Genomic DNA, 57671 nt, shown 5'->3' with positions numbered 1-57671 from the left:
AGAACTAACGTGCCGGAACATTTTTTTATTCAGTGAGACTTCGGTTCGACTCCCATCGCCAGCTTCACATCAATCACACGTAAATGATTGATCATCAAAGAAAAAACCAAGCTGCGATGCTTGCCCTTTCCGTTTCTGATCCATGTCTGGTCGCAGCGAAATCCAGGCACATAAGCGTCAAGACAACAACGGCAACCCTAATTCCTTGAGGAAGGCGTTGTGCGTGGCCTTAGCCTTGGAAATCTTCTTCTCGATATCGACAAGCTTTTGATTCACTGCCGTCAGATCAACCTCTTCATCAGTCACTGCCGTGCTGATGTAGCGCGAGATATTCAGGTTGAAGTCATGTTTCTCGATCTCCTCCATTCCCACTCGCCGGGAGTAGCGGGACTCCTCCTTCCGGAACTGGTAGGTGTCGATGATCTTCGCGATGTCTTCCTTGCTCAGTTGGTTCTGGCGTTTGCCTTTCACGAAGTGCTCGGCAGCGTTGATGAAGAGCACGTCGTCGGGCTTCTTGCACTTCTTGAGCACAAGGATGCAGACCGGGATGCCAGTGGAGTAGAAGAGATTGGCGGGCAGACCGATGACAGTGTCGATGTGGCCGTCCTTGAGCAACTTGGTGCGGATGCGTTCCTCGGCACCGCCACGGAAGAGCACGCCGTGCGGCAGGATGATGGCCATCACGCCTTCGTCTTTGAGGAAGTGGAAGCCGTGGAGAAGGAAGGCAAGGTCGGCGGCGGATTTGGGGGCGACGCCGTGGCTTTTGAAGCGCACGTCGTCGGCCGGCGCGCTGGTCGGCTCCCAGCGATAGCTGAAGGGCGGGTTGGCGACGATGGCGTCGAAACTCGGCTTCTTCGCCGGGTTCTGCTCCCGCATCATGTCCCATTCGTTGAGCAGGGTATCGCCGTGGAAGATGTCGAACTCCGTGTCCTTCACCCCGTGCAGCAGCATGTTCATGCGGGCGAGGTTGTAGGTGGTGATGTTCTTTTCTTGGCCGAATATCTTGCCGATGGTGCCGCCGGCCTTGCTCACTTTTTTGCGCACGTTCAGCAGCAGCGAGCCGGAGCCGCATGCGAAGTCCAGCACACTGTCCAGTCGCTTCTTGGCCCCGGTCCTCGGCTCTTGGCTGTCCAGCGTGACGATCGCGGAGAGTACGTCCGAAATCTGCTGCGGGGTATAGAACTCACCCGCCTTCTTGCCGGACCCGGCAGCAAACTGGCCAATCAGGTATTCATAGGCATCGCCTAGGGCGTCGATGTCCGTGGAAAACTGCGTCAGTCCTTCGGCGATTTTCTGGATGATGGTGCAGAGCTTGGCGTTCCGGTCTGAGTAGGTTTTGCCGAGCTTTGGGGAACTCAGGTCAATCTCGGAGAAGAGGCCCTGGAAGGTGCTCTCAAAGGATTCCGTCTCGATGTACTTGAAGCCCGCTTGCAGCGTGTTCAGCAGCTCAGCGTTTTGGGTGCGGGCCAGGTTGGCGATACTGTTCCAGAGGTGCGCGGGCTGGACAACGTAGTGGACCTTGCGCCGCATTTGTTTCTCGAACGCCAAGATGTCGTCCTCGTTGTTCGCATACCAGAGTGCCAACGGCACCTTGCGACTGTCTACACCCACGTCCGGGTAATCGCGGCCCAACTCCTTCTTCGCCGCCGTCTCGTAGTTGTCGGAGAGGTAGCGCAGAAAGAGGAAGGACAGCATGTAGTCGCGGAAGTCGTCCGCATCCATCGCCCCACGCAGTTGGTCGGCGATGCTCCAAAGAGTCTGATTGAGCCTTTTTTGATTTGATTCGTTCATATGGTCGTAGCAGGTGCGGTGGCGGTTGCGTTGGGTGCTGCGGTCGTTGTCGCCTCAAGAATGTCCGGCAAAGCAAACTGAAACCTGGTGGTGAAGTCTCTCAGAATGCGACGGAACAGCTCTTGGTTGTCCTCGCCCATTTCAGTTGGTTCGTTAATGGCATATTTGCCGTGGCTGAGGAGGTTCAGGGAGCGGTTGTAGAGCGCTCGATCTTGCTCGTTATCCAGCACCTTGAGGCAGAAGGAAATGTCCGCGTGCCCAAAAAACGAAGCAGTCTTCTCCATGATGCTGCGAAGCGCATTGAAGTGAAAAGTATAGAGCTTGCCTGTGCCGGGTTCGGCGGCCAGTTGGACTTCGGCTAAAGACGCAACGTGATGGAAGAACGGCGTGTCCTCGGTGGCACGCAGGGTATAGGCACCGCCTCCACTGAGGCGGTGCAGAAAGTAGCGCTTGTGAGTCACTTTCGGCTCCCCCTCCTTCGTCCTGCCGATTTCGTTGCACATCACGTTGAAGAAAAGAGCGTGATGGGAGGAAAAGACAATCTTAATGGGCGCGGGGGCACCGTTCTGATCTTTCCTGCTTGCAGCCCGACGCAGGAGCTGGGCGAGATCGCAGGCGACAGAGATAGCGTTGTTATCGTCCAGTGAAGAAATCGGATCGTCGATGTAAAGATATTTCTTCGACTGATATGAGACGTGTCCGTCGAGCATCCGCTCGCAAATGGCCATGAAGAGGCACCAGATGAAGATGTTCTGCTCGCCACGGGAGATCTTGATGTTCTCCGCCTCACCTTTTCGAAAAGAGACCTTCCATGTTTCGTAATCAATGTCGAAGTCAAAGTCGGCGTAGCGGCTGAGATAGCCCGCAATCGTTTCGTCGAGCGCGAGGTCCTTCAGGCCATTGAAGAAAGTTGAGTCGGGATTTAGCCGCAGATGCCGGAGTGAATCACCGTCGAGATCGTTTTCCCAAGTAAACAAGTCTTCAGTAAAGGCGTTGAAGTAGAGGGTGTCGGCGTTGCCGTTGTTCTTGCGCTTGCCCGTGTCCTTAAACTCCATCGAGAGCCGCGTCTTGCCGGTTCGGTTGTAGGCATAGAGGAGGAGGAGTTCGACGCCGCAGAGATCGTCGCGCAGCTTTCTCGCGAGTGTCCGCAGATTGGCATATTTGCTGATCTTTGGCTTGTTACTCATGCCTCAACTTCTTCCGGAGATGGGAAAAGCTGCTGCATCAGACCTTTCTTGTGGGTCTTGAGGGCTACGAGCTTTTGAGTTTCGGCGGTGATCAGGGCGTCGAGGCTGCTCAGGCACGAGGCGATGCGTTGTTGTTCTTCGACTTTCGGATGCCTGAGGTTGAGAGTGATAAAGACAGAAGACTTAATGCCTTTCGCCGTCGATCCAGTGCTGTGAAAATCAATCGTCTGCTGCATCTGCGGGCCAAGCAGCGATTGGAATAGAAACTCCGGAACGCATTTCTTGGTTTTGCATCGGAGCGTGATGATCCGCTGCCCCAAAGCAAACTTTCCGTCATTTGGGAAGAGCGCCACATTCCCAAGTGGTGCCTCTGTGGTAAAAAGTATATCGCCCACCTTTGGTATCCCTTTGGTCATCCATTCATCGTATGCCTCGGCATCGATATATTCGTCATTGGTCATGTCGAGCCAGCCGAACCTCACATTCTTGGCTGTGATAAGTGGCACGCCTGATTCTGCTTTGGGTGGTGGCTTGCCTCGATAGTCGATGATCCGTTCGAGACAATGGTTCAGCTCTGTCACCTCCCACTCTCCGCCGTTTTGGTATTCGGGGAAGCGAAAGCGGGGTTGGGTTTCGCCTTCGCGGGGGAAAAGCTGCTGCATCAGCCCCTTTTTATGGGTCTTGAGCGAGTCCACTTTCCGGCCTTGAGCGTCCATTAGCTCGTCCACCGAACTCAGGCACTCGACGATTTTATGTTGTTCGCGAACAGAGGTTTTTCCGCTTGGAAGAGGCACAGGCAGAGCGAGCAAATCGCCGTTGTTAATGCTCAGCGATCCATGGGCACGTGCACCGACCTCGATAAATTTCCGCAACCACTTACCATGCAGATTGCCGAGAAACAGGTAGTTCAGGTATTGCGGGACAGGCGACTCACCGTTGATGCGGAAGCAGGTGAAAATGCTGTTCGGCACAGCGGCAAGATCATTACCGGAATATAACGCGATGAAGCCTTCGGGATACTCCTTGGTGGCGCTCTTGTTGTAGGCGAAGTCGTCCTTCTTAAGAAGGAGGTAGTTGGCATAGGAGCTTCCGGCGATAATGCGCCCGAACTTCTCCGTCTGGCTGACCAAACCAACGCCAGAGGTGATGCTCATGGGAATGCAGGCCTTATCTCCTACTTTCTCGGTGCTGACTTTCGCAACCGATCCAAGCGTCGCAGTTGTCCAGTCTTCAGCCCCCCGAAACGCCGGAAATCGGAGCTTCGGCACCAGCGCGGGCGCGACCTCTTCCTTCGTGGCGCTGGTTTTCATCTTACGGCTCATAGGCGCTGAGTCCTGAAATGTCGCGACCACCGCCGCGTTTGGTGAGGAGGGGATGCAGGTCTTCCATCAGGGCGAGTTCGGCCTGCGTGCGGGCTTTCCAGCCGAGGTCAAGCGGGCCCATGAGGTCGCTGAGCTGTTGGCCATCGAAGATCATACGGTCGAGGATGCCGTCTACGAAGGCTTGAAGGGCGGCAGTGGCGAGGCCGTGCTTCGCGGCAATGGCGGCGAGTTCCCTGGCGTTCCTCTCCGCCTTGAAACGGGAGTAGCCTTCGCGGATGGCGGCCTCAGAGAGACCCTCGCCTGCTTTCAGCGTGCCGATGTATTCGGCAATGTCGTCGCGCTCGTCCATGAACTTAGCATCGGCGCTGATGAGGCCGATGAGTTCCTCGCGGGTCATCTTCGACTTGCCCGGGCCTTTTTCCGAGAACTTGGCGATGAGGCCCATGATGTAGTCGTAATCGATGACGGAGGACGCGAAGAGAACGAACTCGAAGTCGAGCTGGTCCACGGGGTCGGTGGCGCCGGGTTTGTCGCCGTCCTTGCCCTGCTGGTCTCTGAGCGTTTTGGCGGTTTCCAGATACTGTCCTCTGAAGCCGCGCAGGTTTTCCTCGGGGAGCACCTGCTCGATGGTGGCTTTGTTCTCCTCGGTGAGGTCGGTGTATTGGTCAAGCTGGGTCTTGAGCCGCTGGACCTCCCTGAAGTGGGTGACGAAGGCGGCGCGGGCCTCGTCGCCCTTCAAATTAGCCACGGAGGAAGGCGTGCAGGTTAGGCCCTGGGACACCATAAAGTCGTCGAGTTTTTGCACTGCGGCCTCTAGCCTCTGGATCACAATAGGCGCCTTGTCCACGAGCCAGATTTCTCGCGCCTCCCTGCCAGTCTTCTCACCGGAGAAGAGAGCGATGGCGGCATCCACGGCGTCCTGCTGCTGGCGGAAATCGAGGATGTTGCCAAACGGCTTTATCCCTACGGGTTTCGTATCTTCAGTCTGAACCGAAGTCAGTACGCGGTTTGTGCGGGAGAAGGCCTGGATCAAGCCGTGATGCTTGAGGTTCTTGTCCACATAGAGCGTGTTCAGGAACTTGGAATCGAAGCCTGTGAGCAGCATGTCCACGACGATGGTGATGTCGATCTTCTGCGCCGGGGGGTAGTCCGTATTCGGCCACTGTTGGTCTTTGATGCGCTTCTGCACATCCTGATAGTAGCGGTCGAACTCGCTGAGGCGATGATCGGTGCCGTAGCGGGCGTTGTAGTCGGCGAGGATGGCCTTGAGGGCGGTTTTCTTTCCCTCGGGGTCTTCTTCGTTGTCCGCTTGCTCCTGAGGCAGGTCTTCTTGGATCTGCTTCACATCAGCATCGCCTTCTGCGGGCGGAGAGAAGACGCAGGCGATGTTCAGCGGCTTGAAGTCGGGATTGGCGGCCTGTTTCTTGGCCTGCATCGTCTTAAACAGCGCATGATATTCGATGGCGTCGTTGATTGACGCGGTGGCGAGTATGGCGTTGAAGCGGCGCTCAGCAGTGGCGGCGTCGTGCTTGGCGAGGATGGCTTCGATGACAGCCTTCTTTGCGATAGCTTCGCCGGGCTTCGGCGGGTTCTTGCCCTCGGGCTTGAAATAGTCGATGCGGAAACGCAGGACGTTCCCGTCCTCAATGGCGTGGGTGATGGTGTAGGCGTGAAGCTGCTTCTGGAAGAGGTCTTCAGTGGTGCGCATGGAGGCCGCGGTGCCCTCAATCATCTGCACAGAGGCGTTCTTTTCGAAGATTGGCGTGCCGGTAAAGCCGAAAAGCTGAGCCTTCGGGAAGAACTCTTTAATCGCTTTGTGGTTATCGCCGAATTGCGAGCGGTGGCACTCGTCGAAGATGAAGACCATGCGTTTGTTCTTTAGGGCCTCAAGCTGCTCCTTGTAGGTGGCCTGGCCGTTTCTTGTGCGCTGCTTGTTACGCTTGCTGTTTTCGTCCAGCGCGAGACCAAGCTTCTGGATGGTGGTGACGATGACCCTGTCCGCATAGTCCTCTGAAAGCAGGCGGCGAACGAGGACGGTGGTGTTGGTGTTTTCTTCGACGCAGCCTTCTTGGAACTTGTTGAATTCCTCCCGCGTCTGGCGGTCGAGGTCTTTGCGGTCCACGACGAAGACGCACTTGTTGATGTGGTCGTTTTCCTTAAGTAGGGTGGAAGCCTTGAAGGAGGTGAGCGTCTTGCCGCTGCCGGTTGTATGCCAGATGTAGCCGTTGCCGTTGTCTTCGTCGATGCACTTCACTATGTGCTGCACGGCATAGACCTGGTAGGGCCGCATGATCATGAGCTTTTGCTCCCCGGCGAGCAGCACCATGTAGCGGCTGATGGTGCGGCCGAGGTCGCACTTTTTCAGGAAGCGCTCGGCGAACTCGTCGAGTTGGGTGATCTTGCGGTTGTCCTCGTCCGCGAACTCATAGATGGGTAGGAAGCGCTCGTCGGCATTGAATGCGAAGTGGCGGCTGTTGTTGTTGGCAAAGTAGTAGGTGCGGTCGCGGTTGCTGACGATGAAAAGCTGCATGAAACAGAGCAGCGTCTTGGTATAGCCGTTGCCAAGGGCGTTCTTGTACTCGACGATCTGCTCCATGGCCCGGCGCGGATTCACGCCGAGAGTCTTCAACTCGATTTGCACACAGGGCACGCCGTTGATGAGCAGGATGACGTCGTAACGGTGGTGGCTGTTGTCCGTGTTGATGCGGAGCTGGTTGACGACCTCGAAGTGGTTTTTACACCAGTCCTTGAGGTTGACAAGGGTGTAGTTCAGCGGCGTGCCATCGTCGCGGGTGAAGGCATTGATGTTGCGCAGGGTCTTGGCAGCGGTAAAGACATCCGGAGTGACGATTTCATCCAACAGCCTGGCGAACTCGGTATCCGTGAGGCGGACCCTGTTCAGGGCTTCGAATTTCTCGCGGAAGTTTTTCTCAAACGCGGCGCGATCGCGGATGTCGGGACGCGGCGTGTACTTAAGCTCACCGAGCTTGGCGATGAAATCTTGTTCAATCTGACTTTCGGCCGTGTTCATAGTGTTTGCATTTTTGCGCAATAGCCTTGAATTCTACAGCTTCGGACCTATCCGTGATTTTGTGGGTGAGGCATATCATGAGAGGTAAAAGTCATGGATACGCCGATGAAGAAGAGCGCACGGTTGCTTCACAGACGGCGGCCCGAGGGCCGCTGTCTGCCCTGCCTGAAGGGTTGATGGACCAGCTGGTCAAAGGGCCTATGACGGCGGCCGAAGTGCAGGACCTGATGCTGGCGTTCAACAAGGCGCTCATCGAGCGCGCCACAGGCGCCGAAATGAATCTGCATCTGGGATACAGGCCGGGGCAGCCCAAACCCGCTGGACAGGCCCACGAGCGCAACTGTGCCAGCGGCAAGACGGTGATCACTGACCGGGGCGCCGTCAAGGTGCAACTGCCCAGAGACCGCGATGGCAGCTTCGCGCCGATCCTGATTCGCAAACACGAACGCCGCTTCACGGGATTCGACGAGCGCAGCATCGCAATGTACGCACGCAGCATGAGCGTGCGCGAAATCCAGGCGTTTCTCGCGGAGAGCTATGGCACCGAAGTCTCGCCCGATTTCATCAGCTCGGTCACCGATGAGGTGATGGCCGAAACGCTGGCCTGGCGAAGCCGTCTGCTCGACCTCATGTATCCGGTGGTGTTCTTCGATGCGCTGCGCGTGAAGATTCGCGGCGATGGCGTGGTCAGCAACAAGGCCGTGTCCGTGGCGCTGGGCATCCAGGCCAACAGCCAGCGCGATGTGCTCGGCCTGTGGATCGAACAGACCGAGGGCGCGAAGTTCTGGCTCAAGGTGTTCAATGAACGGAAGCCACTGAGCTGCCAGGACATCTTGATCGCCGTGGTCAATGGCCTGAAGGGCCTAGCTGAGGCGATCGGCACGGCATATCCGCGCACGACCGTGCAGACCTGCATCGTGCATCTGATGCGCGACAGCCTGGAATACGCCGGCTGGAAAGACCGCAAGGACGTTGCCGAGGCGCTACGGCCCATCTATGCCGCGCCCAGCGAACAGGCCGCGCGGGAGGCCCTGCAGGCGTTTCCCGGTGGCCCGCGGGGAGCGAAATATTCGACTATCGTGCAATCCTGGTAACGCGCATGGGAGCATGTCACGCCGTTCTTTGTGTTCCCGCCGGAGATCCGCCGGGTCGTCTACACCACAAATGCCATCGAGAGTCTGAAGATGCAACTGCGCAAGATCATCAAGACCCGCGGCCACTTCCCGAACGACGACGCGGCGATCGAACTCCTCTGGCTGGCCCTGCGCAACATACTGGCCAAGTCCGTGCGGGCCACCTTCGACTGGAAAACCGCCATGAACCAGTTTGCTATCCTGTTTGGCGAGCGATTTACTTTGGCACGTGGGTAACGCTATTTAAACCGCGTCGCACACAAAAATTCGGACAGGTTCCGGTCGGGAGTTAGATCTCACGTTCAAATGAACCCACACAAAGCCCTTCCCTGGGGGCATATCTGAAATCACTGGTAAGCGCGATGCCCGTCCCGCGGCCCTCAGCGCGATTATTCGATCCTCCTCCTCTCAACAAAAACCGGCCTCCCGCCGGTTTTTGTCTTTCTTCATCGACCAACGCACATCGTCATTGCCCTCGATGAACGAGTTGACCGCATGCCGTGCCTTCGGGAACAGCAGGCGCGACGCGCAGGCGAAAAAGCTCCGGTCAGAACTTATCCCACCTCTCCGCGATCAAGTCGGTCGCGCGTGCGACGGCGTGCATGACCTCGTTCATCGTCCTCCCCGCTTCGCCAGCGAGCGCCGAGCCGTCGCGGATCCGGTCGACCGACGTCGCGATCGGGTCCTCGATCTCCTGGCGGCGCTCGACGAGCGTTGCGCGAGGCTGCGCGCCTCGCTTGCCACGACCGCGAAGCTGTGAGTCCCTGCTCGCGGGCGCGCGCCGTTTCGACGGCCGCGTTCAGCGCGAGAATGTTGGTCTGAAACGCAACGCCTCGATGATCGCCGTGATGTCCGCGATCTTCGTCGAGCTGTCGATGATGTGCCACGTCGTATTGACGACCTCCGGCCGGCCACCGCGCTGCCCTTCTGCGCAACAGACAACGCAATGACCGAAAAATTAGAAGCTTGCACGGTTTTGCGCGTATTTAAAATGCGTGATGAATGCATCGCCTTTCGTTTGAATTTCGGTCTCTTTTCCATTTGGCAGCAATTCTCCATGCCAGCACAGCGGTGCTTTACCGGAGGACAATGTTTTATTCATCCACCCGGAGCGGTCACGGTTGAGGTAGGCTTAGCCAAACCCATCATGTCCCCCGTTCTGCGCCCAGATGGACTGTCTCCCCTCGGGGCACGCACCACAATAGCTCGTCTCCACGTATGTCAACACCGGACCCCAACAACCGCGATCTCCGCGCCGCCTTAAGCGACCTAGACGGCGCCCGCGACTGGATGGCGTCCATCTGCGGCCCCCACGGCCTCCAGGTCAGTCACCCGGAGCGCTTGCGCTTCCACCAGTCCGGCACCGTACTTCGTTCGATGGCGACGACGATAGGCTACGTCGAATACGGCACCGACGTGACGGTCGCGGTGAGCGAGAGCAGTCCGCTGAACTGCTACAGCGTGAGCCTGCCGATGGTCGGTCAACAGGAGCTCGCAGCACACGGCAAGAGGTGGTTGTCAGATCAGGATTGCGGTCTGATCGTCAGTCCGCAGGAATCGCAGGATCTCGCGATCACCGGCAATTGCCGCAAGCTGCACGTCGCGATTCCTCGCTCCGCGCTCCAACAGGTGCTGCAGACGATGCTGCAACGCCCCATCGAAGCGCCGCTCGTGTTCCAGCCTGACATGGACGCAGCCACCGGCGATCAGGCATCGTGGTGGCGCATGGTCAAGTTCCTGGCCGGCGAGATGGAGCGCTCGGGACCATCGCTGGGGCAGCTTTACATGTCCAGCGAGTTCGAACTGACGTTGCTGAAGGGGCTGCTGCTGTCACAGCCGCATAACTATTCGGAACAGCTGGCCAACGCGACCGCGCCGACGCCACCGCATTATCTGACCCGCGCGCGCCAGTTCATTCACGACAACGCGCGCGAGCCGATCACGCTCGAAGACATCGAGCGCGCTTCGGGTGTGTCGCGCTTCAAGCTGTTCGACGGCTTCCGTCAATATTTTGGCTGCGCGCCGATCGCGTATCTGAAACGCTACCGGCTCGAATCGGCGCGGCGCGACATTCTCGACGACCGCTCGGTGCGCAATATCTCGTCGGTGGCGCTGGGCTGGGGGATGTCCCATCTCGGCCGTTTCTCGACCGAGTACAAGGCGTTGTTCGGCGAGTCGCCATCCGAGACGCTGAAGCGCGCGGCACGGCGTTAGAACGTCCTATCGCGCGTTGCTTTCGCCGAACTTCTCGTAAAACAGCCGGTAATCCTGAATACCATGTTCGGTGAGCCAGGTCTTGATCGCTTCGACCATCGGCGGCGGTCCGCACACGTACATGTCGAAGCCATTCGATTCGAGAAACGAGCGGTCGAAATGCTCGGGAATCAGCCCGGTCTTGCCCGACCATCCCGGCGCCGGATTCATCACGACCGTCTCGACCGCGAATCCTTCGATGCTCGCCTTGTAGCCGTTGATGCGCCCGGTCTCGCACAGATCGGCTGCATTCGTGACGCCGTAGTACAGATGCACCGGATGCGCGACATTGCGTTTCGCCGAGATGTCGTCGAGCATGCCGAGGAACGCGGAGAGTCCCGTGCCGCCCGCCACCATCACGAGCGGACGCTCGACCTGGCGCAGATAGAACGCGCCGAGCGGCGCCTCGAACTCGACCGTATCACCGGCTTTGCAACGTTCGCGCAGATAGTTGCTCATCATGCCGTCGGGCAGCAGACGGATCAGGAATTGCAACTCGTTGCGCGCGTTCGGATGATTCGCGAACGAGTACGAACGCCATTCTTCGGTGCCGGGCACCTTCACGCGCGCATACTGGCCCGGCAGAAAATCGAGCTGACGCTCATGCGCGCTCGCATCGACTCGCAGAATCGCGGTCGTCGCCGAGACCAGCTCGACGCCGACCACGCTCGCGCACACGGTGCTCGTGCCGGCGCCTTCGCACAGCGTCGAGTCGAAGTCGAAATAGAACGACGCATCCGACTTCACGCGCGTCTGGCACGAGAGGATCTTGCGCTGCGCGAGGTCTTCTTCGCTGAGCGCTTCCTCGTCGACGTAATCGAGCGTGTAGTCGCCCGATTCGCAGCGCCCCTGGCAGGTGCCGCACACACCTTCGCGGCAGTCGAGCGGAATGTTCACGCCGTTCTTCAGCGCCGCGTCGAGCAGCAACTCGTTCGGACTCACATCGAAGAACGCGGTTTTGCCATCGGCAAAGCTCAACGCGACCTTATGTTTCATCGTCGTGCCCCCGGCTCACAGATGGTAGAAATCCAGCACCGCGTTGATGTGGTCGTTCAGCAGCAGCACGTGCTTGCGCTTGATCTTCCAGCTATCGCCCGACGCTTGCAGGTCGTACACCGCGCGGCCGTAGAAGTAGTCGGTCGAGCCGTGACGCGTGTACAGCGTCGACCAGTTCACGTTCGCTTCGACGCTTGAATCTTCGCGCTCGCTCAGGCGCACGTTACTGATCTGATGCATCGTGCGCGGCAGCGGTGTCGACGCGGCCGACTTGCCGGTGCGCAGCCGGAACACGCGGTCTTCGAGACCGGCGCGATCCGAGTAGTAAATCAGCGACATGCCCTGCTTCGGATCGGTCGTGTACACGTGCTCGGAATCCCACTGCGGCACATGAAACACGCTCTGCGGATCGAATAGATCGAGGTATTCGTCCCATTGCTGCTTGTCGCACAGATCGGCCTTCAGATACAGAAACTGCTCGACGGAGTGTTGGAGTTGGCTCATGCCTGCTCTCCCTGCGATTCGATGGATTTGTCGAGACCCTTGAGGATCGCGTCGCGCCAGGTGCCGTGCTGGTTCACGTAAAGCCCTTCGTGGGTCAGCTCGGTGCCGGTCAGATTCGGCTCGATGCCGAGCAGCGTGGTGTTCGCGGTCGCGCCGCTGGCCCACTTGTGATGCCCGCGCGAGATGTCGCTCCAGCGTTCGAGGCGCGCCTGGAAGCCGCGCTGCTGCTCGCGGAACTCGACGAGGTCGTCGGGCGTGCCCATGCCGGACACGTTGAAGAAGTCTTCGAACTGACGGATGCGGTTCTCGCGATCCTTCGCCGACTCGCCCTTCACGCCGATGCACTGGCTGATGACCTCGGTCTTGTTCCACGCGACCGGCCGCACGATGCGCAGCTGCGAGCTGATCTGGTCCATGAAGAACAGGCTCGGGTAGACATTCAGATTGCGCAGCCGGTGCATCATCCATTCGGCCTTGTCCTGGCCATAGGCTTCGACGAGCCGCGGCATCACGCTCTCGTAGCCGGGACGCACTTGCGGATTCGGCATGTCGCTGAACAGGACGCTGTGGCCATTCCTGAACGCGAACCAGCCGTCGTCGGTTTCGCTGTCGCCGGCGCCGAGCTTGCTGTAGTCGAGCGTGCCGCCGGGGTTATCCCCTTTCTTCGCATTCGCCTCGATGCGGTGCTGCACGGTCGCCACGTAGTTGTAGTGCACGGTGCTCACGTGATAGCCGTCGAGACCGTTCTCGTTCTGCAGCTTCCAGTTGCCGTCGAACGTGTAGGTCGACTTGCCGGGCAGCACTTCGAGCTCGCCGGTCGGCGACTGCGCGACCATCATGTCGAAGAAGATGCGCGCGTCGCCGAGATAATCTTCGAGCGTGTCGATGCCGTCGACGTCGAGGCTCACGAACACGAAGCCCTTGTAGCTCGCGATGCGCGCTTTCTTCAGGCCGCGCACCGACTTGTCGAAGTCGTCGCAGTATTCGCCCGGCGCCTTCACCTTCACGAGCCGGCCGTCGTTCTTGTAGCACCATGCATGGAACGGGCACGTGAAGGTCGACTGGTTGCCCTTGGTCATACGCGTGAGCGTCGCGCCGCGGTGCTGGCACGCGTTGATCATCGCATTCAGGCTGCCGGCGCCGTCGCGCGAGATAATCAGCGGCTGGCGGCCCGCGCGCATCGTCAGGAAATCGTTCTTGTTGGGGATCTCGCTTTCGTGGCACGCATAGATCCAGGCCTTCTCGAAGATGTGCTCCATCTCGAGCGAGAACAGCTCGGGCTCCGTGAACATTTCGCGGGCAATCCGGTACACGCCTTCCGCGGGGCGGAAGTCCAGACAGCCGCTGACGAATTCGCGCCATTCCGAGGCGCTGCGCTTCTCGCTCATGATGTGTCGCTCTCCTTGTGTTCAATCGTTTGAACGTGACAGGCTCGATTGAATACCCAAGTGGCGAGGCCAACTATCCAGCCAATTCGCATTTGCTATCCGAATAATTGGACGGCACCCGGATAATCTGGCGATCGGGCGCAACCCCCGCCGGACGGGACTTCTGGCGTGCCGTTCTGGCGCGTGCGGGCAAACACCCGGATACGCAAACGTTTGCCTGTACGCCATGTCTGCTACGCTAACGTTTTTCGTAGGTCGCGTTTTTGACGGTGATTGCCGAGACGCGGCCGCTTCTTCACGCGCGACGTTCAGCGCATGTCAGAACCAAAAACGCATGGTGACGCGCCGACCGAACAACGTGATTGCGATCAGTGTCTTGCTGGCTGGCGCGATCCTCGCGATCGCCGTGTCGCTGCTCGCACAGATGCGCGAAGATGCGTTGCGGCGCGCGCAGGACTCCGTCGGCAACATATCCCTGCTGGTCCAGCGCGACGTGTCGCGCAATCTCGAGATCTACGACCTGTCGCTGCGCGCGGCGATCGACGGACTGAAGCAGCCGGGCGTGCTCGATCTGCCGCCGGAGATCCGCCAGATGGTGCTGTTCGACGGCTCGATCAGCGCAAAGGACATGGGCTCGGTATTCGTGCTCGACGAGAACGGCAACGTGCGCTTCGATTCACGCGCGTGGCCGCCGCGCGCAAGTAACCATGCGGACCGCGACTACTTCAAGGCGCAGCGCGCTTCACCCGACGTCGGCCTGTACATCAGCCATCCGTTCAGCCCGAGCGGCACCGACGACGACCTGCGCATCGCGCTGAGCCGGCGCATCGCGAGGCCGGACGGCAGCTTCGGCGGCGTGGTGGTCGGCACGCTGCGCCTCACGTATTTCCATCGCCTGTTCGACGGCATGAAGCTCGGGCCGAGCGGCTCGATGGCATTGATGCTCAGCGACGGCACGATGTTGATGCGCCGTCCTTACGATTCGAAAACGATCGGCATCAACCTGACCGGCACGGCCAACTTCTCGCGCTTCATCAAGGGGCCGAGCGGCGACTTCTTCGGCACGGCGGCGATCGATCGCGTCGAGCGCTGGTATGCGTTCCGCCATATCGACGGCTTTCCGCTGATCCTCGACGTCGCGCTCTCGACGCGCGACATCTACGTCGAGTGGCGGCGGCGCGCATGGATCATCGGCATGCTGATCGGCGCGCTCGACGTGACGATCATCGCGCTCGCGATCCTGTTCTCACGCCAGTTGCGTCTGCGCCGCGCGGCCGAGGAAGAGTTGCGCGAACTGGCGCGCACGGACGGGCTGACCGGCCTGAACAACCGCCGGACCTTCGAGCAGCACGCGAACGACGAATGGCGACGCGCGCAGCGCACCGGCCGGCCGCTGTCGCTGCTACTGATCGATGTCGACAACTTCAAGGGCTTCAACGACCTTTACGGCCATTCGGCCGGCGACGAAGCGCTGATCGGCGTCGCGCGCTGTATCGCGCAGAACGCGCGACGTCCGGGCGATACGGCCGCGCGCTTCGGCGGCGAGGAGTTCGCGGTGCTGCTGCCGGACACCGACGCGACGGGCGCGCAGCGGATCGCCGAGCAGATCCGCGCGGCGGTGCAGGCGCTGCAATGCCGCCATGTGGCCAGCACGCATCACGTGCTGACGGTGAGCGCAGGCGTTGCGACCGCGCAGGGCGCGGCGCTCGCGACGAGCCGCGCGCTCGTCGACGCCGCCGACGAAGCGCTGTATCGCGCGAAGGATGCCGGCCGCAATCGGGTGATGCTGTACGGCGCGCCGACGGACCACTCCTCGCGGGACGGCGCCGCGGTGACGCCGGACCCCGACCCGCGCCGCGCGAATTGACCCGCTTCCAGGGCTCGTTTCCCGAGCCACTTGTCGGCCCGCTTGCCAGCCCTTATTGCTCTCCGTAAACTCGCGCGTAACTTTTGCCGGACCCACGCCGCAGCGCGTGATCGGCACACACCACGCCGACCCAGAGGAGAATCCCCGCGATGGCCGCATCCTACTTCCCCCGCTGGCGCCGCCAGCCTGCCGCCGCCGAAGGCGGCATCGTCGGCATCGACGAACGGCTCGGGTGGCCGCAGATGTTCGCGATGGGCGTCCAGCACGTCGTCGCGATGTTCGGCTCGACCGTGCTTGCGCCGCTGCTGATGGGCTTCGATCCGAACCTGGCCATCTTCATGTCGGGGATCGGCACGCTGCTGTTCTTCGTGCTCGTCGGCGGGCGCGTGCCGAGCTATCTCGGTTCGAGCTTTGCGTTCATCGGCCTCGTGATCGCGGTGACCGGCTACGGCGGACACGGCGCGAACCCGAATATTGCAGTCGCGTTGGGCGGCATCATCGCGTGTGGCGTCGCGTACGGGGTGATCGGCCTGATCGTGGCGGCGGTCGGCACGGGCTGGATCGAAACGCTGATGCCGCCGGTCGTGACCGGCGCGATCGTCTGCGTGATCGGTCTGAACCTCGCGCCGATCGCCGTGCATGGCGTGAGCGGCAGCAATTTCGAGTCGTGGATGGCGCTCGTCACGGTGCTGTGCGTCGGCGCGGTCGCGGTGTTCACGCGCGGCATGCTCCAGCGTCTGCTGATCCTGGTCGGCCTGCTGCTCGCCTACGTCATTTACGCGATCGTCACGAACGGCCTCGGCATGGGCAAGCCGATCGATTTCTCGATCGTCGCGAACGCCGCGTGGTTCGGCATGCCGCACTTCATGTCGCCGGTGTTCGACCCGCACGCGATGACGCTGCTCGCGCCGATCGCGGTGATCCTCGTCGCCGAAAACCTCGGCCACATCAAGGCCGTCAGCGCGATGACGGGCCGGAACCTCGACCGCTATATCGGCCGCGCGTTTCTCGGCGATGCGCTCGCGACGATCGTGTCCGGCTTCGCGGGCGGTACCGGCGTGACCACGTACGCGGAGAACATCGGCGTGATGGCGGTCACGAAGATCTATTCGACGCTGGTGTTCGTGATCGCCGCGTTGATCGCCCTCGTGCTCGGCTTCTCGCCGAAGTTCGGCGCGGTGATCCAGACGATTCCGGGACCGGTGCTGGGCGGTGTGTCGATCGTCGTATTCGGGCTGATCGCGGTGACGGGCGCGCGCATCTGGGTCGTCAACAAGGTCGACTTCTCCGACAACCGCAATCTGATCGTCGCGGCCGTCACGCTCGTGCTCGGCGCCGGCGACTTCTCGCTGAAGCTCGGCAGCTTCGGGCTCGGCGGCATCGGCACCGCGACGTTCGGCGCGATCATCCTGTACGCGCTGCTGAGAAGAAAGCCGACGCAAGGGCCGGTGGCCTGAGCGTCTTTTATCGGCACTGGCATTTCAAGCGCCGGTGCCGATGCCGATGCGGCAGCCAACTCCTACCTTTTGCGCGCGGTCAGCGCCGTCTCCGACAGATCCACCTCGCGCATCAGCTTGTACAGCGTCTCGTCGTTGATGCGCTGGGTGTCGCGCAGGTCGAGCAGCGTCTTGCGCTCGGCGCGCATCGCCGCGAGCTTCATGCGGAATTCGAGCGCGTCGGCGCGGCGCGCGAGTTCGCGTGGCGCCTGTTCGTCGTCGAGCGTCGCGAGGCGGCGGCGGTACAGGTCCATCACCCGCGCGGTTACATCGGTCGCGTACGCCTGAGCCGATTCCTCGAGGTCCGCGCATTCCGTGTCGTGTAGATGATCGACCGCGCGAATCGCCGACTGCGCGGCGAGCGTACGCGCGAGTGCTTCCTCGGCGGCATGCGGGTCCTTGCCGCGCCGCCAGCCTCGCAGCAGCAGCGGCAACGCGGCCACCGCCACCAGCAGCGACAGCAGGATCACCCCCGACGCGATGAAGATCGCGAGATCGCGTCCCGGCAGCGGCGTGCCGTTCGGCAGCACCTCCGGCAGCGACAGCACGCCCGCGAGCGTCACCGCGCCGCGCACGCCGGCCACCGTCGTCACCGCTACCATGCGCAACCCGGGCACTGCGTTCGCGACGCCGTGCTTCGTCGCGCCGCGGCTCGCGAACCAGCGCAGCAGCCACACCCACGCGAAGCGCATCGCGTACAGCGCGAGCGCCACCGCAACGATATAGCCGATCAGCAGCGCGACCTGCGCGTCGTTGGTTTCGTGCGCGACGAGCAGCGCGCGGCCGAGGATGTGCGGAAACTGCAGGCCGAGCATGATGAACACCATGCCGTTGAACACGAACTCGATCATCGTCCACGTGCTCGAGGCCCGCACGCGCGAGGCGACCTGCCATTTTTCCGTGATGCTCGCGTAGTTCATCATCATGCCGGCGGAGACCGCGGCGAGAACGCCCGACAACTCGAAGCGCTCGGCGGTCAGATAGGCGGCGAACGGGATCAGCAGGGTCATCACGACGCCCGGCGCGGGATCGCCTTCTTCGGTGAGATTCAGGAAGCGCGCGGACACGAAGCTGAACACCGCGCTCACCGCCGCGCCGACCGCGAGGCCGCCCACCGCGATGATCACGAAGCTCACCGACGCTTCACGCAGCGAGAACGCGCCGGTCAGCGCGGCGGCGATCGCGAACTTCAGCGCGACGAGGCCTGACGCGTCGTTCATCAGCGCCTCGCCTTCGAGGATATGCATCAGTTGCACCGGAATCTTGCCCTTGCCGGCGATGCCGGACAGCGCGACCGCGTCGGTCGGCGACAACACGGCGGCGAGCGCGAATGCGACCGGCAGCGAGATCTGCGGCACCAGCACGTGCACGAAGTGACCGACCACCAGCACCGTCATGAACACGAGGCCTAGCGCGAGCATCAGGATCGCGCGGCGCGCCATGAAGAACTCGCGCTTCGGGATGCGCCAGCCGTCCGCGAACAGCAGCGGCGGAATGAACAGCAGCATGAAGATTTCCGGATCGAACGCGACGTGCAATTCGAGGCGCGGCCACGCGAGCATCGCGCCGATCGCGATCTGCACGAGCGGCAGCGGCAGCTTGAACGGCAGCGCGCGGGTCAGCATGCCGGACGCGGCGACGGCGAGTAGCAGGATCAGGACGGTAAAGACAATTTCCATCGTGTGTTTCGGGGGATGAAGGGGGTGTCCCGAGAGAGGGCGCGATGCGCAGGGTCGAGTGTAGCCCGGCGGCGCGCGCAGTTGCCGCGAGCTTCGCCGCGACGCGGCCTGCGAATCGGTGCACCGAAACGGTGCGTGCGACGCCCGCGGGCGGCGCACGAGCGCTGTCGCCGGTGCAATGTTTCGGCCGAGTTACAGCGCAGTGTGCGCCAGCGTGCGCATGGACCTTGCTTAACCGGTAACGATGACGCACATTTTGAGAGCTCGTTGCCGGTCGCGTTCGGACCGGCCGGCTCTCGCGTGAGAGGATTGCATGACGATTGCGCAACAGGAAAGGGCGGCGAGCATGCCGCACGGCTTCGAGGTCGAGGTGAGCTCGGGCCTTCAACGCTATTCGGTCCAGCACGGCGAACTGACGCTTACCAGCGTGTTCCAGCCGATTTTCAGTCTGTCGCACCTGCGCGCGGTCGGCTATGAGGGCTTGCTGCGCGCGCACGACGCGCTCGATCGCCCGGTGTCGCCGCTCGATGTGTTCGGCGAGGCCGCGCGCCTCGGCGACGCGCTGCAGATCGACCGGCTGGCGCAGACGCTGCATCTGGAGAACTTCAAGGTGCTCGGCGCCGAGCGCGAATGGTTGTTTCTGAACGTGCACCCGGGCGTGCTGACCGACCCGTATCTCGCGGCCGCATTGCTCGCCAATCTGCGGCGGCTCGATCTGTCGCCGCGGCGCGTCGTGCTCGAAGTGCTCGAGCAGAGCGCCGAAGATCTCGATCGACTCGCCGACGCGGTGCGCGAGTTTCGCGAGCGCGGCTTCCTGATCGCGCTCGATGATTTCGGCGCCGGCCATTCGAACATCGAGCGGATCTGGCAACTGAATCCCGACATCGTGAAGCTCGACCGCGTCATGCTGTCGCATGCCGCGCATCGCGCCGACATGGCGACGATCCTGCCGGGGCTCGTGGCGATGCTGCATGAAGCGGGCAAGCTCGTGCTGATCGAGGGCATCGAAACCGAGCACGAAGCGCAGATGGCGCTCGCCTGCAATGCCGACTTCGTGCAGGGCTTTTTCTTTGGCCGGCCGAATCCGGGTGTAGCCGATCCGATCCACGCGGCGGTTTGCATCGGCGAAGTCACCGAGCGTTATCGTGAGCAGGCCGAGGCACGCGAGCGGCGCAGCGCGAGTCGGCTCGCGCCGTATCTGCGCGCGTTCGAGCGCGCCGCGGAGCGTCTCGCCGCCGGTGAGCCGCTCGACGAGGTGTGCTGGAATTTCCTCGCGCTCGATCACGTGGCGCGCTGTTTTCTGCTCGACGCGAAGGGGCGCCAGGCCGGCCGCAACGTCGTGCTGCGCGCCGATCGCGCGGCGCACGAAACGCGCTTTCTGCCGCTCGCCGACGCGCAGGGCGCGAACTGGTTGCGTCGGCCGTACTTCAGCGTCGCGATCAATGTGCAGGAGCGGGTGCACGTGACGCGGCCGTATCTGTCGATCAACGAGGCGTTGCCGTGCGTGACGCTGTCGGTGGCAACGCGCGTCGGCAGCGAGACCTGCGTGCTGTGCGGCGATATCGACTGGGTCGAAGACGAACGCGACGCGCGCATCTGACATGATGTCGTTTTCAACGACACCAGGTTGCGCTCATGTCCGTGCTGCTCGAAGTGATTGCCACGACCGTCGCCGATGCGCGCGCTGCCGCGCAGGCCGGTGCCGACCGTCTCGAACTCGTGACCGCGATGGGCGAGGGCGGATTGACGCCGAGTGTGGGGTTGATCGAAGCGGTGGTTTCAGCGGTCGGCGTCCGGGCAGCTGGCGTACCCGTGAACGTGATCGTGCGGCCGCATAGCCGCGCATTCGTCTACGACGCCGACGACTACGCGGTGATGCTGCGCGACATCCGGGCCGTCAAGGCGGCCGGCGCGAACGGCATCGTGATCGGCATGCTCGATGCGCAGCGGGCGATCGACCGCGAAGGTCTCGCGCGCGCGTGCGAAGCTGCCGATGGACTCGCGATCACGTTCCATCGCGCGTTCGACGAGGCGCGCGATCTGCGCGAAGCGCTCGACGTATTGCTCGGTTTCGAGGCGGTGACGAATGTGCTGACGTCGGGCGGACAGCCGTCGGTGCTGCGGGCGCAAGCGACGATCGGCGAATTGCTGCGGCAGGCTGCCGGCTCGCATTGCACGGTGCTCGCCGGTGCCGGCTTGACGGTCGATGCGGTCGCGGAGTTCGTAAGCAAAACGCACGTCGAGGCCGTGCATTTCGGCTCCGGCGTGCGCGTGAACGGCAACGGACTCGCGCCAGTCGATCCGGCGAAGGTGATGCAGGTGAGGGCGCTGCTCGACGCAATGCAACGGTGAGCAGCGCAACGAACCACTTACTTCGCGACCACCACCGGAATGCCGCGCAATTGCCCGGCGCCCTTCATCTCCTCGAGCGACTTCTTCACCGCGACACCCGTCGCCGCATCGATGCCGAGGCGCGCGGCGAGGTCACGCTCACCACGCTTGACCCCAGCCAGATTCGCCAGCTTCACGTGCCCATACCCGCGCACGCGCGCATGCAGTTCAGCGAGTTTCGCGACGTCGTCGAGATGGCTCGCGTCGAGTTTCGCTAGCGCACGGTGCAGCGTGGCTTCGTAATCGCCCGCGAGCTCGCGCTCCATCTTGCGCTCGAGCGTGCGGCCGAACGGATCGAGCGCAGAGCCACGCAGACCGCGCCATTTCGCGAGCAGGCCGAGCACGGGCCACATCCACTGACCATAGGTTTTCTTCGTCGGCACGGCGCCGGGTTGCGCGCGCGTGAGCGTCGGCGGCGCGAGGTTGAAGCGGATCGTGAAGTCCTTGCCGGCGACGCCCTCGAACTGCGCTTCGAGCGCATCGCGGAACGCGGCATCGGTATGCAGACGCGCAACTTCGTATTCATCCTTCACCGCGAGCAGCCGGTAGAACGTGGTCGCGACCGCGCGCGTCACGCGCTCGCTCGCCGCATCGACGGCGGTTTCCGCGCGCCGTGCCGCATCGACGAGCGAGCGATACCGCTTCACATAAGCCGCGCCGCCATACGCGAGCAGCCGTGCTTCGCGATGGGCGATCAGCTCGTCGAGCGTATCGACCCGCACGCTCGGCTTCGGTGCATGACGCGACTGCCACAGCGATTCGAGCGCGGCGGGATCAGCCGCGGCCATGCGCCCGATCGAGAACGCGAGCTGGTTCATCTGCACGGCGACGTTGTTCAGTTCGATCGCGCGCATCATCGCGGCGAACGACACCGGCACGAGACCGAGCTGCCACGCGAAACCGAGCATCAGAATGTTCGCGCCGATCGTATCGCCGAGAAAACGCGTTGCGAGCGCTTGCGCGTCGCACGTCGACATACGCTCTTCCCCGGCCGCGTGACGCATCTTGTCGATCAGGGCGTCGGCATGCAGCGTCGCATCCGGGTTCTGCACGAAGCTCGCGTTCGGAATCGCATGCGTGTTGACGACGATGCGCGTGCGGCCATGTCGCACCGTCTGCAGTGCCTCGGCACTCGCGCCGACCACCATGTCACAGGCGAGCAGCACGTCGGCCTGCTGCGTGTCGATGCGGACCTGGTTCAGCCATTCGTCGCGGGCGGCAAAGCGCACGAACGACAGCACCGCGCCGCCCTTCTGCGCGAAGCCCATGAAGTCGAGCACCGACGCGCTCTTGCCTTCGAGGTGCGCGGCCATGCTGATCAAGGCGCCGACCGTCACGACGCCGGTACCGCCGACACCCGTGATGAGGATGTCGTACGGCGCGGCATCGAGTTGCGTCGCGGGAATCGGCAACGCGTCGACGTGCGTGGCGAGCGCCTGCGGATCGAACGCGTCGCCCGCGGCTTTTTTCAGCGTACCGCCTTCGATGGTGACGAAGCTCGGGCAAAAGCCGTTCACGCACGAGTAGTCCTTGTTGCACGACGACTGATCGATGCGGCGCTTGCGACCGAGCGCGGTTTCCACCGGTTCCACCGACAAGCAGTTCGACTGCACGCCGCAGTCGCCGCAGCCTTCGCAGACTTCCTCGTTGATGAAGAGCCGTTTGTTCGGGTCGGGGAATTCGCCCTTCTTGCGGCGCCGGCGTTTTTCGGCCGCGCAGGTCTGGTCGTAGATCAGCACGGTCACGCCGTCGATGTCGCGCAACTGGCGCTGCACCGCGTCCATCTCGCTGCGATGGTGAAACGTCGTGCCCTGCGGAAACTGGCCGTGATGGCCGTCGTATTTCTCCGGCTCGTCGCTGACCACGACGAAGCGCGACACGCCCTCGGCTTCGACCTGCCGCGCGATCTGCGGCACCGAGATGCTGCCGTCGACTGGCTGGCCGCCCGTCATCGCGACCGCGTCGTTATAGAGGATCTTGTAGGTGATCGTCGCGTTCGCGGCGACCGCCTGGCGGATCGCGAGAATGCCCGAATGAAAGTAGGTGCCGTCGCCGAGATTCTGGAATACGTGGCGGGTTTTCGTGAACATCGAATGCGCGGCCCAGTCGACGCCTTCGCCGCCCATCTGAATCAGCCCGGTCGTGTCGCGCTCCATCCACGACGCCATGAAATGACAGCCGATGCCCGCCTGCGCGATCGAGCCGTCCGGCACTTTCGTCGACGTGTTGTGCGGGCAGCCGGAGCAGAAGTACGGCGTGCGCTTCACGCTGTCCGCCGCGTTCGACAGGATCTGCGGCGCGACCAGATCGACGACGCGTTCACGGCGATCGAGCGCCGGCTTGTGCTTCGCGAGCCAGTTCGCGAACACCGGGAGAATGCGCGACGGCCGCAATTCGCCGAGCGACGACAGCAGCAACGTGCCATCTTCGGCGTGCTTGCCGATCACGACCGGCCGTGTGCCTTGTGTGCGGTTGTACAGATAGTCCTTGATCTGTTGCTCGATGACCGGGCCTTTCTCTTCGATCACGAGCAATTCGGACAGACCCGACACGAACGCGTCGATGCGCGTCATCTCCAGCGGAAACGACAGCCCGACCTTGTAGATGCGCACGCCGGCCGCGTCGAGATCGGCGACCGTCAGATCGAGCCGGCGCAGCGCTTCCATCAGATCGAGATGCGCCTTGCCGCAGGTGACGATGCCGACATTGGCGTGCGGGCTCGGCGCGATCCATTTGTCGATGCTGTTCATGCGCGCAAACTGGCGCACCGCGTCGAGCTTCGCGTGCAGACGCGCTTCGATCGTCAGACTCGGCAGATCGGGCCAGCGGTTGTGCAGACCGCCGGCTGGTGCTTCGAATTCCGGTGGCGGTGTCCATTCGGTTTGCAGCGCGTCGAGATCGACGGTCGAGCCCGATTCGACGGTCTCCGAAATGGCCTTGTAGCCGACCCACGCACCGGAGAAGCGCGACAACGCCCAGCCATACAGGCCGAATTCGAGCATGTCCGCGATGTTCGACGGATTCACGACCGGCATATGCCAGCCGATCAACGCGAAGTCGCTCTGATGCGGCATCGACGACGACACGCAGCCGTGATCGTCGCCCGCGACCACCAGCACGCCGCCGTGCGGCGACGAGCCGTACGCGTTGCCGTGCTTCAAGGCATCGCCCGCGCGGTCGACGCCCGGGCCTTTGCCGTACCACATCGCGAATACGCCCTCCACGGTGCGCTCGGGATCGGCTTCGACGCGCTGCGTGCCGAGCACGGCAGTGCCGCCGAGTTCTTCGTTGATCGCGGGCAGAAAGCGGATGTCGCTCGCGGCGAGCAGTTTTTTCGCCTTCCACAACTGCTGATCGACCATGCCGAGCGGCGAGCCGCGATAGCCGCTGATGAAACCGGCCGTGTTCAGGTTGCGGGTCGTGTCGAGCGCTCGCTGCATCAGCGCGAGGCGCACGAGCGCCTGCGTGCCGGTCAGAAAGATCCGGCCGCGCGTCGCGGTGAGATTGTCGGAAAGCTTGTAGTCGGCGAGTGCGGGCGTGCCGTCGATGGGCAGGCGAGCGGTCATGGGGGAGTCTCCAATGTTCTGGCTTCGCGCGCGGGCGGTGGGGTCACGGATGCCGCGCAGCGAAAGAGACTCTATTTTTTAGCGCTCGTGAGAGTGAATTATTTCTTCTTTAATCGGGCGTGCGCGAATGGGCGCGACGAGTCGCGCGTTTCGGCCCGCTTTTGAGCCGGATTTGCCACGCGGCGGCGCGCTTCGGGTATGCCCTGGGTGTCGTGAGGCGGCGAATGGGACGATGGCTATTGCTATTGCGCCGTGTTCGCCGCGATGTCCGGTTGGAGCGGTGCCGCATCGAGCGGCACGATTTCGTCGAAGTGCGCGTAGTCGATGTGGCTCACGCCGTCGCGCTCACTCATGATGTCGACGAACCGGTACTGCCAGACGATCTGGTCGCAAGTCCACATGTGGCGCGCCTGCATGGTTTGCGACGTCGATTCGTCGATGCCTTCGAGCGTGAGCAGCAGCGACACGTCGCGGCCTTTCAACGATTCGGCGTTTTCGCCGAACAGCGGACTCGCTTCGTCGATGATGTGCATCAGCGTCCAGCCGAGCTTGAAGACCGGGTGCTGGTCGCGCACCAGCGCGAGGTCGTAGAGCTTGCGCAGCGTAAAGCCTTCGATCGAGGTCTCCAGACGCATGATGCGCAGCCGCGCGCGTGCCTCGGCGATCACGTTCTGACGCGCGTTGGCCGAACGCACCATCAACGTCATGCGGCCGTCGATCGGCCGGATCACCGCGTAGCGCGCGAACATGATCTTCGCGTGCGGCCGCGAAAAGCGCGCGAAGATCAGCCCGGTCGCCAACGCGATGCTCGACATGCCGATGAAGATTTCGAGCGTCGCGATCCAGTGCGCGTAGACGGTTTGCGGATGCATGTCGCCGTAGCCGACCGTCGCGAGGGTTTCGACGCTAAAGAAGAACGCGCCGGCGAAGCCCTTCGGAAACTGATTCGCGATCGGAGCGTCGCCGAGCATGTAGAGCATGGCGAACACGGTGTTGAGCAGCAGGAACAGCAGCGCGAGCGACACGAAGAACCCCGGCCAGCGCACGCCGAGCGCGCGGTGATACAGGTCTTGCCACAGCGGTGTCGGCATGCCGTGCGCGATCACCACGCGATCGTCGAGACGCATTTCGCGACTGCCGCGCGCGCGGCGCCTCGGTGCGCTTGCGTCGGTGTCGGTGTCGCCGAGCGTGGAAAAACGGTCTGACGGTTCGCTTGCCATCACGCGCTCGTGGGGATGAAGACGTGCACAGCGTAGCATGGCGCGTTGTGCGCGCTGCGCGAGTTTCCGCGCGGTGCGAAGGCGGTGCGGCGCGAGGTATCGCCAGGGTGCGAGGTTGCGCGATGCCGTCGTTGAAATGCTTCCGGGCGCGTCCCGGAATTCAGGCTGGGTCAGGTCGCATCACGCGCGGCGAGCGGGTCGGGCGCAGCCGCGCGCCACACCCACCCACCCGCCGTCACGGAAACACGCGCGGCTTCGGAATTCCCGCGCCATGCTCGATATCGTCGACCGCCTGCCGATGCGCACTTTCCACCGCTTCGGCCTGCTCGGCATAACCCGCGTCGCCGCCGACCGTGGTCCACGCCTTGACGGCCTTCTCGCGATGACGGATTTCGTATTCCGCGTCCCAGCGCGCGCCACTGAGTTCAATCGGACGAACGTGGATCGAATACACGCCGTATTGGAACAGCTGTTCAGCCATGATCGCCTCCAGCCGGCCGATCCGGCAGCGGCGCGCCGATGCGCGAGGACGCGCGGCGCGCAGCCCCTGGTTCGGCCTACAGTTCGATTTCCCCGAGGATACGATGTGCGAGCGCTTTGGCTTCTTCGAGCGCTTCTCCCGGCGTCGACGACGTCGAGTCGACTTCGTAGAGCGTGGTTTCCTGATCGGCGCTCGGTTCGCCTTCGTCGCGCGCGAGGGTGACGACACCTTGCCAAGCGTCATGTGCGACTTCTCTTATCGACGCGGTGGCCGTGTAGAGCCCTTTGGTGTAGGTGACGTCCTCCATGGCCTCGCTCCTTTTCGCAAAGGTTTCGATGTTTTCATCCTAGCACGGCGTGGCGGGATCGGTTCCCGCCCGGGGCAGCTTCGCGCCGCGCGACGTGCTCGACATCCGTTACGCTACGCGCGCCCCAGGGCAGCAGAATTACAGCGCCGCGTTTTATAGCAGCGCGACCACCTCGTCGAGCGTCGGCGCGTGCGCACCGGCGTGCCCGCAAGCCGCCGCGCCGGCCGCGAGCGCGAACGCGAGATGCTCGGGCCACCCGCGTTGCGGCGCGCTCATCAGGCTGAACAGCAGACCGCCGATCGACGCATCGCCCGCGCCGACCGTATCGACCACTTCGACGCGCGGCGGCTTCGCCTCGATCACCGCGGCGCCGTCGAGCAGCATCGCCGCTTCGGGGCCGCGCGTGACGAGCACGCTGGCGGCGGGATTCATCGCGCGCAATTGCGCGAGCGCGGCGGCTTCGTCGCTGGTCTTGAAGATCATGCGCAGGTCTTCGTCCGATACCTTGATCAGATCCGCGAGCGCGGCCATCTTGCGCAGCGTCGGCTCGTAGCCGTGCTCCATCAGGTTGCGATAGTTCGGATCGAAGCTGATCTTCACGCCGTGCGAACGCAACTGGGCGGCGAGCTTCGCCAGTGTGTCGCCGAGCGGCTGACGCACGAGGCTGATGCAGCCGAAGTGCGCCCACTTCACCGCGTTCATCCAACCGGCGGGCAGCTTCGCCGGATCGAACGCGAGGTCGGCGCCGTTCTCGCCCATGAAGAAGTACGCGGGCGGATGCGTCTGATGCACGATCGCGAGCAGCGGCGGACGCTCGACGCGCTGCAGGAAGCGCATGTCGAGGCCGGCCGCGACGCTCGCGTCCCACAGCTCGTCGGAAAAGTTATCGACGCCGAGCGAGCCCGCGCACGCGGTCGGCAGGCCGAGGCGCGCGACGCAGCGCGCGGCGTTCCAGCCCGCGCCGCCCGGACGCGACAGCCAGTGCGATGCGCCGGTGCGCACGAGATCGGTCAGGATGTCGCCGGCGGATACGAAAACGGGGAGGTTGGTCGTCGCGCTCATTGTGCTTTCTCCGCGGAAGCCGCTGCGGCGGGAGCGGCTGATTCAGCCGCAGCGTTTTCGCCGAGCGCATGGGCAAGCACTTCGTAGCACGCGCCCATCGTGTGATAGTCGGTCTTGCCGGCCGGGCTCTTTTCGTCGCTGTACTTGCGGTTGTCGCAGGTGAGGATGCGATACCACGCGCCGTACTTGTGGTCCACGAAGTGCGTCCAGCTATAGCGCCAGATCTCGTCGTACCAGTCCCAGAAGCGCTCGTTGCCGGTGCGCTTGCCGAGCAGCGCGGCGCTCGCGAACGTTTCGGCCTGCACCCAGAAGTACTTGTCGTGATCGCACACGGTGCCGTCGGGGCCGAAGCCGTAGTAGAGGCCGCCGTGATCTTCGTCCCACGCGTGCGTCATCGCCGCGTCGAACAGTTCGATCGCGCGCGGCAGCAGCCACGGCAGCGGACGGAAGCGTTCGAGAATCAGCAGCAGCTTCGCCCATTCGGTCTGATGACCGGGCTGGAAGCCCCACGGACGGAAGATGTTCGAGCTGTCCTCTTCGTTGTAGTGCCAGTCGACCGACCAGTCCGCGTGAAAGTGCTCCCACACGAGCCCTTGCGACAGCTTCGCCTGGCGCAGCGTGATATTCGACGCGACGCGCTCGGCGCGATCGAGATACACCAGATGACCGGTCGCTTCGTGCGCGGCGAGCAGCGCCTCGGTGGTATGCATGTTCGCGTTCTGCCCGCGATACGTGCTGACGCGCCAGTCGGCCGACGCGTCGTCGGCATAGAGGCCGGCGGCGGCGTCCCAGAAGCGGTGCTCCATCAGCTCGAAGGTCGCGCCGATCATCGGCTTCGCTTCCTCGATGCCGGCCATCGCCGCGTGCGAGTACGCGAGCAGCACGAACGCGAGGCCGTAGCAGTGGCGCGTCGCGTCGAGCGTGCGCTGTTTGCCGTCGCGCCATTCGATTTCCCAGTCGTAGCCCTCGTGCTGCGAGTCCCAGTGCGCGTCGCGCAGAAAGCGCAGGCCGTGGCGCGTGTATTCGAGGTGCTTCGGGTCGCCGAACTGCCGGTACGCCATCGCGTAGTTGAACACGTAGCGGCAACTGCTGACCAGGTGGCGCGTGGTGCGGTTGTAGATCGAACCGTCGTCGCGCAAGAAGTGGTAGAAGCCGCCGCTCGGGTCGAGCACGTTCGGCGCGTAGAAGCGCAGCGTGTCTTCGATGTGCGCGAGCAGGAACTCGCGCTTGCGGAAGCTGGCGACCGGCGGCGCCTTCGCCGCGTCGGTGGAAAGTTGAAGCGGATCGGTTAGCGTCATGGCGTTTTCACCAAAGTACTGGCACGGGCAACGAGTTGAACAGGCAAGCGGACTTCGAGTTCGGCGGGCGAGTCTTCGAGCAGCAATTCGACGCCGCGTCGGCCGAGCGCTTCCTTGTCGACCGCGATCGTCGATAGCGGCGGGGTAGCGTGGGCGGCGGCGGGGATGTCGTCGAAACCGATGATCGCGATGTCGTCGGGCACGCTGAGCCCGCGCGCGAGGCACACGCGCAGCGCGGCGAGCGCGGCGGCGTCGTTGAACGCGAATACGGCGTCGGGGCGCGGGCCCGGCGCGTCGAGCAGGCGCTGCATCGCGCGCGCGGCGCCGGTGTCGGGATCGAGCCCGGCGTCGATGTTCACTTCGAGCGACGGATCGAACAGCAGCCCCGCTTCGAAGAACGCGCGCCGGTAGCCGAGCGCGCGCTCGGCGATGCTGAAGTGCGCGAGCGAGCCGCCGATGAACGCGACGCGCTTGCGCTGCTGCGCGAACAGATGGCGCATTGCGAGCGTGGCGCCGCCGGCGTTGTCGAGATTGACCGAGCGCAAGCCCGGCGACCATAGATCGATCAGCACCAGCGGGCGTTGCATCGCGACCAGCGTGGCGAGCGTTTCGGGCTCGACGAAGCCGGCGATCGCGACGGCGTCGGGCGCGTGCAGGCGCATCTGGTGAATCACGTCCTCGGTCGGCCCGGCGGTCAGCACCGACGGCACGATGCCGCGCTCGCGGCACGCGTCTTCGACACCGTGTAGCACGTGCGAGAAGAACGGGCTCGCGGCGAAGTTGTTGTGCTGACGATGCAGCAGGAAAGTTAGCCGGCGGATGCGCGGACGCAGCTGCGCCGAGTCGTAGCCGAGCTGGCGCGCCGCTTCGACGACGCGTTCGCGCGTGGCCTCGGAAAGGCCCGGCTGATTTTTGAGCGCGCGCGACACGGTGCCGATCGAAACGCTGGCGGCGCGGGCGACGTCGCGGATGGTTGTGGCCATCGAATGAAGCTGCCGCGCGAGGCGAGGCAGCACGGGATCAGGTCGGGCGATTGTATAGTAAAACGCAGCTAAAGCTGCCCGCAAAACGCCAGCATGACACCAGTAAATACCCGTATTTTATGGACTTGTTGGAAATTAAGTTGTTTAGTAAAAATGCCTAAACAGTAGGCTGGCCGCCGTTTTCGAGACGGTTCGAGAATCGTCCTATGCCATCCGGCCGAGGCGACAGCGAGAGCGTTTGCGCGTGAAATAACGACAAAGGCCAGTGAAGAGCCAAAAGAAAAGCCGCCCGAAGGCGGCTTGCTTCACACGATCAAAACGACGCTCAGGGAGGGCGCTTATGAATGTCCTGTTTGCATTGCGTGTGTTTTCAACGGCGCGCGACGGCGGCGGCGGGTCGCCGCGCCGCGGCATTGCTCTCGCCGCTGAGGTCGCGGGCGCCCCAGCGTTGCGCGAGCGCGGCGCAGACCATCAGCTGGATCTGGTGGAACAGCATCAGCGGCAGCACCACGGCGCCGACCGCATGCGACGCGAAGATCACCTTGGCCATCGGCACGCCGGCGGCGAGGCTCTTCTTCGAGCCGCAGAAGATGATCGTGATCTGGTCCGCGCGGCTGAAGCCGAGCCGCTTGCTCGCGAAGATCGTCACGGCCAGCGCGAGCGCGAGCAGCACGGCGCTCACCACGACGAGGCCGCCGAGCGCCGACAGCGGAATCGTGTGCCACAGGCCTTCGGTGACGGCCTCGCTGAACGCGCCGTAGACGACGAGCAGGATCGAGCCCTGGTCGACGAACTTCAGCACGCCGCGATTCTTCTCGATCCACTTGCCGATCAGCGGGCGCAGCAGCTGGCCGGCAACGAACGGCACGAGCAGTTGCAGCACGATGTTGCCGATCGTATGCCACGGCGACGCACCGCCGCTCGCGGCCTGACTCGTCACGATGACGCTGACGAGTGCTGGAGTGACGAAGATGCCGAGCAGGCTCGAGGCGGACGCGCTGCATACCGCGGCCGGCACGTTGCCCTTGGCAATGGACGTGAACGCGATCGACGACTGGACCGTCGACGGCAGCGTGCAGAGGAAGAGGACGCCGGCGTAGAGCGACGGCGTGACCAGCGGCGAAAGGACCGGTTTAAGCGCGAGGCCGAGCAGCGGAAACAGCGCGAACGTGCTCAGCAGCACCACGAGGTGAAGGCGCCAGTGCGTCGCGCCCGCAATGATCGCCTCGCGTGACAGCTTGGCGCCGTGCAGGAAGAACAGCAGGCCGACCGCGATGTTCGTCACCCAGTTGAACCCCACGGCGGCCTGTCCATGAACGGGCAGGAAGCTGGCGAGGATCACGGTGCCGACGAGGCACAGGGTGAAGTTATCGGGCAGGAATTTCGGGCGGGCCATGTCGCAATCTCGATTCAATGACGCGGTGTAAGCATGGGACGGGTCTGTCAGGCGTGGTCCATGCCAATGGAAAGCGGCTATTGTTGTCGAAAGCCGATTGAAAACGCAAATTCATTTGCCGAATCGATTAATGAAGTTTGCGCATTGACTCCCCAATCAGGCCGAGCCCATTCGTGCGACGCGCCAGGTTTCAGTATTGACGAGGCGCTTTCTCGCGACAAACCGTTTAACCATTGACGTTGCAAGCGGCGTTTATTTGCAACAAACGGCGCCCGCGCGGACCCGGCGAAAACGCCGGCCGGCAAGCCGCCGAGGCGCGTGCGCACGAGGGCTCCGGCGCGAAAAAACGCCGCAGTAACAGGGTGTTACATCCACCGACGAGACCTAACACTTTTTGGCTCGACACCCTCTGCCCCCGACCATAAATTACTCGTTCAAAGGCCGCAGGGATGCCCTGCGCCGCGACAGGAACGCGGCGCTTTTCTCCTCCCGCAACAGGTCCATCGCAGCTCGAACGGTGGATTTCAGGCAAGTCTTCGGGCGTGAGAGTCACAGGTGGACGGGTTGTCGAGAACGAGGCACTGGGCGTGGGGCGCGGTCATCGCCGTGCTGTGCTCGTTCGCCTATGCGAGGGAGCCGGGTGGGCCGCATGGCGGCGGTGCCGCCGCGGGCGGCGCTTATTCGCGCGACACTGCCGGGCGCGCGCCGCGCATGGAGATGCGTGGCGACGGCCGTTATGCCGGTGCGGGCGGCGCACCTGCTCCGCGCGGCTCGCGCAATGCGATGGCTTCTCGTGACGCACGCGCACAGCGCGGCAACCCGAATATCGCGGACGCCAATTTCGGTTATGGCTTCGGCAGCTACAAGTCCGGCATGCGCCGTGTCGGCGATCCGTCCGGCTATGCGGGCGCGATCACGCCGGTCAGCGCGGAGTCGCGTCCGGTGCCGCATCCCCCGTCCAATATGCCGATGCGCAACGGCTCGATCCGCGCCGACGTCGCCCGCTACAACGAAGAGCGTGGCGCAGCGCGCCCGCTGCAACGCCCAGCCGACGATCCGCGTCAGCCGGGCGGTTCACCGTACCGGAATTAGCTGAGCGCGACTTCGCAAACCACCGCACCGCCCCCACCGCAGTCCCGAAACCCGTCTGCCAGATCCTTCCCGCGATCCCTCGCGCGGCTTCGCGCGCCTTCCTCTGCGCTGTAGCCCCGAATCTGACGTTTCGACGCCACACTTTTTTGAAAACACCCGGCATCGAAGTACCGGTCAGCGTCAAATCCTGGCATTCTGCCGCGTCGCGTCATCGGCCCGTCATTTAAGGCGTTCACGCACGCCGTGGCGCGCCGTTCGCCGCATGCCGCATTGCGTCCAGGAGTCGGCGCCAGTCCGCTCTGAAGCGTCGTATCAAGCCGATAACCGACCAAACTAATCAGACCGATATACCCGCAATAAGCAGCGATATTTTTGTTTATAAAAATGGTCCGCAAAGATGGGACCCGCCCAGATTGACTCGACGATCGAACGGATAACAACGACGTTTCGCGCGAGCGCCCCCTTTCGCACAGCCACACCCTTTTGACAAAGATTGGAGAACCCATGAACACAAGCCTCAGCAGCGCGCTGAAGACTACTCTCAAGGCCACCGCATGCGTCGCCGCGCTGGCGAGCGCGTCGTCGGCGCTCGCGCAATCGAGCGTGCAGCTCTACGGCCAGGTCGACGAATGGGTCGGCTCGCAGAAGTTTCCGGGCGGCCAGACCGCGGTGGTCGTGTCGGGCGGTGGCATGTCGACGTCGTACTGGGGCTTCAAGGGGACCGAGGATCTGGGCAACGGCTACAAGGCGATCTTCACTATCGAAGGCTTCTTCCGCGCGCAAACCGGGGAGTACGGCCGCTTCACCGGCGACACGACGTTCTCGCGCAACGCGTACGTCGGCATCGAATCGCCGTACGGCACGGTGACCGCCGGCCGCCTGACGACGCCGCTGTTCGTGTCGACGATCCTGTTCAACCCGTTCGTCGATTCGTACGTGTTCTCGCCGATGGTCTATCACACGTACCTCGGCCTCGGCACCTTCCCGACCTACACGACCGACCAGGGCGTGACCGGCGACTCCGGCTGGAACAACGCGGTGTCGTATGCGACGCCGAACTTCAGCGGTCTGTCGGCGACGGCGATGTACGCGCTCGGCAACACGACCCAGAACGGCGCGAAGAAGTGGAGCGGCCAGGTGCTGTACTTCCACGGGCCGTTCGCGGCGACCGCGGTGTACCAGTACGTGAACTTCAACAACGTGCCGGGCGACCTCGGCAGCTTCGAAACGTCGGGCGTGCCGGGTCTACGCAGCCAGAGCGTCGCGCAGGCGGGCGTGTCGTACGACCTGAAGTTCGTCAAGCTGTACGGCCAGTACATGTACACGTACAACGACCAGCAGGTCACGAGCTGGCACGTCAACACGGGACAGGGCGGCGTCACGGTGCCGTTCGGGCCCGGCACGGTGATGGCGTCGTATGCGTACTCGCGTAACGGCGGCGGTTCGAACCAGACGCGCCAGACGGCGGCGGTCGGCTACGACTATCCGCTATCCAAGCGCACCGATGTCTATGCCGCGTACCTGTATGACCACATCACCGGTCAGTCGAGCGGCAATACATATGGCGCGGGGTTGCGCGCGAAGTTCTAATCTCGGCCCGCGGTGTCACCGCAAAGCCCGCGTTCCGCCCGGAACGCGGGCTTTGTCGTTTTCGGGTGCCGCCGAATACGAGCGTTTGCTGCCGTCCTTTTGATAAACCCGGCAAAATGGCGTCGATTGATTCCTGAAGCGAGCGACTGAGATGGACACCCTCGTCAGCATGAAAGTGTTTCGCCACGTGGTCGAAGCCGGCAGTTTCGTCGGCGCGGCGGAGAAGATGGAGATGTCGGCGGCGATGGCGAGCAAGCATGTGATGCATCTGGAGCAGCAGCTCGGCGCGCGGCTCCTGAACCGCACCACGCGTCGCGTCGCGCCGACCGAGGCAGGCCGCGAGTACTACGAGCGGCTGAGTCAGGCGCTCACCGAGCTCGACGAAGCCGGCCAGGCGGTCGGCGCGGCAAGCGTCGTGCCGCACGGGCGGCTGCGGGTGTCGTCGCTGTCGGCGTTCGGCCTGAATCACGTGATGGCCGCGGTCGCGGACTACGCCGCGCAGTATCCGCAGGTCACCGTCGATATGACGCTGTCCGACCGCGTCGTCGAGCTGATCGACGAGGGCTTCGATGTCGCGATCCGCGCGTCGCCGGGCGGCCTCAAGTCGTCGTCGCTGATCGCGCGGCAGATCGCGACCGCGCATCTGGTGCTGTGCGCATCGCCCGCCTATCTGCGCAAGCATGGCACGCCGAAGAGCGTCGACGATCTCGCGCGCCACAACTATCTGCAGTACGCGGGCGTATCGGCGCTCGAAGTCGCGACCGGCGACGCGGGCTCGCGTGTGCGCCTGTCGGGCAACCTGATCGTCAATCAGCTCGAGGCCCAGCGCGTGGTCGTGCTGCATGGCGCGGGCATCGCGATGCTCGGCACCGAGGTGATCGGCAGCGATCTCGCCGAAGGGCGGCTCGTGCCGCTGCTCGTCGACCAGGTACCGCCGCGGGAGCTGCCGATCCACGTCGTCTACACGAGCCGACGGCATCTATCGGCCAAGGTGCGCTCGTTCGTCGATTTCCTGGCGGCGCGGTTCGGAAACGAATCGCTGTGGCCGTCGCTCGACGAGATCAAGGCGTTGGCGGTGCGATAGCGATTCGCGAAGCACCGAGCATACGTCGCCAATCGCCCGCCCCGCGCCCCGGCGACGTGTTACCCCGTTTCTATATACTGATTGTGAACACCCATCAGTTAAATGATCTGGGGGAGACATGACCGATCTGTCCACGCCGCAGCGTGCCGGCAGCCACGAGCTGCCCGTGGGCCGGCGCTTGCGCTTCGTCACCGCCGCCGCGCTGTTCGACGGTCACGACGCGTCGATCAACATCATGCGGCGCATCCTGCAGGCAAGCGGCGTCGAGGTGATCCACCTCGGCCACAACCGCTCCGTCGCCGAAGTCGCGACCGCCGCGCTCAACGAGGACGCCGACGGCGTCGCCGTGTCGAGCTATCAGGGCGGCCACAATGAATACTTCCGCTACCTGGTGGATTTGCTGCGTGCAAGCGGCGGCGAGCGCATCAAGGTGTTCGGCGGCGGCGGCGGCGTGATCGTCCCCGAGGAAATTGCCGCGCTCGAACGCGACGGCGTCGAAAAAATCTACTCGCCGCACGACGGTCAGCGGCTCGGTCTGCAAGGCATGATCGACGACATGATCGCGCGCTGCGTCGAAGGGGCGCGCGCGGCCGACGCGGCGCGGCCGACGCCGGTGCGCGAATGGCTCGCCGAGCTGGCCGCGCGGCCGTTGCCGCGTTGCGGTGAGGCCCATGCTTCGCACGCTGGCACTGCTGCTGGCTCGCGCCCCGCCGATCCCGCCGCGCCGATCTTCCGCCGCCTCGCGCAACTGATCAGCGCGTTCGAAACGAACAGCGTCGACGCCGCCGCGCGCGACCAGCTGACGACGCTCGCCCAAGCGCCACGCATCCCGGTGCTCGGCATCACCGGCACCGGCGGCGCGGGCAAGTCGTCGCTGACCGACGAGCTGATCCGCCGCTTCCGGCTCGACTACGGCGACACGCTGAACATCGCCGTGCTCGCGATCGATCCGTCGCGCCGAAAATCCGGCGGCGCGCTGCTCGGCGACCGCATCCGCATGAATGCGATCGGCGATTGGGGCGGCGGCGCCCGCATCTATATGCGCTCGATGGCGACGCGCGAGGCATCGACCGAACTCTCCGATTCGCTACCCGCCGCGCTGATGCTGTGCAAGGTGGCGGGCTTCGATCTGATCGTCGTCGAGACGTCAGGGATCGGTCAGGGCGATGCGGCGATCGTGCCGTTCGTCGACGAATCGCTGTACGTGATGACGCCGGAGTTCGGCGCCGCGAGCCAGCTCGAGAAGATCGACATGCTCGACTTCGCGAGCTTCGTCGCGATCAACAAGTTCGATCGCAAGGGTGCGCAGGATGCGCTGCGCGACGTCGCGAAGCAGGTGCAGCGCAATCGCGGGGACTTCGCGACATCGCCCGACGCGATGCCGGTGTTCGGCACGATCGCGTCGCGCTTCAACGACGACGGCGTGACCGCGCTGTACCGGCGCATCGCTAATGCGCTGCGCACGCACGGCCTGCGCGAGGGCGGCGCACGGCTCGGCGCGACCGAAGGCCTGCGCTTTTCGAGCAACCTGCACGCGATCGTGCCGCCCGCGCGCGTACGCTATCTGGCCGATATCGCGCAGACGGTGCGCGGCTATCGCGAGCGGGCCGACGCGCAGGCGCAAATCGCGCGGGAACGCTGGCAGATCGTCGAGACGCGCCGCATGCTCGGCGAGGCGGGCAGCGACGCCTCGTCGCTCGATGCGCTGATCGACCAACGCGGCGCCGCGCTCGGCGAGCGCGAACGCAAGCTGCTCGACGCGTGGCCGCAAACAGTGGCCGCCTATGCGGGCGACGAACATGTAGTGCGCATCCGCGAGCGCGAAATCCGCACCGCGCTGACGGTCACGACGCTGTCCGGCTCCGAAATCCGCAAAGTGTCGCTGCCGAAATTCGTCGATCACGGCGAGATCCTGCGCTGGCTGATGCTCGACAATCTGCCCGGCCATTTCCCATTCACCGCTGGCGTGTTTCCGTTTCGTCGCGAGAACGAGGACCCGACGCGCATGTTCGCGGGCGAGGGCGATCCGCAGCGCACGAATCGTCGCTTCAAGCTGCTATCGGAAGGCATGCCGGCCAAACGGCTATCCACCGCGTTCGACTCGGTGACGCTGTACGGTGAGGAGCCGCACGAGCGCCCGGACATCTACGGCAAGGTCGGCAATTCGGGTGTGTCGGTCGCGACGCTCGACGACATGAAGACGCTGTATGACGGCTTCGATCTGTGCTCGCCGGATACATCGGTCTCGATGACGATCAACGGCCCCGCGCCGACGATCCTCGCGATGTTCTTCAACGTCGCGATCGACCAGCGGATCGCGCTGGGCGAGCAACAGCAAGGCCGCCCGTTGACCGAAGCCGAACTCGCCGCAACGCGCCGCGCCGCGCTCGAAAACGTGCGCGGCACCGTGCAGGCCGACATCCTGAAAGAAGACCAGGGGCAGAACACCTGCATCTTCTCGACCGAATTCAGCCTGAAGGTGATGGGTGACATTCAGGCGTATTTCGTCGAGCACGGCGTGCGCAATTTCTATTCGGTGTCGATTTCCGGCTATCACATCGCCGAGGCCGGCGCGAACCCCATCTCGCAGCTCGCGTACACGCTCGCGAACGGCTTCACCTACGTCGAGGCGTATCTCGCACGCGGCATGTCGATCGACGACTTCGCGCCGAATCTGTCGTTCTTCTTCTCGAACGGCATGGACCCGGAGTACACGGTGCTCGGCCGCGTCGCGCGACGCATCTGGGCGGTCGCGATGCGCGAGCGCTATGGCGCGAACGAGCGTAGTCAGAAGCTCAAGTATCACGTGCAGACGTCGGGCCGCAGCCTGCACGCGCAGGAGATCGATTTCAACGACATCCGCACGACGCTGCAGGCGCTGATCGCGATCTACGACAACTGCAACTCGCTGCACACCAATGCGTTCGACGAAGCGATCACGACGCCGACCGAGGAATCGGTGCGCCGCGCGGTCGCGATCCAGCTGATCATCAATCGCGAATGGGGGCTCGCGAAGAACCAGAATCCGAATCAGGGCAGTTTCGTGATCGACGAATTGACCGATCTGGTCGAGGAGGCTGTGCTCGCCGAGTTCGAGCGGCTCACCGAGCGCGGCGGCGTGCTCGGCGCGATGGAAACCGGCTATCAGCGCGGGCGGATTCAGGACGAGTCGATGCTATACGAGCATCGCAAGCATGACGGCTCGTATCCGATCGTTGGCGTCAATACGTTCCTGAGCGCGCATCCGCATGAAGCGCCGCGGCCGCTGGTGCTCGCGCGTTCCACCGACGCGGAGAAGCAGAGTCAGCTGCGGCGGTTGCGCGACTTCCAGGCGCGCCACCGCGACGCCGCGCCCGAGGCGCTCGAACGCCTGAAGCGCGCGGTGATCGACGACGGCAACGTGTTCGCGGTGCTGATGGACGTGGTGCGCGTGTGTTCGCTCGGGCAGATCACCCACGCGCTGTTCGAGGTGGGCGGGCAGTATCGGCGGAATATGTAGGCCGCGAGCGGCCGGCCCGGCCCGCCCCGTTCTTCACCTCAGCGCGCGATGCCGAGCCGCGCCTTCGCGTCGTTGTATTCCTTTTTCAGGCGCCGCACGAGCTCGGCGACGTCCGGCACGTCGTCCATCAGGCCGACGCCCTGGCCCGCGCCCCAGATGTCCTTCCACGCCTTCGCCTTGTCGCCGCCGAAGTTCATCTTGGTCTTGTCCGATTCGGGCAGCGCGTCGGGATCGAGCCCCGCGTTCGCAATGCTCTCGCGGATGTAGTTGCCGTGCACGCCGGTGAACAGGTTCGTGTAGATGATGTCCGACGCCTTCGCGTTGATGATCGCCTGCTTGTAGCTGTCGACCGCGTGCGCTTCTTTGGTGGCGATGAAGCGTGTGCCCATGTACGCGAGGTCCGCGCCCATCGCCTGCGCGGCGAGAATCGAGCCGCCGTTCGCGATCGAGCCCGACAACACGATCGGGCCGTCGAAAATGCGCCGCACCTCGCCGACCAGCGCGAACGGCGAGGTGGTGCCCGCGTGGCCGCCCGCGCCCGATGCGACCAGAATCAGCCCGTCGACGCCGGCTTCCAGCGCTTTCTGCGCATGACGCAGATTGATCACGTCGTGCAGCACGATGCCGCCGTAGCTATGCACCGCATCGACGATCTCGCGTGCCGGCGCGCGCAGGCTGGTGATGAAGATCGGCACCTTGTGCTCGACGCAGACGCGCACATCGTGCTCGAGCCGCGCATTCGACTGATGAACGATCTGATTGACCGCGATCGGGCCGATCACCGCATCCGGGTTCGCGGCCTTGTGCCCGGCGAGTTGCGCCTGGATCTGCGTCAGCCATTCGTCGAGCAGCTCGGCCGGGCGCGCGTTGAGGGCAGGGAACGAGCCGACGATACCGGCCTTGCACTGCGCCAGCACGAGTTCGGGATAGCTGACGATGAACATCGGCGAAGCGACGACGGGTAGCGCGAGGTTTTGCAGAACGGCGGGCAATGCCATGGTGCGAGTCTCCAGATGGGGCCAACCGGTGCGACGTGCGGCCGGCGAATAGATGAGTTTAGCGGCACACGGCTTGCGACGTGTTGACCGGCGAATGCGTGCGGCAATCGAACGAAACCGACATGCCGAAGTGGTGGAAAATTTTTAAGAACGATCGTTCGATTATAGGCGAAGTGGACGACCCGCGCGCGGTAGGCCCGTTTGGAACGGTTCGAAGGAGTATTCAGGTTCCATGTCTGCGTGGGCTATCCCACCTCGCACGGACCTGTTGGCCTTCTACAATGCACGGACCTCAAACGATCATCGAGACGTCATGGCCTTCGAAAATTTCACGTCTTTTCGCGTCGCCGTGGGCGATGTCGACATTTTCGGAGTGAAGGGCGGCGCCGGGCCGCCTCTGCTTCTGCTGCACGGCCATCCGCAATCGCATCTGATCTGGGAACGCTGCGCCGCGCCGCTCGCGCAGCATTTCACGGTGATCGCAACCGATCTGCGCGGCTATGGCGCGTCGGGCAAACCGCCGAGCGATGCCGCGCACGCACCGTATTCGAAACGCGTGATGGCCGCCGACCAGGTCGCGGTGATGCGCCACTTCGGCTTCGAGCGCTTCCTCGTCTGTGCGCACGATCGCGGCGCGCGCGTCGCGCACCGGATGGCGCTCGATCACGCCGACGCGGTCGAGCGTTTGATGCTGCTCGATATCGCGCCGACACTCGCGATGTACGAAGCCACCGACCGCGCGTTCGCAACGCACTACTTCCACTGGTTCTTCCTGATCCAGCCCGAGCCGCTGCCCGAAACGTTGATCGGCGCAAATCCGGCCGCCTATGTCGACGCGGTGATGGGCGGACGTCACGCGGGTCTCGCACCGTTCGATCCCACCGCGCTCGACGCGTATCGGGCGGCGCTCGCGCAACCGGGTGCGGTGCACGCGATGTGCGAGGACTATCGCGCGTCGGCGAGCATCGACCTCGAACATGATCGCGCCGATATCGAGCGCGGCACCAAGATCGGCTGTCCGCTACGGGTGCTGTGGGGCGACAAGGGCGTGATCGAAAAATGCTTCGATGCGCTCGACGAATGGCGGCATGTCGCGCGCGACGTGAGCGGCCGCGCGCTATCGTGCGGGCACTATCTGCCCGAGGAAGCGCCGGACGAACTGGTCGCCGAGATGCTGTCGTTTTTCGAGGCGCTCGAACAATAAGCGCCGGGCTGCTTCGCGCGACCTTCGATTGACCTGCGATGGACCTTCGTTAGCCGAGCGGCGGCAGCCGTCGCGCGACCGGCGTCGACTTGACGATCGCCGTGCTGGTCTCCGCGCGCTCGGTCACTTTCGACAGGATCTCGTCGAGTTGCTCGATCGAATGCAGGTACAGGCGACAGATGAAACAGTCGTCGCCGGTCACCTTGTCGCATTCGACGAACTCCGGAATGCGCCGGATCACTTCCTCCACCAGATGCAGCTGCCCGGGCAGCGGCTTCACGCGCACTACCGCCTGCAGCGTGAAGCCGAGCGCGCGCGGATCGATCTGCACGGTGAAGCGCTCGATCACGCCCTGCGCTTCGAGCCGCCGCACGCGTTCGGCCGTGCTGGGCGCCGATAAGCCGACGACGCGCGCGAGTTCGCTGACCGGCTGGCGCGCGTCCTGCGCGAGCGCGGCGAGCAGTGCGCGGTCGGTGTCGTCGAGTGCGACCGGCGCGATCGATGCAAGGCGTTTGCTCATGATGGCCTTCGTTTATGAGGTGAAAATGCAGTAACGCTTAAGTTTAGCCATGTATTCGCGCGGGTGGATTAATTAGACTGCCAGTTATGCAGTCACAATCCGGGATCGAATCATGGCTTCAAACAAGGCTTCCGTCACGACCTCGAGCAGTTCGCCCAGCGACATCCGCCGTGGCGCGGCGGAGATGAGCGTCGCGATGCTGATGTCGGGCACGATCGGCTGGCTCGTCGTGTCTTCGCAGCAAAGCCCGTTCAACGTGGTGTTTTTCCGCTGCATTTTCGGCGGCGCGACGCTCGCGCTCGTGTGCGCCGTACTCGGCCTGTTCCGCCGCGAGCTGTTTTCGTGGAAGATGCTCGGCCTCGCGTTGCTCGGCGGCGCGGCGATCGTCGTGAACTGGGTATTGCTGTTCGCCGCGTATTCACGCGCGTCGATTTCGATGGCAACGGCCGTCTACAACACGCAGCCGTTCATGTTGGTCGGGCTCGGCGCGCTGGTGTTTCGCGAGCGCATCAGCGCATCGACGATCGCGTGGCTCGTGGTCGCGTTCGTCGGGCTCGTGTTCGTCGTGAAGGTCGAGCCGGCCGTGCTCGCGGTGCCGGGGCAGTATCTGGTCGGCGTCGCCTATGCGGTCGGCGCGGCGGCGATGTACGCGGTGTCGTCGATCATCACGAAGCGGCTGAAGGGCACGCCGCCGCATCTGCTCGCGCTGATCCAGGTATCGCTCGGCGTGCTGTTGCTCGCGCCGTTCGTACGCTTCGACGCGTTGCCGGCAAACGGCGCGCAGTGGCTCGAACTGATCGTGCTCGGCGTCGTCCATACCGGGCTCATGTACGTGCTGCTGTATGGCGCGATCCAGAAGCTGCCGACGTCGATGACGGGCTCGTTGTCGTTCATCTATCCGGTGGTCGCGATCATCGTCGACCGGCTCGCGTTCGGACAGACGCTCGCATGGATTCAGGTGCTCGGCGCCGCGCTGATTCTGCTGGCGGCGGCGGGCGTCAATCTCGGGTGGCGGATCGTGCCGCAGAAAAAGCGTTTATCGTCCACGTGATGCCGATTCGACATTCAATCGGATATTGCTACGGATCCCGGAATAACGCGCAAGCGTTCAAGCGCCTAACGCCGTTTGATGACAGATCATGTATGCATTCGTAAAACGTGGCGTCTAATTTCTGTAGGGAAATCACCGATGCGATGCAAAAACCCACACGCGTATCATCGACTGCGACGCTGATCACGTCCAACAGATGTTCCGCCGCTCGCTTCGTCGAGCGGTTTTCTTTTTGGGAGCACGGTTTTGCGTTCCGGTGCGCTTTTCCACCGCGCCGGTCGAACCGGTCACATCACAGTTCAACGCCGCGCGAGAATGCGCGTGCCGTCCACTTCGAGCGGTCCATCGTTCGCCGCTAGCTCCCCGATCATTCCCTTCAGCAATGCGGGCCATTCGCCGCGCGGCTTCAGCATCGACGCGGCGGCACGCATCACGGTCGCGTCGTCGAGCATGCGCAGCAGCGTGTCCACACTCATCTCGCGGACTTCGAGCAGCTTGAATACGATCAGCACCTTCAGCGCGTTCCTTGCGTTGCGCGCGGGATCGGCGCGCAACCAGGCGACGCGCGACATCGCGCGTTCGAGCGCCGGTTCGACTTGTGTGAACGGCGCGCCGTGGCCTGGGATGACGACGCGCACGTCGAGCGTTGCGATCAGGTCGAGCACGGCTTGCTGCTCGGCGAAGCCGCTTTCGCCTTCGAGTTCGGGAAAGATCACACCGAAGCCGTTTTCCCACAGCGCATCCGCGCTGATCAGCAAGCGTTCGTGCGCGCAATAGAGCATCAGCGAATGCGGATCGTGGCCCGGCGCGCCGAGCACCTGCCAGTCGAGCGCGCCCAGCCGCAAGCGCGCGCCGGGCGCGAGCGTGCCGGTGAAGCCGAAGCGCTCGCAGGTTTGACCGGTCGCGCGAAAGCTGAGGCGCGTTTCGTCCCAATCGCGTACCGCGTTTGCTTCCGATGCGGGGATCAGCGTGCGGCACGGCCACGTAGCCTGCAGCAGCGCGTTGCCGCCGCAGTGATCCGAATGCAGATGCGTGTTGATGATCAGATCGAGCGGCCGCGTGCGCAACGCATTGCGTACCAGCGCGACCGTTTGCGATGCGTGCGTCGCATAGCCGGTATCGACCAGCGCGGCGCATGTGTCGTCGACGAGCAGCACGTTGTTCGACGACAGCCAGCCGCGCTCGAATACCTGAATCGATGCGGGCAGTGCGATCATGGTGCGACCGTTCTCGCTTGCGCGTCCACGAGCGCGTCGGGCTTCGGCATCACGAGGATCGTCGAGGTACCCGTCAACATCAGCTCGCCGCGCTGATTGACCACCGAACCTTCGAGATAGGTCAGATCGCCGTTCAGGCTCGGCTTCCAGTGAGCGTCGCGCACACGCCACGTGATCGTCAGCGTGTCGTGCGCCTGCACTGCCTTCTTCAGCTTGATATCGAATTCGAGGCCGAGCGGTTGCGCGTAAGTAGAGAAATGCGTGGCGAGCAGCGCCATGAAATACGCGGTGGGTTGCGTGCCCGACGCGATCAAGCCTCCAAAGCGGCTTTGCGCGGCATACGCTTCATCGTGATGCAACGGGTTCAGATCGACGACGAGCGTCGCGAACGATTTGATCGAATCCACCGACAACTCGAGCGTCGAACTGAACGTCTCACCGGGCGTCACGATGCGCGGCGCGGCGTTCATTGCTTCTCCTTCGTCGTCGATGTCGTGCGCAGCGCCATTAACGTCGCGTGGCGCAGTTCGATCGCGTCCCACACCGCGCGCTTCGCGTCGTTGTCGAGCGTCGACCAGCCGGCGATTTCGTCGATCGTGCGCAGGCATCCTTCGCACCAGCCGGTCGATGCATCCATCCTGCACACGCTGATGCACGGCGACGGCACGCAACCGCCGTCGTCCGTGTCGTCGTAATCGTTGCCGCTCGCCATCGTGTTCAGGCCGGCTCGCGCAACGCGACATCGACGACCGGCGCGCCTGTGAGCGAGATCAGTTCCTGCGCGGTCAGATTGAACACTGCGTGCGGATGACCGGCGGCCGCCCACAGGCTCTCCAGCTCGAGCAGATCCGCATCGATCAACGTGACCGGCTCGGTCGCGTGACCGACCGGGCACACGCCACCGATCGCATAGCCGGTTTTTTCGCGCACGAACTTCGCGTCCGCGCGGCCGATCTCGCCGACCTGCGCGGCCACTTTCTTTTCGTCGACACGATTCGCGCCGCTCGCGATCACGAGCACCGGCGCGTCGTCTTCGCGGCGCCGGAACAGGATCGACTTCGCGATCTGCGCGACCGAGCAGCCGAGTCCGGCGGCCGCTTCGGCGGAAGTCTTGCCGGTTTCCGGCAGCATCACGATTCGCCCTGCGTGACCGCGTTCGCGCAGCAGCAGCGCGACGCGGCGTGCCGAGTCGGGCAGCGCGGCGAGATCGTCGGAGTCGAAGGACGCGAGGTCGTTCATTGTTTGGGACCCTGAATGAAAATGGATGCTGCGGTTATACGCAGGTGTTTGCTTCGCTGCGCGCCTTCGCGAGCAGCGCTTTGCCGGCGCGCGACACGTTGGACCGGCCGATCGCGTTCGAAATGAAGTCACCGATTTCGACCACTTGCGCGAGGTCGATACCGGTCTCGATGCCGAGGCCGTTCATCAGATACAGCACGTCTTCGGTCGCGACATTGCCGGTCGCGCCCTTCGCATACGGGCAACCGCCGAGCCCCGCGACCGATGCATGAAAAATCTCGACGCCTTCGAGCAGCGCCGCGTAGATGTTCGCGAGCGCCTGGCCATAGGTGTCGTGGAAGTGTCCCGACAGATGCTCGCGCGGAAACACGTCGGTCACGGCCTCGAACACTTCGCGGGTGCGCTTCGGCGTGCCGACGCCGATCGTGTCGGCGATATCGATCTCGTCGCAGCCGAGCGCCGCGAAGCGCTTGACGACGTCGACGACCGACGCGACCGGCACTTCGCCCTGGTACGGGCAGCCGAGCGCGCACGACACGCTGCCGCGAATCCGCAGCTTATGTTGTTTCGCCGCCGCGGCGACTGGCGCGAATCGCTCGATGCTCTCCGCGATGCTGCAGTTGATGTTCTTCCGCGAGAACGCCTCGCTCGCCGCGCCGAAGATGACGATCTCGTCGGCGCGCGCGGCGAGTGCGCCTTCGAAACCGCGCAGGTTCGGCGTCAGCACCGAGTAAATCGTGCCGTCGCGGCGCTCGATGCCGGCCATCACGTCGGCGCCGTCGGCCATCTGCGGCACCCATTTCGGCGACACGAACGACGCCGCTTCGACGTTGCGGAAGCCCGCCGCCGACAGACGGTTGATCAGCTCGATCTTGGTCGCGGTCGGCACGAATTCCTTCTCGTTCTGCAGCCCGTCGCGCGGACCCACTTCGACGATTTTCACTTGCTTCGGTAAGGCCATGATGTGTCTCCGATCCGATGCGGTTTGATCGCTGTCCCATCCGGGATGGGTGCTGCCGCGTTGCTGCAATTCAAGTCAGCCCGCACGCCTGCGACGCGTGCGGGCGCGGGTTTCACTCAGTAGCCGCGTTCCAGTTGCACTGCGCCGCTCACCTGCTCGCCGCGCATCATCGCGCCGATCTTGTCCGCGACCTGCGCTACGCTGTCCTCGCGCAACGTCAGCGCCGACGTGTGCGGCGTGATCGTGACGCGCGGCTCGCGCCAGAAAGGATGATCGGCGGGCAGCGGTTCCTCGCGGAACACGTCGAGCGTCGCGGCGGCGAGCTGGCCGCTCGCGAGCGCAGCGAGCAGATCCGCTTCGACGAGATGCGCGCCGCGCGCGACGTTGATCAGATATGCGCCGCGCGCGAGCTTCGCGAAGACTCGCGCATTCAGCACGCTTTCCGTGTCGGGTGTATGCGGCAGCAGATTGACGAGCACCTTCGCGCCGTCGAGGAAGCTATCGAATTGCGCGTCGCCGGCAAACGTCGCGATGCCATCGATCTGCTTCTCGCCGCGAGTAAAGCCGCGCACCGGCAGGCCGAACGAAGCGAGCGTTTGCGCGACCTGCGTGCCGAGCACGCCGAGCCCGAGCACACCCACCGTGAACGTTGCGCGCGGATGCGGCTCGAGCACTTTCCAGCGGCGCTCGCCTTGCAGCACCTGATATTCGTCGAAGCGGCGCAGATAGCGCAGCACCGCATGCGTCACGTACTCGGCCATCTGCGCGCCCATGCCGGTATCTTCGAGGCGAATCAACGGCACCTCGGGCGGCAACGTGCCCGGATGCGCGCGTTCGAGCGCGAGAATCGCATCGACGCCAGCGCCGAGATTGAAGATCGCGCGCAGCGTATTGCGTCCGGCCAGCATCTCGCGCGGCGGACGCCAGACCACCGCGAAATCGGCTGGGCCGGTGTCGCCGGGCTTCCATTCGCGCAGCTCGGCGGCGGGCAGAGCGCGCGCAAAGTCGTGCAGCCACGCGGCGGCTTCGGTGTGCGGTGCGTAGAAGAGTATTTTCATGCGGTCCGGAATGCGTCGGCGTCGATGTGGGCATGAGCGGGACGGACCCGGAGCGCGCGACGGCAATCGGACGACGCGTGCGGCATCGGGTCTCCTCCCGGTATGAACAGGCTTCATTCTACTTTTTCGACGCAAATCGCGCGCGTTTGCGCACGCACGTGCGCTTCGAGGTGCATGCCGTGGTGGGCGTCGAGTTCGCGCGTACCCGCGCATTTCTTCGTTTGCCCGATAACCAAAGCACAAAAACGTGGTTCATCGATGCGCGACCGAGCGGGACAATGATTGCCTGGATTCCTTGCGCAGAGGCACGCACATGCTTTCATGCACCCGATCGAGCTGGCCGCCACGGCTCGTCACCGTTCCCGGCTTGCACGGCAGCGAAGGCGCGCATTGGCAAACATGGCTGGAGCGGCAGTTCGCGCGCTCGTTGCGCGTCGAGCAGGCCAACTGGGACGCGCCCGATCTCGCGCGATGGGCGAAGTCGTTGTGCGATCTGCTCGCGCGCGAACGCGGTCCATTCGTGCTGGCCGCGCATAGCTTTGGCTGCCTCGCGACCGCGCATGCGTTGCAGCAGGGCGTGCTCGCCAGCGAGGTGGTCGGCGTGCTGTTCGTCGCGCCCGCGAGTCCGCACAAGTTCGAATTCGCGGGACCGTTCGACGCGCGACGTCTGGGCGTGCCGTCGATTTTGATCGGCAGCGAAACCGATCCGTGGATGACGCTCGCCGATGCGCGCGATCTCGCGCGGCGTTTCGGCAGCGCTTTCGTCAATCTCGGCGATGCGGGGCATATCAACACGGCGGCGGGCTTCGGTCCCTGGCCGCGCGCGAAGTACTTCATCGATACGCTCGTGCATTGCGCGGCACCGCTGCGCTTTCGCGAACAGGCGATCGAAACCGCACAGCATGCGCTCGTGTGAGCGGTGTCGATCGTCGACAAGGTCGTCGACAAGCGTGGCACGCGCAAGCAAGCGCAGGCGTATCTCGACTATCTGTGGTCGCCGGCCGTGCAGGGGATCATCGCGCATCATCATCTGCGTCCGCGCGACAAGGGCGTCCTCGCGAAGCACGCGGCCGAGTTCAAGCCGATCAAGACGTTCACGGTGGAGGAGATGTTCGGCAACTGGCAAAAGGCGCAGGACACGCACTTCTCCGATGGGGGGACGTTCGATCAGATTATTGTTTATCGGAAGTAAAGCCGACGTTTCGCTTCGGGAGCAGGTTCGTTGTGTTGCGGGGGCATGACTTTGCTCATGCCGGCCCGTCCGGTCATGCCGCTGACGTGCCCTCATCACTGCTGGTGGCGTTTGCCCGAATAGCCGATATAACCGCCGACTATCGAGCTCACGCATGCCAGCACGAACCACAGAATCAGAAAGATGTTTTCTGCTGTGCGAGAGGTATCGAAGATACTTCCTTTGCCGTGCAGCAGAAAAACACCGTACAGGTAGAGCCCGACCCACGACAGTAGGCTGGCGCAAACTGCGCCCAGGGTAACGCCGACGAGAGTCCTTGAAAATCTCATTTCACTGGAAAGAACAGAATCGTTTTCGAGTTTCGAAAGTCGGACCAGATACCCGGAATGACAATGTTCCAGGCGACTCTGAGTCCGGTGCCGAAGCCGGTCAACCTGTTGCCGTTCCAAAGATCGATGTGACCGCCGCTTGTACTACCCGTCGAATCGGTGTCGCGACTCCAGTACCGGTCAAACATTAAGATGCCGGTACGGCCTTTGACTTTCGTAACCCAATCGGCTCCGGTGACGTTCTCCGGTTTGCCGATGCCGGCAAAGGGCTGAAGTTTGAGCCACTCGCCAAGTTCATTGGCTCGTGTAGCCGCTGCGTTTCCGTCGAGCATGATACGTCCAATGCTGGGCTGCCCATCAAGCGGCGTGATTAGCTTGGAGGAAAACGACTTCATCGGGATGCCGACATGATGAAAGGTCACACTCATGCGAATCGCGCACTGGTCAGGATAGTCCGGATTGTCGTACGGATCGTGCGATGGATAGTTATTCCAAAGTTGCTGGAATGTGACGGCGTTCAACTGAATTGACTTTTGGGAGCCGGGCGTCGAATTGGTCCTGACTACCGTTTTTCGGTTGGGCATTAGTCGGAAACTCCGACCATTCTCGCTAGCGCTTCGTCGCCCCAATATACGGTGTACTCGGCGGCAATCGCGCCGCTCGAGATGCGTGGCAATTGACCGATCGTGTCGAGACGGCCGAACTGTATGCGTTCATCTGCGGTTTCAATGTAATACGGGTAGCCCGGAAGCAGGGCACCCACCACGCTGGCACGGACCTGCTCGTCATATACGAGCGCCGTCGGCGACGATGTAGCTGCCGCGAGTGCAGCACTAACCTGGCTATGCGCCAGGCCGTCATCAGTTTCAATGAAGACGCGCGGATTACTGCCCACTATCACCCGGTTTTTGCCGCAGGGACACAGCACGCGATCGCCATCGAGAACGACATGCCGGCCTTTTTCGGACATGCCTTTGCCGGTGCCGAATAGCTTGAACGTGCCCTTGCAGTTGCCGCATGTCGCTTCGTCTCCGCTCAGGGCAATCTTTTTGCCGTTATCGGAGATGCTTGACGAATAGGCCATGACGAATCCGCGTGTCGTGGTGGAGTCACCGTGTCGTACTGCTGCCTTACGCATTCATGCCCTCCTGAAGTGCTCAGGAGCATCACCCTACATGTGCGAGGTTATTTTTGAAATCAGACCGATCGCGACAATTCCTAATATGACGCACTTTGAATATTGATTAGGTTTCTGGAATTGGTGAGCAAAGCTTCGCCATGAAAAACACCCCGAAGATTGGATCAACGTCCAACTTTCGGGGTGAATTTCGCCACTATGCGGCGACGCAGACCATTGGTTCGCGCACGCAGCGCATGCGGGCGGCTCAGCGGTTCCGCGACTCAATTCGCCACGCCGTGATCCCCATGCCCATGCGCACACCCATGCTCGCCCCCACTCTGCTCGACCGGCATCTGCTGCGCAGCCTCAGCGCGAATCCCCAGGCGCGCGAGCAGCTTGCGATCCGCTTCCGCCTGCGGGTTGCTCGTGGTCAGCAACTGATCGCCGTAGAAAATCGAATTCGCGCCTGCGAGGAAGCACATTGCCTGCAACGACTCATCCATCTGCTCGCGGCCGGCTGACAGACGCACCATCGCGCGCGGCATCGTGATGCGCGCAATCGCGATCGTGCGCACGAATTCGAACGGATCGATCGCTTCGGTCCCGGTCAGCGGCGTGCCTTGCACCTGCACCAGATTGTTGATCGGCACCGATTCCGGATACGGCTCCATGTTCGCGAGCTGCGCGATCAGCCCCGCGCGTTCGCGGCGCGATTCGCCCATACCGACGATGCCGCCGCAGCACACGTTGATGCCCGCGTCGCGCACGCGATCGAGCGTGTTGAGGCGATCCTGGTACGTGCGCGTCGAAATGATCTGGCCGTAGAACTCCGGCGACGTATCGAGATTGTGGTTGTAGTAGTCGAGGCCCGCATCGCGCAGCGCCTGTGCCTGGTGCGTTTCGAGCATGCCGAGCGTCACGCAGGTTTCGAGGCCCATCGCCTTCACGCCGCGGATCATGTCCTTGATCGGCTCCAGGTGGCGGTCCTTCGGATTGCGCCACGCGGCGCCCATGCAGAAGCGCGTTGCGCCGTTCTGCTTTGCGACCTGCGCGGCGGCCAGCACTTCGTCGACCGGCATCAGCTTGTCGGCGACGAGACCCGTGTCGTGATGCACCGATTGCGGACAGTATGCGCAATCCTCTTCGCAGCCGCCGGTCTTGATCGACAGCAGCGTCGACAGTTGCACCGCATTGGCGTCGAAATGCTCGCGATGCGTTTGCTGCGCGCGAAACAGCAGGTCGTTGAACGGCAGTTCGTACAACGCGACGATATCGGCGACGCGCCAACGCGCGAGCGGCTTCGCTTCAGTAGCGGCTGCGGTCGGATTGCTGTTGGCGGCGCTCGCTTCGGCGGTGCCCGCTGCGATATTCAGTTGTGTCATGTGATCGATCCTCGTAAACGGATGAATTTGGGTTCGGCGCTGCGGGGCAGCGCTATGCCGCGCGCAATTGGCGCAGCGTTTGCAGAAGCCGTCGAATGTCGAGCTGTTGCGCTGCAAGCTCCGGCGACGGCGGGCTGATATGCGGCACGACGCCGAGCAACGGCGCGTCGTACGCTTGCGCGAAATGCACGCGAATCGACGCGATGTTTTCGTCGGGAAAGGTCATGTCCGGGTCGATGCGATTCGCGACCCAGCCCGCGAGCGTTAGACCGCGCGCGGCGATCGCTTCGGCAGTCAGCAGCGCGTGGCTGATGCAGCCGAGCCGCATGCCGACCACCAGCACCACCGGCAGCTTCAGCGCGACGGCGAGATCGGCGGTGTCCTGCGTCGCGGTCAACGGCACACGAAAGCCGCCGACACCTTCGACAACGACCACCTCGGCGAGCTTCAACGCCTCGCGATGGCACGCGACGATGTGCTTGAGATCCAACGAGACGTTTTCCAGCGCCGCCGCGATGTGCGGCGCGGCCGGTTCCCTCAGCAGATACGGCGTGCGCATGGCGGGCGGCAGCAGCACGCTCGACGCGGCATCGAGCTGATCCGCGTCCTCGTTGTGCAGCACGCCGTTCACTTCGAACGCGCCCGCCGCGATCGGCTTCATCGCTGCTGCCTGCAGGCCTTCGCGCACGAAGCCGCGCAATAGCGCCGACGACACGAAGGTCTTGCCGATTTCCGTATCGGTGCCGGTGACGAACAGCGACAGCGCGCCGTCATCGTTAATCATGTTGCTCATGCCGCGCGCGCTCCGACCTGTTGCAGGCCGGCCTCGAGCCGGTCGAGATCCGCGTGCGAGTGCGCGGCCGACAGCGAGATGCGCAGACGCGACGTGCCGGTCGGCACGGTCGGCGGACGGATCGCGGGCACCCACAGCCCCGCGCGATCGAGGGACGCGGCGATGTCGAGCGTCGCATCGTTCGCGCCGATGATCAGCGGTTGCACGGCCGTATGCGAATCGACGGGCAGCCACGGCGTCGCCTTCAGCATCGCGCGCGTGCGTTCGATCAGTTGCTGGAGATGCGCGCGGCGCGCATCGCCTTCCACGCCGCCGATGATGCGCAGACTCGCCGACACCGCATGCGCGGCCGCCGGCACCGACGCGGTCGTGAAGATATACGGACGCGCGCGCTGCACGAGCCATTCGATCACGGTCGCATGCGCGACGACGAACGCGCCGGAGACACCCGCCGCCTTGCCGAGCGTGCCGATCGAGATCAGATGCGGCGAGCGCAGCGCGGCCTGCGCGATCGCGCCACGGCCTTGCGGACCGAGCACGCCGAAGCCGTGCGCATCGTCGACGATCAGCCATGCGCCGTGCCGCTCGGCGAGTTCGAGCAAACGCGGCAGCGGCGCGATGTCGCCGTCCATGCTGAACACCGTGTCGGACACGATCGCCTTGACGTCCGCCTCCGACGCTTCGAGCATCGCGCTCAATGCATCCACGTCGCAGTGCGGATAGATCTGCACATCCGCGCGCGATAGCCGCGCGCCGTCGATCAGCGAAGCGTGATTGAGCGCATCGGAGAACAGCGTCGTGCCGCGGCCCGCGAGCGCGGTCAGCGTCGCGAGATTCGCCATATAGCCGGTGCTGAAATACAACGCGCGGGCGTCGTCGAGAAAGCCGCCGGCAAATTCGGCGAGATCGTCTTCGAGTTGCGCATGCGCACGCGAATGACCACCGAGCAGATGCGAGCCGCCGCTGCCCGCGCCATACAGGCGCGCGCCTTCGGCGATCGCGTCGATCAATTGCGGATGCGCGGCAAGGCCCAGATAGTCGTTGCTCGCGAAGCCGATGATTTCACGGCCGTCGACCGTCATGTGCGCGGCGCATGGTGTGTCGGCGGTGCGCCGGCGTCGGCGCAGGCCGCGCGCGTCGATTTCCTTCAGGCCTTCGGCGAGTGTGTCGAGCAGATGCATCAGCGTGCCTCCGCGAGCGTGGCGTCGAAGGTGTCGCGCGTGCGCGTGGCGAGCAGCGCGAGTTCTTCGTCGTCGAGGATGTACGGCGGCATCAGGTACACGGTGGTGCCGATCGGGCGCAACAACAGCTCGCGTTGCAGCGCGTTTTCGAAGAAGCGGCGCGAGAACGTTTTGGCTTGCTGAGGATCGTCGATCATTGCGTCGAACGCGAAGATCGTGCCGCGCTGACGCAGATTGCGCACCTGCGCGTGCTCGACGAGCGGCGCGAGCGCGGCCGCGAGGGTCGCCGATTTGCGTGCGTTGGCGGCGAGCACGTCGTCGCTCGTGAACAGATCGAGCGTCGCGAGCGCGGCGCGGCACGCGAGCGGATTGCCGGTGTACGAGTGCGAGTGCAGGAAGCCGCGCGCGGTGTCGTCGTGATAGAAGGCCGCGAAGATCTCGTCGCGCGACAGCACGATCGACAGCGGCAGATAGCCGCCGCTGATGCCTTTGGACAGACACAGGAAGTCCGGCCACACGCCCGCCTGTTCGCACGCGAAGAACGTGCCGGTGCGGCCGCAGCCGACTGCGATTTCGTCGGCGATCAGATGCACGCCGTACCGGTCGCACAACGCGCGCAATCCGGCGACGTACGACGCGTCGTGCATCGCCATGCCGGCCGCGCATTGCACGAGCGGCTCGACGATCAGTGCGGCGATGCGGTTCGCGCGCGCCTCGAACAGCGCGCGCACATGGTCGAGCGCGCGGCGCGCGACGTCGGCGGCGGTTTCGCCCGCTTGCGCGAGCCGCGCATCGGGCGAGGCGACGACGTGGGCGTGACGAATCAGCGGATCGTACGCGTCCTTGAACAGCGCGACGTCGGTCACGCCGAGCGCGCCGATCGTCTCGCCGTGGTAGCTGTTGGCGATGCAGACGAATTCCTGCTTGTCGGCGTAGCCCCGGTTGCGCCAGCTGTGAAAGCTCATCTTCAGCGCGATCTCGACCGCCGACGCGCCATCCGACGCGAAGAACGCGTGGCCGAGCGTGTTGCCGGTCAACGCGTGCAGACGTTCCGCGAGTTCGACGGCGGGCTCGTGCGTGCAGCCGGCGAGCATCGCGTGTTCGAGCGTATCGAGCTGATCTTTCAGCGCCGCGTTGATGCGCGGGTTCGCGTGACCGAACAGATTGACCCACCACGAACTGATCGCGTCGAGATAGCGATGACCGGCGCGATCGTACAGCCACGCGCCTTGACCGCGCGCGACGGGGATCAGCGGCAGACGTTCGTGGTGCTTCATCTGCGTGCACGGATGCCACACCGCGCGCAGGCTGCGGGCGACCCAATCTTCAGGGGCGACCGGGGGGACTGCTGACTTTTCCAAAGAGGTACTCCAGGGTGCTTTTTTGCCACGCACGCAAGCCTCGGCGAGTGCGCGGGGTCGAGATTAGCGGTTTATTTGGTCGCGCGCATCAACCGCGAAATGCTCGTTTTTCGCGGTGGCGTCGAGGTTTAGCATCGTTCGATGCAGCTCGTTCGAGTTCGTGAGGGAAGCTCGCCAATCGACGGAGATAGCGACGTCAAAGTAATGGGCTGTTACTGGCCAGAATTTGGGGTGACGAGGTGTTTTTTGCGGGGGAACGGAGCGCACAAGAAAAAGCCCGCCGATACGGCGGGCTTGCGGCACATCAGAATCAGGCGCGATTTACGGCTCGACTCACGCCTCTATTCGTACTTCACTCCCGGCTCGCGATCGCTTTCCGGCCATTGGCATCGGCATCGCTTGCATCCGCCGTCTGCGAGTTCTGATCGCCCCACACGACCGCGTTATCGACCGCATACAACCGGCACGGAGCGGAGCTCTGCTTCTGGCAATTCTTCACCGCCACCGACATCGGATCGTCGCCGCCCTCGGCCCACGACCACGCGCCCGAATCCGACACCGCGAACGCGCGGCTCGGATACTGATGCAGGAAGTTGCGATAGCCATTGCGGCCCTCGTTGTCGAGGTACGGCACCGAGTCGACCGCGTCGAGCGCGGCGAATCCGGTTGCCTTCGGCGCGGCCGGATCGGCGACGTGATACTGCACGGCAGTCGGCATACCGGCGCGCGCGAGGAACGCTTCGACGGCCGGCCACCATACGTGCACGCCGTCGCGGTCGCCGACCAGCCGATGCGCGTCGTTCTTGTAGTGGCCGAAGTCGACCATCTTCGCGCTGGCGCCATGTGCGCCGTACGCGGCATACATGCCCGCGACGAGCGGCGCGTTCCACACCGAATCGTTATCGCCATAGAGCCACAGCGACGGCACCGCAGTCTTCTCGCCGTACGCGCCGAATGCGCGCGTCAGATTGCCTTGCCAGTCTTCGCAGGCGTCCTGGCGCAGCCCGCCCGAGAAATTGATCAGCGCGCGCACGCCGGGCGCCGCTTCGGTGCCGTATGCGATCGTCGCAAGACCGCCATGCGAGGTGCCGGCCACCGCGATGTGCGTCGCGTCGACATAAGGTTGCTTCGACATGTAATCGATCGTCGCTGCGACGTCGCCGGCCTGGCCAAGGCCGTTGCGCTCGACGTCGCAGCCGTCCTGCTCGTACACGCCGTCCGAGTGACCGAAGCCCTGGCGGTTCGGCGCGACGACCACGTAGCCGCGGCGCACGAATTCGCGTGCGAACGGCAGCGGGTCGCTGCGTTCCTGCGTGCGCGGGTCGCCCGGAATCTTGCCGTGGTTGAAGACGATCATCGGGAACGGGCCGGGGCCGTCCGGCTTGTAGATCGTGGTTTCAAGCGTGACCGTGCCGGCGGCGTCGACCGGCACGCGGATGATCTTTTCGTTCAGGTGAGCGGTGGGCAGGTAGACGTCGTCGTCCAGCGCGAGGCGCGGCACGCGGGCGCGCGACAGCGGTCCCTGGATGTCGCTCGACGGCGTCGAGTCGTGTGCGGAAAGGGACGAGTAGGCGAGCGGATCGGCATGCGCGATCGTGACAGCACACGTGGCCGCGGCGCAGATCGCCGCACACTTCGTCAGAACCTTGCTCAACACCATTGACGCACCTGCTTTAAAGACGTGTCCTGAACTCCGTGCTGTCCGGTTGCGCAAAACGCGGCTGACATTCAGCTTTCGTTCGCGATTTCGACACAAACAGACTCACTCGCGAGCGTTGCGGGAAGCGCACGCTCGCAAATCGAGATTGCACGGGATGAACCCAACGGCCGACGCGACCCCACGCGTCGAGGATGAACGTCACTTGATGCTGTCGGAGTCCGCGCGGCTCGCGTTCGATCAGCGGCCGGTCAGCCTTCCTTTGCATGTTGCGGAGCCGGTATGACCCGCTCTCGCAATGTGACGTCATGAAACTACGGACTCATCCTGGCACGACAATTTTGTTTTGTGCAATCAAGGAGAACCCGCGACGAAAAAATTGCTGCATGTGCGAACGACGCTTCAAAGCCTTGCCGGGCAAGGGCCGGGGACATATGGCGGGAAGCGGCGAGTAAATATCGTGTAAGTGCTGTGGTGCGAGACCAACGAAGAAGCCCGCGTGAAAGGAACGAAAAAAGGCCTGTGCAAAGGCCTTTATAAAGTTTGTCGAGGGCAAGTGAAAGACACGAGAAAGCTTCGGCGTGTAATGCAGCGATTACTTAATCGGCGCGTGCTCTTCATTTACTCATTGACGTCGCCATCGACATAACGCCAGCGGCCATCATCGCCGCGCACGAATCGACTCGATTCATGCAACCGATAAGCACGTCCCCCCACTTTGTAGCGGGCGATGAATTCGACGGTCGCGCGATCGGCATCGCTTTCGGCGAAGCCTTTGATCTGCAGTCCGAGCCAACGGGGCGCGTCGGGCGCGGTGGGATCGACGTCGAGATCGGCGGGGCAGGTGCTGGGGTCCCACGTCGCGCGCAGGTAGTCGGTTGCACCGAGCACGTACGCGCTATAGCGTGAGCGCATCAGTTCGAGCGCGCGCGGCGCCGCTTCGCCGCCGTCGATATAGCGGCCGCAGCATTGCGCGAAACGCGGGGCTTTGGTCGCGGTGCCCCCGCGTGCGTCGGGCGCGGCGCCGCCGCACGGACAGTCGACAGGTCTTTGCAGTGACAATAATGGCTTGTTCATTGAAATTTCAGTTGAGCCCGCGAGCGATCAGGATCTTCTGGATGTCGCTCGTGCCTTCGTAGATCTGGCACACGCGCACGTCGCGGTAAATCCGCTCGACCGGGAAGTCGCTCAGATAACCGTAGCCGCCGTGAATCTGCAAGGCGGCCGAGCAGATGCGCTCGGCCGCTTCGGAGGCGAACAGTTTTGCCATCGCGGCTTCGGTCAGACACGGCTGGCCCGCGTCCTTCAGCGACGCCGCGTGCCAGATCAATTGACGCGCGGCTTCGAGTTGGGTCGCCATGTCGGCAAGGCGAAACTGCACCGCCTGGTGCGAGAACAGCGGCGCGCCGAAGCTCTCGCGTTCTTTTGCGTAAGTCAGCGCCGCCTCGAACGCGGCGCGTGCCATGCCGACGCTTTGCGCGGCGATACCGATGCGCCCGCCTTCGAGACCCGACAACGCGATCCGGTAGCCTTCGCCTTGCGCGCCGATCCGGTTCGCGGCCGGCACGCGACACGCCTCGAATACGATTTGCGCGGTATCCGACGAATGCTGGCCGAGCTTGTCTTCGACTCGTGCGACCACGTAGCCCGGCGTGCCGGTGGGTACGATGAACGCGCTGATGCCGCGCTTGCCAGCGGCCTTGTCGGTGACGGCCATCACGATCGCGACGTCGCCGTTCTTGCCGCTCGTGATGAACTGTTTGACGCCGTTCAGCACGTACGCGTCGCCGTC

At 63.6% G+C, this 57671-nt stretch carries 45 protein-coding genes and 3 pseudogenes (1 of these 48 cut by a window edge); 14 read left to right on the top strand and 34 right to left on the bottom strand.

What is annotated here, in order from left to right:
• Positions 1-177: 177 nt before the first annotated feature.
• From HDG32_RS16100 to HDG32_RS16085, 4 genes are read right to left on the bottom strand one after another with little or no spacing between them, the layout of a single operon-like run.
• Positions 178-1791, bottom strand: a complete 1614-nt coding sequence (locus tag HDG32_RS16100; RefSeq protein ID WP_184068779.1) for a type I restriction-modification system subunit M — start codon at positions 1789-1791, stop codon at positions 178-180.
• Positions 1788-2978 carry an AAA family ATPase gene (locus HDG32_RS16095; RefSeq protein WP_184068776.1) on the bottom strand — a complete coding sequence of 397 codons (1191 nt, stop codon included), beginning with the start codon at positions 2976-2978 and terminating at the stop codon, positions 1788-1790. The genes HDG32_RS16100 and HDG32_RS16095 overlap by 4 nt, the downstream gene beginning before the upstream one ends.
• Positions 2975-4300, bottom strand: a complete 1326-nt coding sequence (locus tag HDG32_RS16090) for a restriction endonuclease subunit S (protein ID WP_184068773.1) — start codon at positions 4298-4300, stop codon at positions 2975-2977. Before HDG32_RS16090 ends, HDG32_RS16095 begins: the two co-directional genes overlap by 4 nt.
• The gene (locus HDG32_RS16085; RefSeq protein ID WP_184068770.1) at positions 4290-7331 is read right to left on the bottom strand and encodes a type I restriction endonuclease subunit R; all 3042 of its coding nucleotides are present in this window, start codon (positions 7329-7331) and stop codon (positions 4290-4292) included. The genes HDG32_RS16090 and HDG32_RS16085 overlap by 11 nt, the downstream gene beginning before the upstream one ends.
• A 176-nt stretch (positions 7332-7507) precedes the next feature.
• Between HDG32_RS16085 and HDG32_RS16080 the strand changes: the two are divergent.
• Positions 7508-8701 (top strand): annotated as a pseudogene (locus tag HDG32_RS16080) (IS256 family transposase).
• A gap of 328 nt (positions 8702-9029) precedes the next feature.
• Here HDG32_RS16080 and HDG32_RS37030 read toward each other — a convergent pair.
• Positions 9030-9451, bottom strand: a pseudogene (locus HDG32_RS37030) (methyl-accepting chemotaxis protein); the annotation flags it as partial.
• A gap of 303 nt (positions 9452-9754) precedes the next feature.
• Here HDG32_RS37030 and HDG32_RS16070 point away from each other — a divergent pair.
• The gene (locus tag HDG32_RS16070; protein WP_260336491.1) at positions 9755-10678 is read left to right on the top strand and encodes an AraC family transcriptional regulator; all 924 of its coding nucleotides are present in this window, start codon (positions 9755-9757) and stop codon (positions 10676-10678) included.
• Positions 10679-10684: 6 nt separating this feature from the next.
• Here the strand turns inward: HDG32_RS16070 and antC are convergent, their stop codons facing one another.
• From antC to antA, 3 genes are read right to left on the bottom strand one after another with little or no spacing between them, the layout of a single operon-like run.
• A complete protein-coding gene (gene antC / locus HDG32_RS16065) occupies positions 10685-11713 on the bottom strand; it encodes an anthranilate 1,2-dioxygenase electron transfer component AntC (RefSeq protein ID WP_184068760.1) in 1029 nt (342 codons plus the stop codon).
• 15 nt (positions 11714-11728) lie between these two features.
• Complete coding sequence (gene antB / locus HDG32_RS16060) at positions 11729-12217, bottom strand: anthranilate 1,2-dioxygenase small subunit (protein ID WP_184026235.1); 489 nt, start codon at positions 12215-12217, stop codon at positions 11729-11731.
• On the bottom strand, positions 12214-13605 hold the full coding sequence (gene antA / locus HDG32_RS16055) for an anthranilate 1,2-dioxygenase large subunit (protein ID WP_184068757.1): 1392 nt from the start codon (positions 13603-13605) through the stop codon (positions 12214-12216). Before antA ends, antB begins: the two co-directional genes overlap by 4 nt.
• A 334-nt stretch (positions 13606-13939) precedes the next feature.
• Between antA and HDG32_RS16050 the strand changes: the two genes are divergently transcribed.
• Both HDG32_RS16050 and HDG32_RS16045 read left to right on the top strand, forming a co-directional pair.
• Positions 13940-15472: a sensor domain-containing diguanylate cyclase gene (locus tag HDG32_RS16050; RefSeq protein ID WP_184068754.1), complete on the top strand. Its 1533-nt coding sequence runs from the start codon at positions 13940-13942 to the stop codon at positions 15470-15472.
• A gap of 149 nt (positions 15473-15621) precedes the next feature.
• The gene (locus HDG32_RS16045) at positions 15622-16929 is read left to right on the top strand and encodes a solute carrier family 23 protein (RefSeq protein WP_184068751.1); all 1308 of its coding nucleotides are present in this window, start codon (positions 15622-15624) and stop codon (positions 16927-16929) included.
• A 62-nt stretch (positions 16930-16991) separates the two neighbouring features.
• Here the strand turns inward: HDG32_RS16045 and HDG32_RS16040 are convergent, their stop codons facing one another.
• Positions 16992-18647: a Na+/H+ antiporter gene (locus HDG32_RS16040; protein WP_184068749.1), complete on the bottom strand. Its 1656-nt coding sequence runs from the start codon at positions 18645-18647 to the stop codon at positions 16992-16994.
• Between the two features lie 313 nt (positions 18648-18960).
• On the opposite strand from HDG32_RS16040, the gene HDG32_RS16035 reads away from it, so the two are divergent.
• Positions 18961-20247, top strand: coding sequence for an EAL domain-containing protein (locus tag HDG32_RS16035; protein WP_184068746.1), 1287 nt, complete (start codon positions 18961-18963; stop codon positions 20245-20247).
• A gap of 35 nt (positions 20248-20282) precedes the next feature.
• The gene (locus HDG32_RS16030; RefSeq protein ID WP_184068743.1) at positions 20283-20999 is read left to right on the top strand and encodes a copper homeostasis protein CutC; all 717 of its coding nucleotides are present in this window, start codon (positions 20283-20285) and stop codon (positions 20997-20999) included.
• Positions 21000-21016: 17 nt separating this feature from the next.
• Here the strand turns inward: HDG32_RS16030 and HDG32_RS16025 are convergent, their stop codons facing one another.
• From HDG32_RS16025 to HDG32_RS15990, 8 genes are all read right to left on the bottom strand, one after another.
• Positions 21017-24604, bottom strand: coding sequence for an indolepyruvate ferredoxin oxidoreductase family protein (locus tag HDG32_RS16025; RefSeq protein WP_184068740.1), 3588 nt, complete (start codon positions 24602-24604; stop codon positions 21017-21019).
• Positions 24605-24846: 242 nt separating this feature from the next.
• Positions 24847-25824 (bottom strand): ion channel, encoded by a 978-nt coding sequence (locus HDG32_RS16020; RefSeq protein WP_184068737.1) that lies wholly within the window; start codon positions 25822-25824, stop codon positions 24847-24849.
• A 235-nt stretch (positions 25825-26059) separates the two neighbouring features.
• Positions 26060-26305, bottom strand: coding sequence for a hypothetical protein (locus HDG32_RS16015; protein ID WP_184068734.1), 246 nt, complete (start codon positions 26303-26305; stop codon positions 26060-26062).
• 76 nt (positions 26306-26381) lie between these two features.
• Positions 26382-26612, bottom strand: a complete 231-nt coding sequence (locus HDG32_RS16010) for a hypothetical protein (protein ID WP_018419210.1) — start codon at positions 26610-26612, stop codon at positions 26382-26384.
• 153 nt (positions 26613-26765) lie between these two features.
• Entirely contained in the window at positions 26766-27674 is a 909-nt protein-coding gene (locus HDG32_RS16005; protein ID WP_184068731.1) for a carbohydrate kinase, read from the bottom strand.
• Positions 27671-28972: an AGE family epimerase/isomerase gene (locus HDG32_RS16000; RefSeq protein WP_184068728.1), complete on the bottom strand. Its 1302-nt coding sequence runs from the start codon at positions 28970-28972 to the stop codon at positions 27671-27673. The genes HDG32_RS16005 and HDG32_RS16000 overlap by 4 nt, the downstream gene beginning before the upstream one ends.
• Complete coding sequence (locus tag HDG32_RS15995) at positions 28969-29955, bottom strand: LacI family DNA-binding transcriptional regulator (RefSeq protein WP_184051256.1); 987 nt, start codon at positions 29953-29955, stop codon at positions 28969-28971. Before HDG32_RS15995 ends, HDG32_RS16000 begins: the two co-directional genes overlap by 4 nt.
• Before the next feature lie 370 nt (positions 29956-30325).
• Positions 30326-31351 (bottom strand): bile acid:sodium symporter family protein, encoded by a 1026-nt coding sequence (locus tag HDG32_RS15990; protein ID WP_184068725.1) that lies wholly within the window; start codon positions 31349-31351, stop codon positions 30326-30328.
• A gap of 555 nt (positions 31352-31906) precedes the next feature.
• Between HDG32_RS15990 and HDG32_RS15985 the strand changes: the two genes are divergently transcribed.
• The 4 genes from HDG32_RS15985 to icmF all read left to right on the top strand — a co-directional run bounded on the left by HDG32_RS15985 (position 31907) and on the right by icmF (position 38616).
• The gene (locus HDG32_RS15985) at positions 31907-32443 is read left to right on the top strand and encodes a hypothetical protein (RefSeq protein WP_311539934.1); all 537 of its coding nucleotides are present in this window, start codon (positions 31907-31909) and stop codon (positions 32441-32443) included.
• Positions 32444-32947: 504 nt separating this feature from the next.
• Positions 32948-34033 carry a porin gene (locus HDG32_RS15980; protein ID WP_184068722.1) on the top strand — a complete coding sequence of 362 codons (1086 nt, stop codon included), beginning with the start codon at positions 32948-32950 and terminating at the stop codon, positions 34031-34033.
• A gap of 151 nt (positions 34034-34184) precedes the next feature.
• On the top strand, positions 34185-35117 hold the full coding sequence (locus HDG32_RS15975) for a LysR family transcriptional regulator (protein WP_184068717.1): 933 nt from the start codon (positions 34185-34187) through the stop codon (positions 35115-35117).
• A gap of 118 nt (positions 35118-35235) precedes the next feature.
• A complete protein-coding gene (gene icmF / locus HDG32_RS15970; RefSeq protein WP_184068714.1) occupies positions 35236-38616 on the top strand; it encodes a fused isobutyryl-CoA mutase/GTPase IcmF in 3381 nt (1126 codons plus the stop codon).
• 38 nt (positions 38617-38654) lie between these two features.
• Here the strand turns inward: icmF and HDG32_RS15965 are convergent, their stop codons facing one another.
• Positions 38655-39614 carry a nitronate monooxygenase family protein gene (locus HDG32_RS15965; RefSeq protein ID WP_184051266.1) on the bottom strand — a complete coding sequence of 320 codons (960 nt, stop codon included), beginning with the start codon at positions 39612-39614 and terminating at the stop codon, positions 38655-38657.
• A 313-nt stretch (positions 39615-39927) separates the two neighbouring features.
• On the opposite strand from HDG32_RS15965, the gene HDG32_RS15960 reads away from it, so the two are divergent.
• Entirely contained in the window at positions 39928-40818 is an 891-nt protein-coding gene (locus HDG32_RS15960; protein ID WP_184068711.1) for an alpha/beta fold hydrolase, read from the top strand.
• Positions 40819-40867: 49 nt separating this feature from the next.
• On the opposite strand, the gene HDG32_RS15955 is transcribed toward HDG32_RS15960, so the two are convergent.
• Positions 40868-41338, bottom strand: a complete 471-nt coding sequence (locus HDG32_RS15955) for an Lrp/AsnC family transcriptional regulator (protein ID WP_184062678.1) — start codon at positions 41336-41338, stop codon at positions 40868-40870.
• 112 nt (positions 41339-41450) lie between these two features.
• Between HDG32_RS15955 and HDG32_RS15950 the strand changes: the two genes are divergently transcribed.
• A complete protein-coding gene (locus HDG32_RS15950) occupies positions 41451-42389 on the top strand; it encodes a DMT family transporter (protein WP_184068708.1) in 939 nt (312 codons plus the stop codon).
• A 299-nt stretch (positions 42390-42688) separates the two neighbouring features.
• Here HDG32_RS15950 and HDG32_RS15945 read toward each other — a convergent pair whose 3' ends face one another.
• From HDG32_RS15945 to HDG32_RS15920, 6 genes are all read right to left on the bottom strand, one after another.
• On the bottom strand, positions 42689-43606 hold the full coding sequence (locus tag HDG32_RS15945; RefSeq protein WP_184068705.1) for an MBL fold metallo-hydrolase: 918 nt from the start codon (positions 43604-43606) through the stop codon (positions 42689-42691).
• Positions 43603-44076 (bottom strand): MaoC family dehydratase, encoded by a 474-nt coding sequence (locus HDG32_RS15940; protein WP_184068702.1) that lies wholly within the window; start codon positions 44074-44076, stop codon positions 43603-43605. The genes HDG32_RS15945 and HDG32_RS15940 overlap by 4 nt, the downstream gene beginning before the upstream one ends.
• Complete coding sequence (locus HDG32_RS15935; protein ID WP_184068699.1) at positions 44073-44318, bottom strand: DUF1289 domain-containing protein; 246 nt, start codon at positions 44316-44318, stop codon at positions 44073-44075. The genes HDG32_RS15940 and HDG32_RS15935 overlap by 4 nt, the downstream gene beginning before the upstream one ends.
• A gap of 5 nt (positions 44319-44323) precedes the next feature.
• The gene (locus HDG32_RS15930) at positions 44324-44845 is read right to left on the bottom strand and encodes a YbaK/EbsC family protein (RefSeq protein WP_184051277.1); all 522 of its coding nucleotides are present in this window, start codon (positions 44843-44845) and stop codon (positions 44324-44326) included.
• Between the two features lie 34 nt (positions 44846-44879).
• The gene (locus HDG32_RS15925; RefSeq protein ID WP_184068696.1) at positions 44880-45806 is read right to left on the bottom strand and encodes a hydroxymethylglutaryl-CoA lyase; all 927 of its coding nucleotides are present in this window, start codon (positions 45804-45806) and stop codon (positions 44880-44882) included.
• Positions 45807-45922: 116 nt separating this feature from the next.
• Positions 45923-46864: a glyoxylate/hydroxypyruvate reductase A gene (locus tag HDG32_RS15920; RefSeq protein WP_184062666.1), complete on the bottom strand. Its 942-nt coding sequence runs from the start codon at positions 46862-46864 to the stop codon at positions 45923-45925.
• A 313-nt stretch (positions 46865-47177) separates the two neighbouring features.
• Here HDG32_RS15920 and HDG32_RS15915 point away from each other — a divergent pair, with 313 nt between their 5' ends.
• Together HDG32_RS15915 and HDG32_RS15910 are read left to right on the top strand one after the other, a co-directional pair.
• On the top strand, positions 47178-47780 hold the full coding sequence (locus HDG32_RS15915) for an alpha/beta hydrolase (RefSeq protein WP_184068693.1): 603 nt from the start codon (positions 47178-47180) through the stop codon (positions 47778-47780).
• Between the two features lie 3 nt (positions 47781-47783).
• A pseudogene (locus tag HDG32_RS15910) lies at positions 47784-48056 on the top strand (sulfate ABC transporter substrate-binding protein); the annotation flags it as partial.
• A 325-nt stretch (positions 48057-48381) separates the two neighbouring features.
• Here the strand turns inward: HDG32_RS15910 and HDG32_RS15905 are convergent.
• From HDG32_RS15905 to HDG32_RS15865, 9 genes are all read right to left on the bottom strand, one after another.
• Positions 48382-48969 (bottom strand): type VI secretion system amidase effector protein Tae4, encoded by a 588-nt coding sequence (locus HDG32_RS15905; RefSeq protein WP_184068690.1) that lies wholly within the window; start codon positions 48967-48969, stop codon positions 48382-48384.
• Complete coding sequence (locus tag HDG32_RS36420) at positions 48969-49523, bottom strand: PAAR domain-containing protein (protein WP_260336490.1); 555 nt, start codon at positions 49521-49523, stop codon at positions 48969-48971. The genes HDG32_RS15905 and HDG32_RS36420 overlap by 1 nt, the downstream gene beginning before the upstream one ends.
• Before the next feature lie 263 nt (positions 49524-49786).
• On the bottom strand, positions 49787-50887 hold the full coding sequence (bioB, locus tag HDG32_RS15895; RefSeq protein ID WP_184068687.1) for a biotin synthase BioB: 1101 nt from the start codon (positions 50885-50887) through the stop codon (positions 49787-49789).
• Positions 50888-50939: 52 nt separating this feature from the next.
• Entirely contained in the window at positions 50940-51680 is a 741-nt protein-coding gene (gene bioD / locus HDG32_RS15890; protein ID WP_184068684.1) for a dethiobiotin synthase, read from the bottom strand.
• Positions 51677-52861 carry an 8-amino-7-oxononanoate synthase gene (gene bioF / locus HDG32_RS15885; RefSeq protein ID WP_184068681.1) on the bottom strand — a complete coding sequence of 395 codons (1185 nt, stop codon included), beginning with the start codon at positions 52859-52861 and terminating at the stop codon, positions 51677-51679. Before bioF ends, bioD begins: the two co-directional genes overlap by 4 nt.
• Positions 52861-54222 (bottom strand): adenosylmethionine--8-amino-7-oxononanoate transaminase, encoded by a 1362-nt coding sequence (gene bioA / locus HDG32_RS15880; RefSeq protein ID WP_184068678.1) that lies wholly within the window; start codon positions 54220-54222, stop codon positions 52861-52863. Before bioA ends, bioF begins: the two co-directional genes overlap by 1 nt.
• A gap of 352 nt (positions 54223-54574) precedes the next feature.
• A complete protein-coding gene (locus HDG32_RS15875; protein WP_184068674.1) occupies positions 54575-55882 on the bottom strand; it encodes a dienelactone hydrolase family protein in 1308 nt (435 codons plus the stop codon).
• Positions 55883-56500: 618 nt separating this feature from the next.
• Positions 56501-56956: a YchJ family protein gene (locus HDG32_RS15870; protein WP_184068671.1), complete on the bottom strand. Its 456-nt coding sequence runs from the start codon at positions 56954-56956 to the stop codon at positions 56501-56503.
• Positions 56957-56963: 7 nt separating this feature from the next.
• Positions 56964-57671 carry the 3' portion of an acyl-CoA dehydrogenase family protein gene (locus HDG32_RS15865; RefSeq protein ID WP_184068668.1) on the bottom strand. 423 nt of this gene lie beyond the right edge of the window, so 708 of the gene's 1131 nt are visible here — the last part of the coding sequence; its start codon lies off the right edge, out of view; the stop codon is at positions 56964-56966.

Origin of the sequence: Paraburkholderia sp. CI2 (genome assembly GCF_014201055.1) — a bacterium.
In the GTDB taxonomy this organism is placed as follows: domain Bacteria; phylum Pseudomonadota; class Gammaproteobacteria; order Burkholderiales; family Burkholderiaceae; genus Paraburkholderia; species Paraburkholderia tuberum.
Note: the sequence above shows the minus strand (reverse complement) of the source record. Positions and strands in the feature narration are given on the sequence as shown.

Coding starts and splice junctions, on each gene's coding strand:
- HDG32_RS16100 (WP_184068779.1), bottom strand. CDS start 1,791: ATGAACGAATCAAATCAAAAAAGGCTCAATCAGACTCTTTGGAGCATC.
- HDG32_RS16095 (WP_184068776.1), bottom strand. CDS start 2,978: ATGAGTAACAAGCCAAAGATCAGCAAATATGCCAATCTGCGGACACTC.
- HDG32_RS16090 (WP_184068773.1), bottom strand. CDS start 4,300: ATGAGCCGTAAGATGAAAACCAGCGCCACGAAGGAAGAGGTCGCGCCC.
- HDG32_RS16085 (WP_184068770.1), bottom strand. CDS start 7,331: ATGAACACGGCCGAAAGTCAGATTGAACAAGATTTCATCGCCAAGCTC.
- HDG32_RS16070 (WP_260336491.1), top strand. CDS start 9,755: ATGGCGTCCATCTGCGGCCCCCACGGCCTCCAGGTCAGTCACCCGGAG.
- antC (WP_184068760.1), bottom strand. CDS start 11,713: ATGAAACATAAGGTCGCGTTGAGCTTTGCCGATGGCAAAACCGCGTTC.
- antB (WP_184026235.1), bottom strand. CDS start 12,217: ATGAGCCAACTCCAACACTCCGTCGAGCAGTTTCTGTATCTGAAGGCC.
- antA (WP_184068757.1), bottom strand. CDS start 13,605: ATGAGCGAGAAGCGCAGCGCCTCGGAATGGCGCGAATTCGTCAGCGGC.
- HDG32_RS16050 (WP_184068754.1), top strand. CDS start 13,940: ATGGTGACGCGCCGACCGAACAACGTGATTGCGATCAGTGTCTTGCTG.
- HDG32_RS16045 (WP_184068751.1), top strand. CDS start 15,622: ATGGCCGCATCCTACTTCCCCCGCTGGCGCCGCCAGCCTGCCGCCGCC.
- HDG32_RS16040 (WP_184068749.1), bottom strand. CDS start 18,647: ATGGAAATTGTCTTTACCGTCCTGATCCTGCTACTCGCCGTCGCCGCG.
- HDG32_RS16035 (WP_184068746.1), top strand. CDS start 18,961: ATGACGATTGCGCAACAGGAAAGGGCGGCGAGCATGCCGCACGGCTTC.
- HDG32_RS16030 (WP_184068743.1), top strand. CDS start 20,283: ATGTCCGTGCTGCTCGAAGTGATTGCCACGACCGTCGCCGATGCGCGC.
- HDG32_RS16025 (WP_184068740.1), bottom strand. CDS start 24,604: ATGACCGCTCGCCTGCCCATCGACGGCACGCCCGCACTCGCCGACTAC.
- HDG32_RS16020 (WP_184068737.1), bottom strand. CDS start 25,824: ATGGCAAGCGAACCGTCAGACCGTTTTTCCACGCTCGGCGACACCGAC.
- HDG32_RS16015 (WP_184068734.1), bottom strand. CDS start 26,305: ATGGCTGAACAGCTGTTCCAATACGGCGTGTATTCGATCCACGTTCGT.
- HDG32_RS16010 (WP_018419210.1), bottom strand. CDS start 26,612: ATGGAGGACGTCACCTACACCAAAGGGCTCTACACGGCCACCGCGTCG.
- HDG32_RS16005 (WP_184068731.1), bottom strand. CDS start 27,674: ATGAGCGCGACGACCAACCTCCCCGTTTTCGTATCCGCCGGCGACATC.
- HDG32_RS16000 (WP_184068728.1), bottom strand. CDS start 28,972: ATGACGCTAACCGATCCGCTTCAACTTTCCACCGACGCGGCGAAGGCG.
- HDG32_RS15995 (WP_184051256.1), bottom strand. CDS start 29,955: ATGGCCACAACCATCCGCGACGTCGCCCGCGCCGCCAGCGTTTCGATC.
- HDG32_RS15990 (WP_184068725.1), bottom strand. CDS start 31,351: ATGGCCCGCCCGAAATTCCTGCCCGATAACTTCACCCTGTGCCTCGTC.
- HDG32_RS15980 (WP_184068722.1), top strand. CDS start 32,948: ATGAACACAAGCCTCAGCAGCGCGCTGAAGACTACTCTCAAGGCCACC.
- HDG32_RS15975 (WP_184068717.1), top strand. CDS start 34,185: ATGGACACCCTCGTCAGCATGAAAGTGTTTCGCCACGTGGTCGAAGCC.
- icmF (WP_184068714.1), top strand. CDS start 35,236: ATGACCGATCTGTCCACGCCGCAGCGTGCCGGCAGCCACGAGCTGCCC.
- HDG32_RS15965 (WP_184051266.1), bottom strand. CDS start 39,614: ATGGCATTGCCCGCCGTTCTGCAAAACCTCGCGCTACCCGTCGTCGCT.
- HDG32_RS15960 (WP_184068711.1), top strand. CDS start 39,928: ATGGCCTTCGAAAATTTCACGTCTTTTCGCGTCGCCGTGGGCGATGTC.
- HDG32_RS15955 (WP_184062678.1), bottom strand. CDS start 41,338: ATGAGCAAACGCCTTGCATCGATCGCGCCGGTCGCACTCGACGACACC.
- HDG32_RS15950 (WP_184068708.1), top strand. CDS start 41,451: ATGGCTTCAAACAAGGCTTCCGTCACGACCTCGAGCAGTTCGCCCAGC.
- HDG32_RS15945 (WP_184068705.1), bottom strand. CDS start 43,606: ATGATCGCACTGCCCGCATCGATTCAGGTATTCGAGCGCGGCTGGCTG.
- HDG32_RS15940 (WP_184068702.1), bottom strand. CDS start 44,076: ATGAACGCCGCGCCGCGCATCGTGACGCCCGGTGAGACGTTCAGTTCG.
- HDG32_RS15935 (WP_184068699.1), bottom strand. CDS start 44,318: ATGGCGAGCGGCAACGATTACGACGACACGGACGACGGCGGTTGCGTG.
- HDG32_RS15930 (WP_184051277.1), bottom strand. CDS start 44,845: ATGAACGACCTCGCGTCCTTCGACTCCGACGATCTCGCCGCGCTGCCC.
- HDG32_RS15925 (WP_184068696.1), bottom strand. CDS start 45,806: ATGGCCTTACCGAAGCAAGTGAAAATCGTCGAAGTGGGTCCGCGCGAC.
- HDG32_RS15920 (WP_184062666.1), bottom strand. CDS start 46,864: ATGAAAATACTCTTCTACGCACCGCACACCGAAGCCGCCGCGTGGCTG.
- HDG32_RS15915 (WP_184068693.1), top strand. CDS start 47,178: ATGCTTTCATGCACCCGATCGAGCTGGCCGCCACGGCTCGTCACCGTT.
- HDG32_RS15905 (WP_184068690.1), bottom strand. CDS start 48,969: ATGCCCAACCGAAAAACGGTAGTCAGGACCAATTCGACGCCCGGCTCC.
- HDG32_RS36420 (WP_260336490.1), bottom strand. CDS start 49,523: ATGCGTAAGGCAGCAGTACGACACGGTGACTCCACCACGACACGCGGA.
- bioB (WP_184068687.1), bottom strand. CDS start 50,887: ATGACACAACTGAATATCGCAGCGGGCACCGCCGAAGCGAGCGCCGCC.
- bioD (WP_184068684.1), bottom strand. CDS start 51,680: ATGAGCAACATGATTAACGATGACGGCGCGCTGTCGCTGTTCGTCACC.
- bioF (WP_184068681.1), bottom strand. CDS start 52,861: ATGCATCTGCTCGACACACTCGCCGAAGGCCTGAAGGAAATCGACGCG.
- HDG32_RS15875 (WP_184068674.1), bottom strand. CDS start 55,882: ATGGTGTTGAGCAAGGTTCTGACGAAGTGTGCGGCGATCTGCGCCGCG.
- HDG32_RS15870 (WP_184068671.1), bottom strand. CDS start 56,956: ATGAACAAGCCATTATTGTCACTGCAAAGACCTGTCGACTGTCCGTGC.